Consider the following 57,671-nt stretch of genomic DNA (forward strand, 5'->3'; position numbering starts at 1 on the left):
GTTGCCGGCCGGGTGCTGGCAGCTCGCGCTGCTGCCGTCGCATTGATCCAGCGTGCACGGGTTCCCGTCCGACGTGCAGCTCGTTCCCGCCGCACTCCTGACGTCCGCCGGACAGGAGGTGCTCGTGCCATTGCAGCTCTCGGCCGGATCGCACTCACCGCCTGAGGCGCGGCAGACCGCCCCCGAGTTGCCGGCCGGGTGCTGGCAGCTCACGCTGCTGCCGTCGCATTGATCCAGCGTGCACGGGTTCCCGTCCGACGTGCAGCTGGTTCCCGCCGGGCTCCTGGCGTCCGCCGGACAAGAGGTGCTCGTGCCATCGCAGCTTTCAGCCGGGTCGCACTCACCACCTGAGGGGCGGCAAGTCGACCCCGCCGGGCTCTTGGCATCCGCTGGACAGGTACCGCTCGCTCCGTCACAGGTCTCAGCCGGGTCACACTCACCGCCCGAGGCGCGGCACGTGGCCCCCGCGTTGCCGGCCGGGTGCTGGCAGCTCACGCTGCTGCCGTCGCATTGATCGAGCGTGCACGGGTTCCCGTCCGACGTGCAGCTGGTTCCCGCCGGACTCCTGGCGTCCGCCGGACAGGAGGTGCTCGTGCCATTGCAGCTCTCGGCTGGATCGCACTCACCGCCTGAGGCGCGGCACGTGGCCCCCGCGTTGCCGGCCGGGTGCTGGCAGCTCACGTTGCTGCCGTCGCACTGATCGAGCGTGCAGGGGTTCCCGTCCGACGTGCAGCTGGTTCCCGCCGGACTCCTGGCGTCCGCCGGACAAGAGGTGCTCGTGCCATTGCAGCTCTCGGCCGGATCGCACTCACCGCCTGAGGCGCGGCACGCCGCCCCCGCGTTGCCGGCCGGGTGCTGGCAGCTCACGTTGCTGCCGTCGCACTGATCGAACGTGCAGGGGTTCCCGTCCGACGTGCAGCTCGTTCCCGCCGCACTCCTGGCGTCCGCCGGACAGGAGGTGCTCGTGCCATTGCAGCTCTCGGCCGGATCGCACTCACCGCCTGAGGCGCGGCACGTGGCCCCCGCGTTGCCGGCCGGGTGCTGGCAGCTCACGCTGCTGCCGTCGCATTGATCCAGCGTGCACGGGTTCCCGTCCGACGTGCAGCTGGTTCCCGCCGGACTCCTGGCGTCCGCCGGACAAGAGGTGCTCGTGCCATTGCAGCTCTCGGCTGGATCGCACTCACCGCCCGAGGCGCGGCACGTGGCCCCCGCGTTGCCGGCCGGGTGCTGGCAGCTCGCGCTGCTGCCGTCGCATTGATCCAGCGTGCACGGGTTCCCGTCCGACGTGCAGCTCGTTCCCGCCGCACTCCTGGCGTCCGCCGGACAAGAGGTGCTCGTGCCATTGCAGCTCTCGGCCGGATCGCAAGGACCGGTCGACGCACGGCAGACGGTACCGGCAGGTCCTGCGGTGCCGCCGGTGCAGATCTTTCCGCCTCCACCCTGCGGGTTCTGGCACGTCTCGCCCACGGTGCACGGGTTGCCGTCATCGCACGGATCCCCTACCTGTTTACCCGCACAGGGGCTGTCGCTAGCTGCAACCGTCGTCTGCGACTGAGAAGGTTCCGGTTGAAACTCATCCGCAGCCGCACTCAGCGCGCGATCACCGCGGGGTTTCGGCGCTTCCTGCAGCAACAGATCGACTGCCTCACCCGGTTGCCAGCCCGCGCCGGTGATCATCACCGTCTCGCCTGCGGTGACACCGCCGGCCACCAGCACGCGTCCGTCCTGCAGGACAGCCGAACTGCTGGCGAAGAGCTGCGCGCTCGCCGATTGACCATCGGCCCCTTCGCCCCCGGTGATGGTGGTCTGTGGCACATCCGCGCTCACCCGCAGCCCCATACTTAGGAGGCAGGCGACGATCGCGCCCCGCGTTATGATGTAGCGCTGCACGGCTGGAAGCCTCCTGAGTTGTTCCGTAGGATCCCCACCCTGAAACGCCTTAAAGGTGCCCCGGAAGCGGCACCTGACAGTTAGGTGATTGCCGGAACGCTGAGGGGTAAGATCCCTGATAATGAGCCGGCCGCGCGGCCTTTTGCGTCCGCACCGTTCACGGGACTGGGTCAGGCCGCGCCCGATGGCGAGGGGAATAGACGATCAGATCCGGGGGGGGTGCCTTAGCCCTGGAGGCGATCCAGTCGTCCACGACTCGCTCCAGGATACCGAGGGCAGGACATCGTTGGTCAGGGCGACGTTGTGGAACTGCCGGATGGCGAAGTCCTTGCCGAGCCGCGCCATCGCCTTCTGCCGCAGATCGAGGATTGGAGGGGATTGTCCTTAGCTCTGAATCCCTGCCCCACCCCATTTGAGGCCAAGGACGCTCCTGGATTGCGAAGACCTGGCGAGTGCGTAGAATGGTGGAGGCGGCGGGAGTCGAATCCGCGTCCGGAAGCGAGCTGCGTGGGATCGACCTCACCGTGCGCTGCCACCTTGGCTGCAGTCGCCCGCCGCCGCCGCGGCCAACGTCACCCTTCCGACGTCGAAGCATAGAACGACGCGCCACGGACGTTCTCGTCGATCTCGAGCGGGCTCTGGATGGCTGGAAAGGCGCGCTGCTCGCAATTCATGCGATCGCACAGGCGGCAGGTGACGCCGACCGGAACCGCCGCGGGTTTCCCGAGGTCGACGCCGTCCGAGTACACCAGGTCGCCGGCATACTGGACCGGGCAACCGATGTTGATGGCGTGGACCGCGCGCTGCGCGTGGTAGCCGCCGCTCTCGCGGCTCAGGGTGCGCGCCACGTCGAAGTAGGTCGTGCCGTCCGGCATCCGCGACAGCTGCACCCGGGTCATCCCGGGCGTCAGGAAGGCGGCGTGGACGTTCCAGAGCGGGCAGGCGCCGCTGAAGCGGGCGATCCGGATGCCGGAGCCGCTGAACCGCTTCGAGATGTTGCCGGCGACATCGACGCGCAGGAAATGGAACGGTATGCCTTCGGCGCGCGGCCGGCGGAGCGTCGTCAGGCGGTGGCAGACCTGCTCGATGCTGGTCCGGAAGCGATGGCCGAGCAGGTCGATGTCGTAGCGCTCCTCCTGAGCCGCCTTGAGCAAGCGATCGTAAGGCATGAGGACGGCCGCGGCGAAATAGTTCGCCATCGCCACCCGGCAGAGCGAACGGGCCGCCTCGGTCTGCAGCGGTGAGTCGTCCGCGAGACGCTCGAGAACATCCGAGAGCGCGAGCAGGCCCACCTGGTGGGCCAGCTGGAAATTGCGGCTGCCCCGGCGCAGCACTTCCGACAGAAGGAGCTCCGACCGCCCCGGATCGAATCTCCGGATGGCGCCGTGCATCGCCCCGATCTTCTCGATCCGGACCCTGACGCCGCGGACCTGCTCGAGGTACTGGGCGAGGGCCTGGAACAGATCCTTTCCCTCCAGCCCCGCCTCCCGCCAGAGCCTTTCGGCCCCTTCCTCCAGCTCGGGAAAGTAGTTCATGCGGCGCTGGATGAAGTCGCTGACCTCCTCGGAGGGAAGGCGGGAGATCTCGACCCCCTTCAGCTCCTGCCCCTCCGAGAGACGCTCCGACAGGATCCCGGCCGAGGTCCGGGCCCCCTGGTAGGCGTGATAGAGATCCAGCAACGCCCGGGCGACGGTGGGCGAATGCCCGACCTGGTCGCGCACGTCCGCCGGTGTCAGGCTCAGACGCTCGAACATCGGATCGCCGAGGACCTCCAGGAGGTCCGCCACCAGACGCTCGTCCTCACCCCCAGCGAACGATTTCAAATCGAGCTGAAACTCCTGGGCAAGCCGGAGGAGAACCTGGGCGCTCAGAGGGCGCTGGTTGTGTTCGATGAGGTTGAGGTAGCTGGCCGATATGCCGAGGCGCTCGGCCATTTTCGCCTGGCTCAGCCCCGCACTCCGCCGAAGCGCCCTGATCCTAGAGCCCAGCCGCAGCCTGTCCTGGACCATTGTCTCCCCCGGATATCCCGCGTGCGCCTCGTGAACCGATCCAAATGTAACGACTTTACAGATTTTCGCAAGTATCTTTACACGTCCTGCTCGACTTAACTCCTTGTCTTTCAGTTTCTTATTGCTTATCTGTCGGGTAAAGCCACAATCATGCATGCGTCATTGGAGGTGAATTCCATGTCACAGAGCACGGCAGAGTTGCCGCAGATCGAACCCGGGGTCGTTCTCCAGAGGGAGCCCTCGTCCGGCTCGGATGAGGTTCTGACACCGGCCGCGCTCGCCTTCATCGCCGGTCTGGCGCGTCGATTCGCGCCGCGAGTGCGGCAGATTCTGGAAAGCCGCAGTGAGGCGCAGGCGCGCTATGACGCCGGAGAGCGGCCCGATTTCCTGGAGGCGACCCGCGAGATCCGCGAGGACCACTGGACCGTGGCCCCGCTTCCGGCCGACCTTCTGGATCGACGCGTGGAGATCACCGGTCCGGCCGAGGCGAAGATGGTCATCAACGGTCTCAATTCCGGCGCCAACGCGTTCATGGCGGACTTCGAGGACTCGCTGTCGCCCACCTGGGACAACGTGATCCGGGGACAAGTCGTCCTGAAGCAGGCCGTGGAAGGAACGATACGCCACCTCGATCCGGCCACGGGCAAGGAATACTCCCTCGGGGATCGGCTCGCGACCCTCATGGTGAGGCCGCGTGGTTGGCACCTCGTGGAGAGGCACCTTGAAGTGGACGGTCGTCCCGTGCCGGCCGCCTTGTTCGATTTCGGCCTGTTCTTCTTCCACAACGCCCGCCGTCTCCTGGCGCAGGGTTCCGGGCCGTATTTCTATCTGCCGAAGCTGCAGGGGCATCTCGAGGCCCGTCTGTGGAACGACGTGTTCCTGTACGCCCAGAAGGAATTGAACCTGCCGCGTGGAAGCATCCGGGCCACCGTCCTCATCGAGACGCTGCCCGCCGCCCTGGAGATGGACGAGATTCTGTACGAGCTGCGCGAACACTCGGCCGGGCTCAATTTCGGCCGCTGGGACTACATCTTCTCCTACATCAAGACCCTTCGCGGCGATCCGGGGGCGGTCCTGCCGGACCGGGGGCAGGTGACCATGGACCAGCCGTTTCTGCGCGGCTGCCGGCAGCTCCTCATCAAGACCTGCCACCGGCGCGGCGTCCACGCCATGGGCGGAATGGCCGCCCAGATCCCGATCAAGAACGACCCGGAAGCGAACCTGGCCGCGCTCGAGAAGGTCCGCGCCGACAAATGGCTCGAGGCGAGCCACGGGCACGACGGAACCTGGGTGGCCCATCCCGGGCTCGTGCCGCTGGCCCGGGACGTGTTCGACACCCTTGTGCAGGCCCCCAACCAGATTCACCAGAAGCGACGGGCTGTCGTCGTCGTGGCCGAGGATCTCCTGCGACCGCCGCTGGGGACTCGGACGGAAGGGGGTCTGCGCCACAACGTTCGCGTGGGAGTGCAGTACCTCGAGGCGTGGCTGCGGGGCACGGGATGCGTGCCTCTCTATCATTTGATGGAAGACGCCGCCACCGCCGAGATCTCGAGAACGCAGGTGTGGCAGTGGATCCATCACGGCGCCTGCCTGTCCGACGGCCGACCCGTGAGCCGTTCCTTGTTCCTGGGTGTCGTCGCGGAGGAGATGGAGCGTCTGCGCGGCGAATTGGGGCCCCAGCGCTTCGACGCCGGTCGATTCCAGGAGGCGTCCGATCTCTTCGTGCGGTTGTCGACCTCGGAGACCTGCCCCGACTTCCTTACGCTTCCGGCCTACGACGTTCTGACAGGAGGACTCTGATGTACGAACCCGGTCTCCAGCCCGAAACGAAAGCCGGCCCCTTCCCCGCTGCCCAGGCGTCCGAAATCGATCCGATGGCGGCCCGCTGGGATGGGATCGTGCGGACCTATTCTCCCGAGGACGTGATGCGGCTGCGCGGCTCGGTGCGCATCGAGCACACGCTGGCGCAGATGGGGGCGCGGCGCCTGTGGCAGCTCCTGCACACGGAGGACTACGTGGCGGCCCTGGGAGCGGTCACAGGCAACCAGGCCGTCCAGCAGGTCCGCGCCGGTCTCGACGCGATCTATTGCAGCGGGTGGCAGGTGGCCGCCGATGCGAACACGCACGGAAGCACCTACCCGGACCAGAGTCTCTACCCCGTGGACAGCGTTCCCAGGCTCGTCCGCAGGATCAACCAGGCGCTGCAGCGGGCCGATCAGATCGAGCACGCCGAGGGGCGCGCGGGGCGCTACTGGTACGCCCCGATCATCGCCGACGCCGAGGCCGGCTTCGGCGGCCCCCTCAACGCTTTCGAGCTGATGAAGGGGATGATCGAGGCGGGGGCCGCCGGAGTCCACTTCGAGGACCAGCTCTCCTCGGAGAAGAAGTGCGGCCACCTGGGCGGCAAGGTCCTGGTGCCGACGAATCAGTTCATCCGCACGCTGGTCGCCGCCCGTCTCGCGGCCGACGTCGCCGGCGTCCCGACGCTTCTGGTGGCGCGCACCGACGCCAACAGCGCGAAGCTCCTCACATCGGACATCGACCCGTACGACCGCCCGTTCCTCACCGGCGACCGGACGTCCGAGGGGTTCTTCCGCATCACCGGCGGACTCGATTGCGCCATCGCCCGCGGGCTGGCCTATGCCCCGTACGCCGACCTTCTCTGGTGCGAGACCTCGAAGCCCGACCTCCCCGAGGCCCGCCGGTTCGCCGAGTCGATCCACGCCCGTTTTCCGGGCAAGCTCCTGGCCTACAACTGCTCCCCTTCGTTCAACTGGAGAAAGCACCTCGACGAACGCGATATCGCCCGCTTCCAGCGCGAGCTGGGCGCCATCGGGTACAGGTTCCAGTTCGTCACGCTCGCCGGATTCCACTCGCTCAATCACGGGATGTTCGAGCTGGCCCGCGAGTACAGGAACCGCGGGATGAGCGCCTATTCGGACCTGCAGCAGGCGGAGTTCGCCGCCGAGGCGCAAGGGTATTCGGCCACCCGGCACCAGCGCGAGGTCGGCACGGCCTACTTCGACGACGTCGCCCAGGTGATTTCCGGCGGCCTGGGCTCGACCCTGGCGCTGAAGGAATCGACGGAAGCGCAGCAGTTCTGAAGGGTTGTCTCCTAGCCTCGCGGGGTCCCTTTTCCATAGAGGACCGCGACGTTTCCCGCCAGGCAGAGCAGAATCCCGAGGACCAGGGAGGCCTGCCAGCGCAGCCCCTCGAACGAGGCGGAGAGCAGCAGGGCCACGATCGGAATCGCCACCGTCACGTAACCTGCACGATCCGCTCCGATGCGCCCGAGAAGCGAGATGAAGGCTCCGAACGCCAGGATGGAGCCGAACACGGCGAGGTACGCGAGGGAGAGCAGGTAGCGCGGCGACCAGTCGAACACGAACGGCTGGCGGGTCACGAGCGCAAAGACCGCCACGAACAGGGCGCCATACAGCATCCCGAAGGTGTTCATCTGGACCACCGGCAGACCGCGACCGTGATTGCGGGACGCCACGATGTTCCCCAGCGAGGCGCTCAGCGCTCCTCCCAGAGCGAAGAGGATGCCGAGCGTCGGATTCCTCCCGCCGGTGCCGCGGACTATCTCAGGCAGGAACACCAGCACGATTCCGCCGATCCCCAGACCGGCGCCGATCAGGGCGGAGGGCTTCAGAGGCGTGCCGAAGAAGAACCGCGTGAAGACGATGTTCAGTATGACCAGGAGGGAGAAGGCCACCGCCACGAGTCCCGAGGTAATCTCGGTCTCGGCGAGGTAGACGCACATGTAGTTGACTCCGAAGAGCAGGAGGCCTTGCAACGCCATCCAGAGATGGTCACTCCGCGAGAATCGGAGGCGGAGTCCCATCAACAGGGCCCACGCGAGGAGGATCAGACCCGCCAGGGCGAATCGGTACGCCACCGACACGGCCGGAGGAACAGTCCCGAACTGGAAGGTGATCGCCAGCCAGGTGGACCCCCAGATGAGGACCGAAACCAGATAGAGGCCCAGAACGCGCACGCCGGAGGATGACACATGATCGCTTCGGATGGGAAGCGCCGGGCGTATACTTCCGGAAGTCCCTGACAGGTTCCTGTCTCCAGAAGCGCCTCTCGGCGCACCGAGGAGGTTGCCATGGAACGCCACGCGCATCGTCACCGCGTCGCGCGCAGCGCCGCCGCGCTCACCGCTTTGATAGTCGTACTGTTGGGTCACCAATCGGGTCGGGCGTACCCGGTTCCCGATCCGGCGCTCGAATACGTCACGAACGGCCATTTCGACAACGGCCTGGCCGACTGGGATAACTACGGGAATGTGGTGGACATGGGGGGATTCGCGCGGGTGACCGCCGACTCGGCCTCCTACCCCTGGACCGTCCAGCTCCGCCAGCTCGATCGCCGGATCGACATCCTCGAAGCCGGCATGATCTACACGCTGTCCTTCAAGAGCCGGATCGTCGCCGATCCCGACGCGCCCGCGGGGCCGTTCACGCACAGGCTCTGGGTCGAGTTCTCGCAGCACGTGGCCGGCTACGGAGCGGACATCCGGACCTGGGCGGTCCTGGACATCCCGCTGGAGAACGCCGCCGGAGATCTCTCGTGGCACACGTACACGGCCACGTTCCAGGTTCCGGACGACATCGACCAGAGCCGCCAGCAGGGTCCCGAGAGCTGGTTCGCGTTCGAGCTGGGCGCCGAGAGGGGAACCGTGGAGTTCGATGACCTCTCCATCCAGCTTTCCCCGCCTACCAACTACACCGGTCAGGCGATCACCATCGCCACGATGGAGCCGCAGGACGAGTACTGGGCCGGCGACGGTGCCGACCAGGTGACGACCTCGGGCACCAATCACGAGCTCAAACTGTCGCTCCCCCCGAACAGCCAGGCATTCGCCTACAAGCTCATGTATCTCGACATCCAGCAGCTCGGGTGGGACCTGGCGCTGCGCGTCCGGACGGATCACCCGGAGAACGTGGGACGGATGTATGTGATCCTCCGCGCCGGACCGATCGACTTCGTGTTCCACTCCTTCCACGGTCTGAAGCCGGGCACCAACACCATCACCATCGGGAGCGAGCTCACGACACCGGATCCCAACCATCAGCCCGCGGACGACCGCTGCTTCGACCAGAGCGAGGTGGCCGGCAACGGCCGCGTCTGCGACCTCTACCAGTTCTGGTTCGTGCACAGGCCGTTCAACTGGAGCGGGATCTATACGCTCGGCGTCAAGCTCGAGACGAACGGCAACGGCGCCGCCGCGCAGAACACCGACGTCTTCGTGGACGACGTGCGCATCGTCCCCTGGGGCACGACCCCGCCCCAGCCGACGCGCCGGCCGCCGATCGTCTCCCATGTCAACGCCGAGGTCGTCCGGGACGGGCAGGTCAAGATCCAGTGGGAGACGGACCAGGACGCCGGATCCAGAGTGGAGTACGGCACCGGCGCCACGTTCTACCTGTACCCTTCGAGCCAGGAGAACCCCGGCGAGATGACCCGCGTCCACGAGGTCGTGATGCCCGCCGGGCTGCCCCCCTCGACCCGCTACCACGCCCGCATCGTCTCGCGCGGTGCGACATCGCTCGAGGGTCGATCCGGCGATTTCACATTCATCACCCAGCCTGCCGTGGACCCGGTCCCGAGAGACGACAGCAAGTCATACCCGGTCGGGATCTTCTTCGTCCCGACCCCCGAGGATCAGCCGCTCGCCGTTCGCGCCGGCTTCAACACTCTGTTCGGCGGGCTGTTCGGCTCATGCGAATACGGGGCGACGCTCGCGGACGAAGCCGCTGCGGAGACCGCCGTGGCACGGGCCTTCCTGGACAAGACCCAGACGTTCACGCCGCCCGTCCGGGCCGTCACCACCGGTTTCTGCAACAACGTGGTCCTGAACCCGGCGCTGAGCGACCAGCAGGTCCGCGACTACGCCAGTGCCAGGATCAGCGGTGTCGCCGGCCATCCGGGGCTGTACGGCTACTACATCTTCGACGAGCCCGAGCTGTTCGACCCGCTCGGCACGACCGGCTCCCCATGCCTCCCTCGTGTCGCGCGGTCGCCGGGCACCATCCTGCCGCAGCGGATGGACATCCTCTACCAGGAGATCCACAAGCCCCCCTACTCCTACCCCGCCGTGAGCGCGACGACGTACATGAACAACACGACCTACCCCTATCGCGCCCTGATCGACGTTCCTATGCTGGACAACTATCCCCCCTACAACTATCCGAAGGAATGGATCGCCTGCGGGCTGGCCGAGGCGGAGCAGTCGGGCAAGCCGTTCCAGCACGTTTTCGAGGCGTACTCCTTCGAGCTGGACAGGAGCTTCCCCGTGGGACCCTCGCCCAGCCGGTACCCCACCGAGCAGGAGATGCGCACCATGGCCTACCTGGGGATCGTCTACGGCGCCCGCGGAACCTGGGCGTACTCGATGAGCGAGCTCACGCCCTTCCCCGGCACCGAGTGGGTGTGGACGGGGCTCTCCAACGTGGCAAAGGAGCTGCGCCGACTGGAGCCGCTGCTCGCGTCGACGGACCCGATCCGCTATCCCATCGAGCCTCAGTTCACGGACGCGGACATCAAGGCCCGGAGCAAGGCGTACCTGGGCCAGGACTACATGATCACGATCAACGCCAACGCCGCGGCCGCCTCCCAGCAAAGCGTGACCCTGGGGAGCCCGGCCCGCGGCATGACCGCGGAAGTGATCGGCGAGGCGCGGTCGGTTCCGATCGACGCGGGCGGCGTGCTCAAGGATGACTGGAGCGCCTACGACGTTCACCTGTACAGGATCGCGGCGGACGGACAGGATCCCTCGGTCAGCATCACGTCGCCCGCACAATCTACGACCTACCGGAAGAAGGGGAAGCCGGTCACCGTCACCGTCAAGGTCAACGCCAGCGACAACGCCGCGCTCGATCTCATCAGGCTCTACGTGTCCCCCCCTACCCCGCCCCCGCCGCCCGATCTGGTCGTCTCACCTAAAGTAAAGACGATCAACCAGGCCACTCTTTCCTGGACGACGAGCACGATCGGGGACTACACGATCAAGGTCCGCGCCATCGACGTGAACGGGCGGTTCAAGGACTCCGCGGAGGTTTCGATCACAGTCAGAAACTAGAAGATGGTCTGCGGTCGCGCCTCGTCACGGGAAACCTCCCGGAAGACCGATCGGAGCCGGCGGTGGCAGCGGTGGAAGAAGGCCGGTTTCGTCGAGCATCACATCGAACGCATCGACGACGACGAAGGGGCCCACGGACGAAGTGTTCGCGACCCCCGTCACCATGATCACAAGCGTGTGGCTCCCCACTTCCAGTCGGGGGCTCGTGTACATCACGCGCGAAAACTCCGGGCGCGACGGATCGAAGGTGTCCACCGTCGCGGTACGCCTCCCGTCGATCAGGACGTCGGCGATCCCGCAGCGCTCGCACGGGAAGCCGATCCATCGCACCCCCGTTCCCGTGAACGTGAAGGTGGCCGTCGATCCCGCCGACCCGGCGTACACGGCGCGGCTGCCGCTCATCGCGACGCCGACGTCTTCGTTGGAGATCACGGTCCAGGCCCCGGCCGGCGCAAGCTCGACCCCGGTCTCCTCCGTGCGAACGACGGCGAGGGCCGGGACGGGGCCGTTCGCCACGGTCACCGTCAACGCGGCCGAGGTGGCCAGGTTGCCCGCCGCGTCCCGCGCCCGTGCCGCCAGATGGTGCACTCCATCCGATGCGGAGCGCGTGTCCCACGGCACCTCGTAGGGCGCCCACGTGTCCTCGGGCCCCAGCGGCATGCCGTCGATCAGAAACTGCACCCCCGACACGGCCACGGCGTCGGAGGCGCTCGCCGTGACGTTCATGGTGCCCGACACCGTCGCCCCGTCGTCGGGGGCGCTCATGGCGATGGCCGGCGCGGTCGTGTCCTGGATCGTGATCAGGACGCTGTCGGTCGCGCTCGCTTTTTGCGGGTCGCTCACCAGCAACGTCACGGTCGTCGTCCCGAGGGGGAGGGTCACGCGCGGGTGGTCGCCGTCCGCCCGGCCGGCCGCCCACGACCAATCGTACGCGAGCGGGTCTCCGTCGGGGTCGGACGAGCCGGACCCGTCCAGGGTGACCGGGGCACCGTCCGGGCCGGTCGCCTCGACGACCTGATCGGGTCCCGCGTCGGCGAGAGGGGGATGGTTCGGCGGAGCCTCCTCTTGCCGGAGGGCGAAGACGCCGGCGCCATTGGTGCCCGCGTAGAGATTCCTCGGATCCTGCGGTTCGACGGCCAGCGTGGTGACGTTCACGCCCGAGAGGCCGGCGCTCAGATCGATCCAGTGGTCGCCGCCGTCGATGCTCTTGAAGACGCCGTCGCTGTACGCTGCGGCGTAAAGAGTCGTCGGGGCCTTCGGATCGATGGCCAGGGCGTTGATCGTGATGTTGGGAAGGCCCGTGGCGGCCCAGGTTGCGCCGCCGTCCGTGCTCTTGAAGACGCCGCCGCTGGCGTACCCCGGCCCGCCGATGGTCCCCACATAGAGAGTGGCGGGCGTTTGCGGGTCGATGGCAAGCGCCAGGACGCCGTGGTTGGTCAGGCCGACGTTGGCGTAGCTCCAGGTGGCGCCCCCGTCGGTGGTCTTGAAGACACCGGAGCCGAAGGCGCCTGCGTAGACGGTGGAGGGAGTCTGCGAATCGATGGCCAGTCCGTAGATATCGACCCAGGATGGTCCGCTGTTGAGGGCAGTCCAGATGTCCCCTCCGTCGGTGCTCTTCGAAATGCTCTCCTTCCTGATCTCAAAATCGAGCCTCGTTCCTGCGTACAGAGTGGTGTGGGTCCGGGGGTCGATGGCGATGAGGGCGACGCGCGGGTTGGTCATGCCCGTGCCGGACCAGCTCGCGCCTCCGTCGGTGCTCTTGAAGACGCCGCCGGGAGCCGCCGTGTAGAGGGTGGAGGAACTCGTGGGATCGAGGACCACGGTGCGCGTGCCGGGACCGGAGGCGGCCCAGGTTGCGCCGGCGTCGGTCGTCTTGAAGAGGCCCGGATCACTGCTGGCGTAAATGGTGCCTTTGGCGTTCGGGTCGATGGCCAGGCGGTAGATCACCCTCCCCTCCGGCCCGATCGCCGTCCAGACGTTCGTGCCGGCCTCAGCCCGGTGCTGGCCGCTCAACCCGAGAAGCGCCGACAGCATCGCCACGGCGCACCGCCTTGCCCTCACGTCTTTCGCTGAGATCGGATTCATCACGTCCCCTCCCTTTCACGATCTGGAGCGGTCTCCCGCGCTTCCACCGACTCGCAGGCAGTCGGCGAAGAGTCCGAAGAATGGGCCGAGGATGAACGTGCGCCAATCGGTGAAATTCCTGAAAGGAAGGAAGTAAAAATCCGCATGGCTTCGGTTGACTCCCCGGCGCCACCGGGGTAAATAGAGACAGACGTCAGAATCGCGTGAGGGTTTTCCCGAAGGAGGGCGCAGCATGAGAAACAGAGTCGAGGTCCTGTCAGTCGTGCTCGTCGTGGTGGCCTTTGCAGCGCTCCTGCCTTGGGCGGGGGCCTTCGCCGCCGGTTCGCCCGCCGACAAGGGGCAGAGAACCGCCGAGATGCCGATGCGAGTGCAGACGGAGGGTACGACCTACGGTCAATATCTGCAGCGGCAGGCCGATCTCATGACGCGTCTGAGAGGATCGGTGCCCGCCGCGGCCATGCACGCGCCGGTGCGCGTCGACCTGTCGCGCGAGGAGATCGACGGCGTCGAGCGGGCGCCACGGGTCAACGGTATGCCGCAGAGGATTGGACTGGTCAAGGGGGTGAACCCGATGCTGGCCGTCGACGGCGTTCAGATTGATTCGGCCCCAGGCGGGCCGCGCCGCGGTCCCGGCGCCCAGGCGTCCCGGACGGCGGACGGAGGGCTCGCGTGGGCGGTCGAGGTGTCGGCCGCAGGCGCAGGCGCCCTGCGCGTCCACCTCGAGGGCCTGTCGCTGCCGGCGAGCGCCGAGCTCTACTTCTACAGCCGCGCCGGTGAGGTGTTCGGTCCCTACCGCGGCGCCGGCCCCGACGGCGACGGCGATCTCTGGACCGACACGGTGTTCGGGGCCGAAGGGATACTGGAGCTTCACGTGGCGGCCGGGGCGAGTCCGGCCGACCTCCAACTGGTCGCGTTCCGCGTGACGGAGGTCGGCATCGTCATGCCGCGCTTCGCGGGCTCCTTCACCCCCGCGGCCGTCGGCTTCTGCGGCGATCCCGACTGCATCGTCGATGCGACGTGCGTCACCGGCACCGCCGCGGACGCCGCCAAGGACGCCGTCGCGAAGATGGAGTGGGCCCAGGGTCAGTTCCTCTACACCTGCACCGGTGGCCTCATCGCCGACAGCAATCCCGCGCAGGATAATTTCTTCCTGACCGCCGCCCACTGCCTGGGGAACAACAAGACGGCGCGCAACCTGCAGTTCTACTGGAGATTCCGCACCTCGAGCTGCAACGGGACCTGCCCGATCAACACCGGCTGGCCCTACAAGACGATGGGATCGACGGTCGCGTCGACCGGCAAGAAGGGAGACTACACACTGCTGCACCTGGACGCGGTCCCGCCGGCGAACTCCGTCTTCCTCGGCTGGACGAACGTCGCTGTCGCCCTGGCCAACGGCACGCACCTCTACCGGATTAGCAATCCGGACTTTGGACCCCAGGTCTATTCCCAGCACGATGTGGATACCGCCGCCGGGACGTGCGGCGGCTGGCCGCGGGGCGGATGGATCTACAGCCGTGACATCATGGGGGCAATCGACGGAGGAAGCAGCGGCTCGCCGATCATCAACGGCGCGTCCCAGATCGTCGGCCAGCTCAGCGGCACCTGCGGCGGCAATCCGAGCGACGCCTGCTCGAGCGGTCCGGGCGAGGCCAACGCGACCGTCGACGGGGCGTTCGCCGGCTACTACTCGTCGATTCAGCCGATCATCAATCCCTGAGCGTCATCCCACGGGAGCGTGGTCTGCGTCTACAGTCGGACGAAATAAGGCAGGGTCATGAGGACGATGCCGATGATCACCAGCAGGAGGTTGCTCGACACGAAATAGGGGTAGACCATGAGCACGAGTCCACACACGAAGGGGACCGTGGCTTTCTGCTTTTTTCCGTAGATGAAGTACCCCGCCCCGGCGGCACTGAACAGGAGCTCCAGGAAGAGTGATGCCGGATCGCCCATCTTAGGAACCGGCCCTTCCGCGAGGGCCCCCGGCATTCTTCGATCCGCCGGTGCGGCGCGCGAAATCGATGAACCCGCGCTCGACGTCGGTCTCGAGGAGCTCGACCGTGACCCTTTCCCCGACGTCGAGACCCTCGAACCCGTCGACCATCTTCCCCTCCACGGGCGGACGGAAGATCCGGACCCAGGTCCCTTTCTCGGACACGGCGGTGACCATTCCCTCGAACCTCTCCCCGATCCTGGGCTCCAGGAGGAGCGCCGCGGCTGACTTCCGCACCTGCCGCTCCACCTTGTTCGCGTTGTCTTCCTGCTCCGTGCAGTGGCGAGCCAGATCTTCGAGCTCGCCGCGGCCGTAGGGCGCCGGGCGACCGGACAGCGAGGCCTTGAGCAGCCGCTGGGTCGCGAGGTCCGGAAAACGCCGGTTCGGGGCCGTGGAATGGGTGTAGTCGTGGACCGCGAGGCCGAAGTGGCCCGGCGACGTCCCGCCCGGAAGCTCCACCACGTACTCCCCCCGTCCCATCAGCTTGACGACCGCGAGGGAGAGGTCCGGAAACGTGTCGGGCTGGACCCGGCGACGCTTGCACAGGAATGCTTCGAGGGCGGCGGCGTCCGGCTCCACGGGCAGCGTCTCGTTCAGGGCGGCCGCGAGCTGGACGATCCGTTCCCATCGCTCGGGTGACCGCAGCACCCGGCGCAGGGACGGCACGCCTCGCGCCGCCAGGAATCTCGCGGTCACCCCGTTGGCGGCGATCATCAGGTCCTCGATCAGCTCCTTCGCCCGGTTCTTCTCGTCGAGACGCAGATCGGCGAGCACCTCGCCGTCGAACACCGCGCGGGGCTCGATCGTCTCCAGGCTGAGGGCACCCTGCTCGTGGCGCACGGTCCGGAGCGCCTGCGCGACACGATCCTGGAGCCGGAGCTGCGCATCGATCCCGGGCACGGAGGCGACGCGCCCGGGCGCGGGTCCGCGGCCCTCCAGCCAGGCGGCGACACTGTCGTACGCGAGCTTGGCGCGATTCAGCACCACCGCGCGATAGATCTCCGATTCCGCGATCGAGCCGTCGTCGCGCACCTGCATGTCGACGACGATCGCCGGGCGCTCCTGGTCCTCTCCGAGCGACGTCCTGTCGGTCGAGAGCACCGCGGGAAGCATGGGGAAGATCTCGGCGGCGGTGTAGACGGACGTGGTGTTGTGCGCCGCGTGCTCGTCGATGGCCGAATCCTTCGTCACCAGCGCATCGACGTCCGCGATCGCGACGAGCACGCGCGTCGCGCCCGGACCCGCGGCTTCGGCGAACGACACTTGATCGAGATCGCGGGAATCGTCGTTGTCGATCGACACCCACAGGAGCCCGCGGTGGTCGCGGGGGGCCGGCCCGGGCCCGACCGCCGGCCCGGCGATCGCGTTGGTCTCGGCCACGACGGCGGGCGAGAAGTCGGGCAGCAGCCCGCGATCGATCATGACCCGCCGCGCGATGGCCTTGAGGTTGTGCCGGTGTCGTTGCATCGTAGTCGGTCCCAGTATATGCGCGGGCGCCCCGTCAGCGGGCGTCCCGATCACCTGTGTCCAGCCCCGCGCGGAAGCGCTCCTCGCACTGGACGATCTCCTGATCCGTGAGGGCGCCGCCGTCCCGCGCGCCCGTCCTCCTCACCTCGGGCGGGTCGGGAAAATTGAGGGCCAGCTCGAAGTCGGGCCGGAAACATTCGATGTAGCCCGGCGGCGGGCGGCGCTCGTGGGCCATGTGGCGCGTCTCCTGCGGCGGCACCCGCGTCCTGGCGATCACGTAGTCGTTCAATCCGAGAAGGTCGATCACGGCGACGTTGGGAAAGACCCAACCCACGAACCCCACGTTCAGGGCGGTCATCACGTGCCGGTCCTCCCAGCCCAGAGAAACCCCCTCCTCCCGCGCGGGGAGCCGACTCGAGACGAAGGCGGAGTACACCTTGTGCTCCTGGTGCCGGACGCAGACCGAGTGCGTGATCAGCCAGGCCTGCAGCTCATCGAACGCCTGCGGATAGAAACGCAGCCAGGCCGGAAACCGGCCGGCTATGGGCCGGATCATATGGAAGGTCTCCGCGCGGCTTTCCAGATCGCGGGTCTCTAGGTAGTGGACCCAGGGGATCGGCCAGGACAACGCAATGCACAGCACGAACAGGGAGACGGCGGCAAGCGGGCGGAGGTCGAGCCGCGCGACGAGCCACAGGAAGGAAACAAACACGAGCGGGATCAAGTGGCTGTAGACCCGGTATTCGAAGTGGTCGCCGCCGATCACCAGGGTGTAGAAGGCGAGGTGCGCGAGAAGCGCTCCGATCACGATCAGCGGCTGACGGCTCACCTTGTGCCGGCGGACCGCCCACACCAGCGCCAGCAGCAGCCATGTCCACAGCGCGTACTCGAGGACGAAGGACGCGGCGTAGCGCCAGCCGCTCTCGGGCCAGGCGGTCGTGTACTTGGCGTAGTAGGTATTGGGCAGCCAGACGCCGTAGTACCAGCGACGCCACGTCAGGTGGGCCGCGACACCCAGGAGTGGAAAGGCGCGCACGAGAGCCGGCAGGCGGACGCGCCATGCAGCGAGGTCCGACAGGATCCAGTCCGCCAGGAGCGCACACGTCCCCAGGACCGCGATCAGTCCGTCGGGCCGCGCGAGGGCGGCCAGCATCGCGGCGAGGCTGACCCGGAACACCCAGGTCGCCTCACGGTCCACGCGGCGGTCGAGCGCCTGGTCGATCCAGAGGACGAGGCAGAAGTTGAACAGGGACGTCTCCAGACCCGAGCTCAGCCAGGCGAGGAAGGTGCGGTTGGTCACCGTTCCCAGAAGAACCAGGGCGAGGAGCGAGAAGCGGATGCGCTCGAGCCGCGCAGGGAGCCCCATGCGCCAGACCAGCCGACAGACGACGATCAGAGTGGCGTAACCGAACGCCAGGGAGAGCCAATCGGCCGCGTCCGGCGGTTCGACTCCGATGAGCCCCCAGACGAGGCGCAGCAGGGCGACCCACAGCCAGCTCGTGTACCCCTCCACGGGCAGGAACGGAGGCGGATTCCAGACGAAGCCGCGCCCCAGTATGTGGTTGCTGACGTAACGAAACGCGATGTACGCGTCGTCGGTCGTGAACAGGAAGAGGCGGTAGCCCAGGAAGACTGCGACCCCCACGGCGGCGGCGAGCAGGATGGAGCGCAGGCGCAGCACGCTCACGCCACCCGCCTGTCCACATTCGAGGACAGTATCATCTTTAATACCCTCTCGAACGGCGCCGGACTTGATTGGATCGCCGCGCGAGGCCTAGGATAGGGCAACGTCGCGGAGCCCGTCCATGCCACCCACACGGAGACCCCTTGACCCTCAAGGACCGTGAGAGTCACGGTGAGATCACCGGACTCCTGATCTCCTGGCGCCGGGGGGACCGGGACGCGTTCGACCGTCTCTTCCCGATCGTCTACGACCAGCTCCGAATCCTGGCGCGTCGCCAGCTCCGCCGGGCCGGAGGCGATCGGGCGCTCACGACGACGACTCTCATCCACGAGGCCTACTTGAAGTTCGTGGCCGGCTGGGCGAGGCCGAGACCTCCGCGCGCGAGGCGCTGGAGCTCGACCGCAAGCTCTAACTACGACGAGGCCGAGTCGCTCCTGCGGCGCGCGCTCGCGATCGTGAGCGCGCTTCGCGGCGAGGACCACCCCGACACGGCCGGTGTCGTGGCGCAACTGGGTGTTCTGGAGCAGCAGCGGGGCCGGCCCGAGGCTGCGGAAGGGCTGGTCAAGAAGGAGCTGGCCGTCCGCGAGAAGGTGCTCGGACCCGGTCACCCGGCGACCGCGGCGAGCCGCATCGCGCTCGGGGTCGTCATGAGAGAGCGGGGGATCCTCGATGACGCGGCGGACCTCGGTCGGATAGCCCTGGAGGCCGAGCGCAAGGCCTACCCCGGCGTCCACCCCGACGTCGCGCTCGCGGCGATGGAGCTCGGCCGCACCGAGGCGGCCCGCAGGCACCTCAAGGAGGCGCTGCCTCTCCTGACGGAAGCGCTCGGCGCCCGCCGAACCATCTACGGGGAGGAGAGCTGGAAGACGGCCGAGGCGAAGCTCTATCTCGCCGAAGCCTGTGCCGCCGACGGACGGCCGGGCGCGGCCCGACCTCTCCTGACGTCGGCGGCCGCGACGCTGCACCGGCAGCGCGGCCCGGCGTGCTGCCTCACCCGCGAAGCGGACGACGCGCTTCGTCGCCTGCGCGCCGCCTGACTCGGGTGATCCGCTCGCCCCGGCCGCCAAGCGAAGGATTCGGCGCGCCCTCAGCCTCTCACAGACTGGAAGGGAGGATGCATCCCATGAGGACCCCTGTTCGAATCGGCGCACGATGGACGGCCGGCCTGGCTATCGCCGCCGGCCTGGCGTTTGCGGGGACAAGCGAGGCCCAGCCCGTCACCTTCTGCTCGCAGACAGCAGACCTCCTGCTCGATGCCTGCAAGGCGGACGTGGTGGACAACAGCACGATCAAGAAGGCCGTCTGCATCAACATTTCGGATCAAAACGCCCGAAACACCTGTCTCGACGAGCTCTCGGCCGAGCAGAGGGACGGCAACGATCTCTGCCAGGGACAGCACGACACCCGGCTGGGCGCCTGCAGTCTCCTCGGGGAAGGGCGCTACGACCCTGACCTCAGTCCGGCCCGCTTCGACAATCCCAGGCGGCCCACGCATCCGAACGCCTATTTCCCGCTGAAGGTCGGATACCGCTGGGAGTACCGCTCCGCCACGCAATACAACCCGGTGGAGGTCGTCAACGAGACGAAACTGATCGCGGGGGTGACCTGCGCGGTTATCCGGGACCGCGTCTTCGAGGACGGCCAGCTCATCGAGGCCACCGATGACTGGTACACCCCCGCCAAGGATGGCAGCGTCTGGTATTTCGGGGAGGAGACGCAGAGCTTCGAGAGCTTCAAGGGGGACAAGCCGATGCTCCCGGAGCTGGTCACCATCGATGGGACGTTCAAGGCCGGTCGCGAGGGGGACAAACCGGGCATCATCGCCCTGGCGGCGCCGAAGCCGGGCGATGTCTATCTCGAGGAATTCTCCCTGGGCAACGCCGAGGACGTGACGGTGATCCTGTCGACGACCTACGCCTACGGCCGGGACCCGGATCTCGACCAGGGCGTCCCCAGGCGCGTGGCGGAGCGGTTCTGCGCGGGAGACTGCGTCGTGACGAAGAACTTCTCGTTGCTCGAGCCGGGTCTGTTCGCGCGCAAGTACTACGCGCGCGAGATCGGCACGATCCTCGAGGTCGAGAACGTGGGGGACGTCGTCCAGCTCGTGAACTGCAATTTCGATCGCCGGTGCGCCAACCTGCCGAACCCGTGACGGGCAGGGGAAGCGCGGGTTTCGCCGAGAGGACGCGCCAGCAGGCCGCTGGTGGAGACCAGGATCTCGTAGGCGGCGACCCCGCGCGCGGCGACGAATGTCGCGGATCCGTACTCCGCGTCCAGCAGCGCCGACAGCCGGCCGAACCGCCGGACCACGTCGAACAGGTCGAAGGGCTTGGTCCGGCCGAGCGTGAAGACGGTGCGCGGCTTGCCGCGCTCGTCGGCCAGGCCGTCGTAGCGCCCCGCCAGGCGATCGAGCTCGTACAGGGTGTGCACTCCGAGAAGGTTCACCCAGGGGCGCCACTTCAGGATGTGCGCGTCCACGTAGACCGTGTCGCCGGCGAGATCGAAGATCTCCTCCCGGCCGTCGGGAAAACTGACCCGGGCGCGGAAGCGCTGGGAACCGATCGGGAACGTGCGGACAGTGGCCGCGACTTCTTCGCGGGTGAGGGCCCGATAGCCGCGGATCGACACGCCGACCGTGGCGCAGAGCGTAGCGAGTGTCAGGAAGAGCAGACCCGCCAGCCCGCCGACGAGCATCCGCTGCCAGCGACGGCGGCGCGCGGCGCCGCGGGCGATCAGGAGGAAGACCAGCCCCGGCAGCGCGCAGATCCCTGCTGCCACGAACGCGACATGCGACATCCGCGCTGAATCTAGGGTCGGCGGGAACCCAAGTCAAAGAGAACCGGCGTTTCGGCGCATCCGCCGGATCTCCGCAGCCGCGCGGCGTCGGCCCCCCTACAGAGGCGCGGCCGTGGCGGCGGAATACGCCGGGTCCGGGCGCGTCGCGCGCACGAAGACGAGCAGGCCGGCGATCGCCAGCAGGGCGGCGCAGAGAAACGCGGCCCCGGGGAAGTGGATGCGGGCGCGCTCGGACGAGAAGTAGCCGAACAGCTGCGTCATGAGCGGTGGTCCGACGACGGCCGTGAGGCTGTAGAGGCTGGCCACGCCCCCCTGCAGCTCTCCTTGGGCGTTCGCAGGGACCTGCTGCGACATGAGACCCTGGATGGAGGGCTGCACCAGTCCGGCAAACAGCCACGCCACCAGGAAGGCGTACATCATCCAGCCCCGGCTGGCGAAGGCGTACCCGAAGAAGGCCGCCGATCCCGAGAGCAGTCCGGAGAGGGCGGCGCGCTGCTCGCCCAGGCGCGGCACGAGCAGTCGCGTCATGCCGGCGGTGCTGAAGGCCATGATCGTCCCGACGAACGCCAGCGAGATCCCGACCTCCCACTCCGACCAGTTGAACTTGAGCATGGTGTAGTACGCCCAGGTGCTGGGAAACACCTGGTGAGCGAGCTGCCACAGGAACAGGACCTGCAGCAGACCGATCACCGAGGGATACTTTCGGATCTGCAGCAGAGTGCCGAGAGGATTGGCGCGACGCAGGTTGAAGGAACGCCGCGATTCCCGCGGCAATGACTCCGGCAGGACGAACAGGCCGAACAGAAAATTGATCAGCGCCAGGCCGGCGGCCGCGAAGAACGGTGCGCGGGTTCCCAAAGCACCCAGCAGGCCGCCGATCGCCGGTCCCAGGATGAACCCGGCGCCGAACGCCGCGCCGATCAGACCGAAGTTCTGCGCCCGCCTGTGGGGAGGACTGACGTCCGCCAGGTAGGAGTAGGCGGGCGTGAAGGACGCCCCCGCCATGCCGGCGATCGACCGCCCCACGAACAGCCAGAACAGCGTCGGCGCGAACCCCATGATCAGGTAATCGATGCCGAACGTCAGGAGCGAGAACAGGATCACCGGCCGGCGCCCGAAGCGATCGCTCAGGTTGCCGAGCACGGGAGCGCAGAAGAACTGCATCACGGCGTAAGCGAACCACAGCCAGCCGCCGTAGATGGAAGCCTGGCTGAGCCCCTCGCCGGTCAGCTTCATGATCAGCTCGGGCAGGACAGGCAGGATGACGCCGAAGCCGACGGCATCGACCAGGACGGTGATGAAGATGAAGACAACGCTGTTCATGCGCGGGAGCGGACGATATCACGGAAGCCCGGAGCCGGTGTAGAGTACCCGCATGTCGAACCGGTTCCCGCAATGCTCGGATGACCGCCCGCGCCCCGGCGCGCGGGGTGCGGCGTGCGCTCTCATCATCCTCACCAGCGCCTGCGGCGGGGGCGGGGGGACGGCGCAGAACTCCGCCCAGGGGACCGCAACGCCGCCGGCGCAGGCGGCGCCCGCCGTAACGTTGCCGGCGCTCGATTCGCTTCATGTGAATTCCCCCGACCCGGCGAAATCGGGCGCCGATTCGAGCAGGAGGATTTCGGAGGCGCGGGCGTCGAGCCAGAGCAAGCCCGACGCTCTCGAGGCGCGGGCGCTCCTGGGCGCGGAGCTGTACGACGGCGGCAAGAGCGCCGAGGCCGAGCGTGTCTACCGGGATCTTCTGAAGCAGCATCCTGAGCACGTGGGCTCCCTGGTCGGTCTGGCGCAGATCCTGCTCGATCGGGATGACCTGGATGGCGCCGGTGTCCTGATCGAGCGCGCCCTCAAGGCGAACCCGGAATCGATCCCGGCCCTGCAGAAGAAGGTCGTTCTGCTCCTGGCCCGCGACCAGACCGCGGAGGCCGTGCGCGTGGCGGAGACCGCCCTGCGTCTTGATGCGAATTCCGCGGCGCTGCAGGCCGCGCTCGGGGACGCGCAGCGCGCCTTCGGCGATCTCCCCAAGGCGATCACAGCCTATCGGAAGGCGGTCGAACTCAATCCTGAATGGGCCCCGGGCTGGACCCGACTGGGTGAGTCGCTGGCGGAGAACGGCGATGCCGCGGAGGCCCAGACGGCGCTGAGGCGCGCGCTCGAGCGCAACCCGGAATCGTATCCCGCCTACCGTGCGCTCGCCAGGCTGTACTTCGACAACGGGCAGCCGGAGCAGGCGGTGGATGCATGGGAGCGCGCGCTGCGCCTGCAGCCGGAGCGGGGGGAGGCGCACGAGGGGATTGCGGAGGCGCTCGTGGCCGCCAAACGACCCGCCGAGGCTCGCCGCCATGCCGAGGAGGCGCAGAGGCGGGGACGTGACGTCCGCGCCCTTCTACAGAAGATCGACCACCCCGGAACTCCGTGAGATTGGCGCTTCTCCACAGGACCTCTCAATCTTTGGAACCGCCGGCGCCCCTCCGGCTACGAATGGTGTGACACTGTAAGCGTGCCCTCTGACAATGCCGAAAGCCTGACGATCGATCTCGAGGACGGCCGGACCGTCTCCGGACTTCTGCAGATGCCGCACCAGGCGCTCGCCTGCCTGGCGCTCGCCCATGGCGCGGGCGCCGGCATGACTCACCCCTTCTTCTCGGCCGTCGCCGCCGGGCTTGCCGGGCGAAGGATCGCCACACTGCGCTATCAGTTCCCCTACATGGAGCGAGGCTCGAGGCGGCCCGATCCGCCCAGGCTCGCCCAGGCGACCGTCCGCGCCGCCCTCATCCTGGCACGGCGCCTCGTCCCACGGATCCCACTCTTCGCGGGAGGCAAGTCGTTCGGCGGCCGCATGACCTCCCAGGCACAGGCCGAATCACCGCTGCCCGGAGTCCGCGGTCTCGTCTTCCTGGGGTTTCCTTTGCATCCACCCGGACGTCCATCGGACGAGCGCGGCCGGCATCTCTTCGACGTGCAGGTCCCGATGCTCTTCCTGCAGGGAACGCGTGACGATCTCGCGAGCCTGCTTCTGCTGCGGCCCCTGATCGAGCGGCTCGGCGCGCGCGCGACGCTCGAGCTCATCGCCGACGCGGATCACTCCTTCCACGTTCCGGCCCGAACCGGACGCAGCAACGAAGAGGTCTTCAGCGAAATGCTGGAAAGGCTGGTGGCGTGGATGGAGATCGTCAGTGGGTGCACGGGACCATGAAACCGGGCGTCCGCCCTCTGGTCTACTCCGCGTCGCGCGCCGCCCGGGGCGCTTCGAGCGGCGGTGGGGCGGGCGGAATGCTCCGGTGTCCCAGTCGATCGAACACGGCCTGGTAGACGCGCGAGCGCACCTGAAGCGGGGCGGCGTCTCCCGAGAAGATGGACCTGCACCGCCCCGGCTCCGGCGGCCCTGTTCAGATCGGATTTGGCTTGACCCGGTGCGGTCCAGGTCGTAAATAAATAGGTAGCGTCGCCGCCAGCCACTCTTAGCTCGCCACCATCATGGGAGGCACCATGAGATGGACCCGGGTTGCCGCCCTTACCGCCTGTACCCTCGTCACGCTCCAGGGGCTCGTCGAGACGCGTCCCCGCGATTTGACCTTCGAGGACCGGGTCAGGGCCCAGGAGGCCATCGAGCGCGTCTACTACTCCCACCAGATCGGTACGACTCGACCCTTCGATAAGGCGATCACCCGCGAAGTTCTGACCCGGATGGTCCGGACGTACCTGAAGGGGTCGGTCGCCCTCGAGAAGTTCTGGCACACGCCGGTCACTGCCGAGATGCTGCGCGCGGAATGGGAGCGCATGCTCCGCGGAACGCAGATGCCGGACCGCCTGCACGAGCTCGTCATGGCGCTCGGAAACGACCGGGCGCTCGTCGAGGAATGCCTGGCGCGGCCGGCCCTGGTCGATCGCCTGGCGAGAAACTTCTTCGCCTACGACGGCGACATTCATCGCGGGGCGCGGGCCGAGGCCGACCGTCTGCGCGACGACCTGACGACCGGACGCATCGATCCTGCCTCGGCCCATCCGCGGCGAGAGATCTTCGAGCTGGATGCGAAGGAAGAGGCGAAGTGGGCGGAGCGGTTTCCAATCCGCCCCGGGGAGGTCGGCGACGTCGTCGAGGAGCGCGACGCGTTCCGCATCGGCCTCGTCCTCGAGCGGACGTCCGGCCGCCTGCGCGTCGCCTCCTACGTCGTCCGCAAGCCGACCTGGGAGGAATGGTGGGGGCGAGTCGCCGCACATCTCGATGCCGGCGCGGTGAAATCGGTCACATCGGGTGACGCGATCGGCGCGTCGGCCCTGGGGCTCGCGGCTTCGGACTCGCTCGATTCGAGCTGCCTCCCGGGCGATCGATGGGACAACGGCTCCCTGGGAGATGTCCCTGACCCCCGTTCGGAGGCCACCGCCGTCTGGACCGGGAGCTTCGTATTGGTCTGGGGCGGCCTCCTGCCGAACGGACAGGTGGGCTATACCTATCCGCAAGGCGTCCATCGTTACGACCCGGCGACCGACACCTGGAAAGCCATGTCGGCCACGAACGATCCATCGGGGCGCGCCGGTCACACCGCGGTCTGGACCGGGAGCCAGATGCTGGTCTGGGGTGGGCAGGTTCTCAACAACGGGCGCTTCACGGACTTGCAAACGGGAGGCCGCTACGACCCGGTCGCCGATGTCTGGTCGCCCATGTCGATCATCGGCGCGCCGCAGGCCCGCAGTGGTCACACCGCCGTCTGGACGGGAAGCGAGATGGTGGTCTGGGGCGGATGGCCGTCGCTCGACACGGGGGGCCGCTACGATCCGATCACGAACACGTGGACGCCGACGAGCAGACCGCCCATGCTGCAGGGGAGGGTCCTCCACAGCGCGGTTTGGACCGGCACCGAGATGATCGTCTACGGGGGCCGTAACGGGACCGTGGACCTTTCCGACGGAGGGCGTTACGACCCGAAGAGCGACTCGTGGCGACTGATCGCAGGGTTCTTTGGCCGGTCGTACCACACCGCCGTCTGGACGGGAAGCCGGATGATCGTGTGGGGCGGCATCTACTACAACAACTATCTGAACAACGGTGCTCTGTATGACCCGGTGCACGACGCCTGGACGCAGACGACGACCACCGTCGGCGCCCCGGACCCGCGCATCCAACACTCGGCCGTCTGGGCCGGCGATAGGATGATCATCTGGGGCGGCCTTGCCCAGACCTCTCCGACCTCCTTTCAGTACGTGAACACAGGCGGCGCGTACGACCCCTCGACCGATAGGTGGAGCTCCGTGTCGACGACGGGCGCGCCGTCGGCCCGCACCGGGCATGTCGCCGTCTGGACGGGAAACCTGATGGTGGTCTGGGGCGGGGACCTTGCCCAGTCCCTCTACCCGAACAGGGGCGGACGATACGATCCGCTCACCGATCACTGGACGCCCGTCTCGCAGTCCTACCCCGACGCCCGGGGCGGCCACACCGCCGTCTGGACGGGGCGCCACATGATCGTGTGGGGCGGGTTCCAGGAGGGTCCTTTCGGTTCAGTCACCACGGTCACCGGATCGCGATACGACCCGGTCACAGATACCTGGAGTCCCACATCCCTAACGAACGCACCCTCCCCCCGGACCTACAACACCGCGGTCTGGACGGGAAGCCGGATGGTCGTGTGGGGTGGCTGGAGCGGAAGCTACATAAGCAGCGGCGGGCGCTACGACCCGATCGCGGACACCTGGACGCCGACGTCTCTCCTGCAGGCGCCTACTATTGCGAGTGCGGGGGGGGCCGTGGCGACGGCCGTCTGGACAGGCGCGCGAATGATCGTGTGGGGAAACTCTCCAGCGGGAGGCTATCCGCCCGCCGGCGCCGGCGGTCTGTACGATCCCGCGGCGGATACCTGGTCGCCGATCTCCACTGTGGGCGCTCCTTCGGGAGTCGGCCACACCGCCGTCTGGACCGGCAGCCGGATGCTGGTGTGGAACCGGAGGGGTGGATCGTACGACCCATCGACCGACACCTGGACGCCGATCTCCCCCGTGAACGCTCCCATGGTCGGAGAGGGATTTGCGACGGTCTGGACCGGACATGAGATGGTCGTCTGGGGAGGAGCCGATCTCTACTACGAGCGGTACAACACCGGTGGCCGATACGACCCGGAGACGGACACCTGGAGGCCCACGTCGACCCTGGGGGCGCCCGCTGGACGAGCGTACCCGACCTCCGTCTGGACGGGGAGCGAGATGATCGTGTGGGGCGGATGGGACTGCCCCTACGACATGGGCTGCCAGCTGTTCGGCACCGGCGGGCGCTACGACCCCGTCACTGACGCCTGGAGCCCCACGTCGCTGGTGGGCTCACCGAGCCGCCGCGCCGACCACACAGCCGTCTGGACCGGCAACCGGATGATCGTCTTCGGGGGGGACACCATCACCGGCGGACCGCTGGCGACGGGCGGACGCTACGACCCGGGCACGCCGGCCGACGCGGACGGCGACGGCTACAGCGTATGTGCGGGGGACTGCGACGACGCCAACCCGGCGGTTCATCCGGGGGCCGCGGAGACCTGCAACGGCCGCGACGACAACTGTGACGGCCATATCGACGAGGGGTTCGATGTCGGTCAGGCCTGCACGGCCGAGGTGGACGCGTGCCACCAAATCGTCGGCACGAAGGTCTGTCGGGCCGACGGCACGGGGACGGAATGCAGCGGCGACACGGTCCTGCACGACACGACGCCGCCGCAGATCTCGATCCGCATCACGCCTGCGGTCCTCTGGCCCCCCAACCATCGCCTGGTCCCGGTGCAGGTGCAGTGGACCGTACTGGACGCGTGCGACCCGGCGCCCCGGGTCACGCTCTCCTCAGTCACCAGCAGCGAGCCCGACGATGCTCCGGGCGGCGCCGATGGAAACACCACGGGCGACATCCAGGGCGCGGCCATCGGCACGGCCGACGCGAGCGTCTTCCTGCGGGCGGAGCGCTCGGATGACGGTCCGGGTCGGGTGTACACGCTCACCTACACCGCCGAGGACGCCTCGGGGAACCGATCGACGGCCGTGGGATTCGTCAGGGTCCCTGTCGGATCAACGCAGCGTCAGACTCCGGCGCAGTGAGAGGTCTTCAGCGGAATGCTGGAATGGCTGGTGGCGTGGCCGACGCCCGCCTGGATCCTGCGCGGGTTGGCACCGCGCGTGCGCTCGATCGATTCCGCCGGCCGCCCCGGTCTAGTCCGCGGCGCGCGCCGCTTGCGGCGCTCCCAGCGGCGGCGAGGGCGGAATGCTCCGGTGTCCCAGTCGATCGAACACGGCCTGATAGACGCGCGAGCGCACCTGGTGACGCTCGTTCGCCCGGGTCATGTAGCGCACGACCACGTCGACGCCATTCCGGGCCGGGCGGATGCTGACCGCGGGTCCGGCCGAGAATCCCTTCAGCTCCTTCGACTGGGCCACGCGCTGCCACTCCTCCTCGGCGAGCCGGACGTCGCCCTGCGTTTCCTTCGCGACGATCGCCGAGATGGCCTCCACCAGCGGGTAGGCGTCCTGGTCCGGCGGCAGATGCACCTGCAGCTCGTCCCAGAGCCACTGGCCCGAGGTCGAGAAATTGAAGTAGTGCCCCTCGATGGCGAAGCTGTTGACGAGCGTCACGCGGCGGCCGGTCGGGTGTCCCGTTTCGGCCCAGTTGCCCGTCTCGAGAAGGACCGTGTGCAGCGGTCCCAGCTCCACGACTTCCCCGCTGACGCCGTTGATCTCCACCCAGTCTCCGAGCCGGATGCCGTTCTTCCCCATCAGAATGAACCAGCCGAAGAAGCCGACGATGAAATCCTTCAGGGCGACCGTGAGCCCCGCCCCGGCCAGGCCGAGGAAGGTCGCGACCTGGCCGGGCGGGCCCACGACGACCAGGAGGAGGAGCACCACTCCGACGACGCGCACGACGACCCGCGCCAGCGTGCGAAGCTGCTCCACGCGTCTCCTCTCGAGCGTGACCTTGCGCACCACGCGCTCGAGCCACGTGTCGAGGAGCAGACCGACGAGGCCGATCGTCAGAATCACGAGAACACCGAGCAGGACGGAGTGGGTCACCGCGCGCTGGCGGCTCACAACGGCGGCGCTCCAGCGAGCGTAGATCGAAGCCAGCTCCTTCTGATCGCCGATCCGCTTGTCGAAGTCGGCAAGAGACCTCCGGTCGGAGGCGAGACGCTTCGTCGTCGAGAGCAGGGTCGATGGAGAGGCGGCGGCCGTCCCCGCGGGCGACAGGTCGGCCGCGTCATCGTCTCGCTTCTCGACCTGTGTTTCGAGCGACTCGTGGGAGGCGGACAACTGTGCGGCGGACGCTCCGGCGTCCCGTCCGGCCTGTCTCAGGACCGCCCGGACCCGACCCAGCGCGAGCCACTGCCTGCACAGGCCGACGAGACCGCGCTCGCCGACTAGGCCCCCGGCCGCCGGTCCCGGTCCGGCGGCGCCGGACGAGGGGGATGAAGCACCGGCGGAGGCAGGTCCGGCCGACGCGGGATGACCGCTCTCGTCGTGCGAGGCGGCCTCGTGCTCCTGGACCAGCCGCCGGATCTGGGCCTGCGGGTCGCCCCCCGCGCGGATGAGGTCCTGACCGGCGTCGTCCAGGGCGTCCCGATCGAGCTCGACCTGCGCCCGGGCCAGCTCGAGGTCGGCCTCGAGCGCCTGCTTGCGGGAGTCCGCGACTCTCCCCGCCTCGACGGTGAGACGCGCGACCCGGACTTCGTCGTCCTTCAGCCGCTGCTCTGTCCTGTCGATACGGGCCTGGATGTCCCGCGTGCGGGGGTCCGCGATCGGCTGGTGCTCCGCGGCCCGCCGCAGGGCCTCGGCGAAGGCCAGGTCGACCTCGTGATCGGCGAGGCGGACCGCTTCCTGCGCCAGCCGCTGCTCCTCCGGGTTCGCGGCGAAGGCCAACAGCGTCTGGGCGGTCTTGAGCGGCGACTGATCGACGAGAGGCGCCGGGGCCGCGGTCCCGCGGGCCGTGGTTGCCGGCGACGGACCGCCGGCCGGCTCGCGGGTCCACAGCCATAAGGCGACCGTCACGCCCATGAGGACGAGCAGGGCGTACAGGCCGAGCCGGCGGCTGCCTGGGGTCGGGTGAAAGATGCTCATCGTCAGTCTCGAGGACCGGATGATTGTAGACCACCCACGGTCCGCCGACCCGCGCGCCCGCGGCATCCCCTTGAGGTAGGATCACTCCCGGACCAGGGTCCCCCACGCCTTCTCGCCGAAAGGAGCCGGAGCGTGACGCTGTCATCTGGCTCCCGTCTGGGGCCGTACGAAATCCTCGCGCCGCTCGGCGCCGGGGGGATGGGAGAGGTGTATCGCGCCCGCGACACCCGGCTGGACAGGACCGTCGCGATCAAGATCCTACCGGCCCACTTGTCGGACAAACCGATGGCCGGGGAGAGGTTCGAGCGGGAGGCGCGGGCCATCTCCGCCCTGAGCCACCCGAACATCTGCCACCTTTACGATGTCGGCTCGCAGGACGGACTGCGCTTTCTCGTCATGGAGTACCTGGAGGGGGAGACGCTGGCCGATCGGCTGGGCAAGGGACCGCTGCCGCTGGATCAATTCCTGAAGTGCGCACTCGAGCTGTGCGAGGGGCTGGAAGCGGCGCATCGCAGCGGCGTCGTGCATCGCGATCTCAAGCCCGGAAACATCATGCTGACGAAGGCGGGAGCCAAGCTGCTGGACTTCGGCCTGGCGAAGCCGTCCGTCGCCGCCGACTCGGGGGGCTCCAGGCTGCAGACCATGTCCCGGTCGCTGACAGCCGAAGGGTCCTGGGTGGGAACGTTCCAGTACATGTCGCCCGAGCAGGTCGAAGGAAAGGACGTCGACGCGCGGAGCGACATCTTCTCGCTGGGCGCGGTGCTCTACGAGATGCTGACCGGCAGGCGCGCCTTCGAGGGAAAGAGCCAGCTGAGCGTGGCCTCTGCGGTCCTGGAGAAGGAGCCCGCTTCGATCAGCGAAGCGAAGCCGATGACGCCGCAGGTGTTGGATTACGCCATACGAACCTGCCTGGCCAAGGAGCCGGAGAGACGATGGCAGACGGTCCGGGATCTGGCGCACCTCCTGACCTGGATCGCCCAGAGCGGCACGCGGGCGGACGCCCTCGCGCCGCGGGCCGGTCGCCGGAAGGCACGGGAGCGGTGGTTCTTCGCCGCCCTGGCCGTGACGGTCGCGGCGCTTCTGGTCCTCGGGGTCCGGGAAGCGAGGCGGACGCCAGTCGAGGAGAACGTCATCCGCGGCTACATCAAGCCGATGACGGGCTCGAACCTGCTCCTCTCGGACGCCTCGGGCCTCAGTCTGTCCCCCGACGGCCGCACCCTCGCCTACGTGGCCTCGACGCCCGACAGGAAATCCGTCCTGTGGATCCGCCCGATCGAGTCGCTGCGCGCGCAGCCCCTCGCGGGCACGAGCGGCGCCAAGTATCCGTTCTGGTCGCCGGACGGGCGATTCGTGGGCTTCTTCGCCGGAGGCAAGCTCAAGACCATCGAACCCTCGGGCGGTCCCGCCCTGGCGCTTTGCGATGCCGCCGACGGGCGCGGGGGCACCTGGAATCGCGACGGCATCATTCTCTTCGCTCCAAGCGTCAACTCCCCCATCCACCGCGTCTCTACCTCAGGCGGGGTGTCCGTTCCGGTCACGACGCTCGAGTTGTCGAAGAACGAGATCTCGCACCGCTGGCCGTATTTCCTGCCGGACGGCCGACATTTCCTCTTTCTGGCGGGAAGTGTCTTCACCTCCACGGAGAACCCCACCAACACGATCCTGCTGGGCTCGCTCGACTCGCACGAGACGCGCGGCCTGATGCGCACCCACGCCGGCGCCATCTACGCCTCGGGACACATTCTCTTCCTGCGACAGAACACCCTGATGGCCCAGCCGCTGGATCTCACGCGCCTGGAGCTCGCGGGGGACGCGGTGCCCGTGGCGGACCCGGTCCAGGAGGCCGAGATCTTCTCCAGGGGGCTGTTTTCGGCCTCCGAGAACGGGCGGCTCGCTTATGTGGAAGGCAGGGCCGGCGCGGAACGTCAGCTCGTGTGGTACGACCGGAGCGGGAAGCAGGTCGGAACGGTGCCGGGAAACGGCGCCTACGCCAGCCCGCGCATCTCCCCGGACGGGAAGCGGGTGCTCTTCTACCTCGATTCCGGAGGATATGACATCTGGACCTACGACATTGTGCGCGGCGTGAAGACACCGCAGACCTTCGGCTCGTCCTCCGCACAGGGGAATATCTTTCCCGTGTGGTCGCCCGATGGTAAACGGATCGCCTATACCTCCTATCACGACGGAAAGTACTTTCTCAGTCAGAAGGTCTCGGACGGCTCGAGCGAGGCCGAAGTCCTCCTCGAGGGAATCGATCGCTACAGGTTTCCGTCCGACTGGTCCCCGGATGGAAAGACCCTCATGTATCACGAAGGATCGCAGGGGGGCTGGTCGATCTGGGTGCTCCCGCTGACGGGTGACCGCAAGCCTCACCCGTTCCTGAAGATTCCGGTGAGCCTGCGCGACGCGACCTTCTCCCCCGACGGCAAATGGGTGGCGTACTGCTCGACCGAGTCGGGCGAGTACAAGGTCTACATCGCGCCCTTCCCCGGGCCCGGGGGAAAGTGGCTCGTCTCGTCAGGGGCGGGGTATTCGCCACGCTGGCGGCGCGACGGCCGGGAGATCTTCTACTTCTCTCCGGACAACGAAGTGATGGCCGTCGACGTGAAGCCCGCGGTCAACCTCGTCGAGGTCGGCACCGCCCATCCGCTCTTCGAGACCTTTTCGTACGGCGTGTTCGGCCGCTTCGATGTCACGCCCGACGGTCAACGGTTCATCGTCCCGTTCGAGCCCGGGGAGCCGGGCACGGCCATAACACTGGTCGTCAACTGGCCGGCCGATCTGAAGCGGTGAGTTTGACAATTGATACGTTTTTTTTACCTTCGGACGCGCAACTTCTGGATTCTGCCTGCGTACACTCCAGAGATCCGCAATGGCGGAGATCCGGAGGACTCCTGATGAAACGATTCGCAGTGATCGTGATCCTGGCGGCGGCCGCGTTCCCTTCGTCGGCCCAGACCACCTTTCACGGCAACAACGCGCGAACGGGGGTGTACGCGACCTCCGGCCCGGACGGACCGGGTGTCCTGAAGTGGACCTTCAAGGCCGGCGGACCGATCGTGACGTCCGCCGCCATCGCCGACGGTGTCATCTACATCGCCAGCCTCGACGGGCATCTCTATGCCGTCGACCAGGAGACCGGCAAGGAGAGGTGGAATTTCAAGTCCAGGATGGGAATCGCTTCCTCGCCGGCCCTGGCCGGGGGGACCCTCTATTTCGCATCATCGGCTGGCGCCCTGGTCGCGCTGGACGGCGCGACCGGTGCGGTGAAATGGACCCTCGCCACGGAGTTCGAGAGAAAGTTCGAAGCGAAGAATCTTCACGGATATCTGTCCGCGGCCCAGACCATCCCCGACGCCTGGGATGTCTTCACGTCGTCGCCGGCCGTTGCCCGCGGCAAGGTGTTCTTCGGCAGCGGCGATGGAAACGTCTACGCGGTCGATGCCGAAACCGGCGTGCTCGACTGGAAATTTCCGACGAGGGACGTCGTGCACTCCTCCCCGGCCGTCGACAACAACACCGTCTTCATCGGCGGCTGGGACAGTCATCTCTACGCCCTCGATGCGGACACCGGGCAGGAGAAGTGGTCGTTCAAGACGGGCGAGGACCCCGTCATTCACAACCAGGTCGGCTTCCAGTCATCTCCGGCGGTCGTGGACGGCACGGTGTACGTGGGATGCCGGGACGCACACGTCTATGCGGTCGACGCCGCCACCGGACGCAAGAGGTGGGACTACCCGACGAGCAAGTCGTGGGTGGTCGGAACGCCTGCCGTGCGCGACGGAATGGTGTTCGTGGGAACATCCGACAGCTCCCGCTTCATGGCGCTGGACGCGAAGACGGGACGGCTGCGATTCAACTTCGATGCGAGGGCCTACGTTTTCTCCTCCGCGGCGCTGGCCGGAGGACTCGCCTACGTGGGGGCTCACAACGGCAGGCTCTACGCCATCGACACGAAAACCGGCAAGCTCGCATGGACGTTCCAGACCGAGGCGTCCAGGAAAGACCCGCTCAAGGTGCTCGACGCCGACGGTGGGCTGAACCGGCAGGCCTTTACGCCGGTGTTCGGCGACTTCGAGGACATGTACATCGATTTCTACCGCTTCATATCCGTCGGTGCGATCCTGTCCTCGCCGGTGGTGGACCGGGGCGTGCTCTACGTCGGGAGCATGGACGGCAATCTGTACGCGCTGCAGTAGGGTCCCCTCATTTCTGAAGCCGGCGGCGAAAAGAGCCCGTCGCACGTGGTATAGTCCGCCCGCTCAGGACTCCGACTGATTCCGTTTCATAGGCAGAAACACGATGGGGAGTGGACCCCGGTCCCGCGTCGCGCCCGACAGGCGACCTCTGCCTATCCGTGCGCCTCCCATCGTTTTCCCTTGAATGACGCAGCGATACGTCGGCAGAGAGCATTTCAAGAAAACCAGCAGTAATTCAGTGGGGGGAGACATGGGATCGAGCTGGAAGCGATGCCCTGAGTGGCAAGTCTGGAAGCACCTGCCGGCGCTCCTGCTCGCGCTGACGGTCGCCGGATGCTTTGCGGCCAGTCCTGAGCTGACGAAGAGCGGTCAGACGGGAGACGAGAAGGGGAAGAAGATCGGGACCGGGAAATCGTTTATCGCTGAGACGATGGTGGTGCAGGCGCCCCCGGCTCCTCCGGGCGGATGGGACGCGGAGCGGGTCATGAGCGGCCAGGACGACTGGGAGCCGGCGAACGCGGTCGACCCGGTCAATCCGAACTACGTGTACCAGCTGACGACGCGCTATACGGGACCGAAGCCGTGCGGCAACTGCAAGTTGCCCGCAATCGTCCTGCGGCGATCCACGGACGGCGGCGCCACCTGGGTGGAGCAGTTCCTGTCGACCTCAGGCAAGGCGCAATACGACCCGCAGATCGTCGTCGCCTCGACCGGCTGGGTCTACGCGGTGTGGCTCGACGCGTTCACACCCGGCTCCACCTTCGTGAGATCGATGGACCGTGGCGTCACCTGGTCCACGGGTATCTCGTGGTCGGGCAACGGGAAGAAGCCGCAGTGGAACGACAAGCCGTGGCTCGGCATCTCCCGGGACGGCCAGCACGTCTATCTCGGGTTCAATTCCAGCGACAGCTACATCGTTTCGTCGCACGATTTCGGCGCCTCGTTCTCGGCCCCGGTGAAGACGAACAGCGACACGCGCTACTGGTTCCATTCAGGCGCCGTAGTCTCGCCGTCGAACCCCATGGTCGCCTGGTTCGCGACCAGCAATTACTCCAGCGGAAACAATTACAACGGCGATTCCAACGTCGAGGTCCTGAAGACGACGAATGGCGGCGTGTCGTGGTCGGACGTTCATATCGACACGTCGCGTGAAGTCCCCCTCTGTACCTGGGCCGCGGGCTGCAATCAGGGATTCCTGGGGACGCAGGCGGCGCTCGCGATCGACAGCGCCGGAAAGCTCATGGTCGTCTACAACTCTAATGACACTCCGGACGTGCCGGAGCAGATCTACTTCAAGACCTCGACCGACGGCGGCGCGACGTGGTCGGCGCGCACGAAGCTTTCGGTCGCCTCCGCCGCCGTGAACAACGGCTTCCCGATGGCGGCCGCGCACCCGACCACGGCCGGTGATTTCCGCGTGGTCTGGCAGGACGACCGTATCTTCAGCCATAGCGGGTGGAACACCTGGTACAAGCGCACGACGAATGGTGGCACGTCCTGGACCGCCGACGTTCGCCTCTCCGACCTGACCTCGGGTGCGCCGTACAAGAGCGTCAACGGCTACGCGTTCCCGTACGGCGACTACGGCGAGATCGATGTCGATTCGAACGGCAGGAACTACGTCGTCTGGGGTGAAGGGGCCAGCTACACCGGTCCGGGCGGCACCTGGTACACGCGCGGAAATTAGCGCGCCACTCTCTGCCGGCCGCCCGGCGTTCTCCTGCTGCGCCGGGCGGCCGGTGAACGTCTCTGCCACTCAACCCCCCGAAACGTACGGACTGCCGAGTCTTGAAATGTCGGACACGAGCCAGGCGGTGCCGTCGCGCGCACCGTAACGGAACGCCAGCGTGCTCCTGGGGCCGGAGACCGACTGCACCCGCCGGGCAGCGGCTACAGAGTAAGTGACGACCAGGTCGGGCCTGCCATCGCGGTTCACGTCCGCGGTCCGATTCTGCAGGGCATCGATGGCACCCGCCGTGTTTCCGACCTGGGCCCGCCTCGGATCGAGGGTCGCGGTCCATCGTTGTCGGGAGTGCAGACCACACGCCAGGATCACGGCCGCGACCGTCGAGGTCGCGTCCCATCGGCTGGAACTCATGATTTTCGTCCTCCTTCCCTCAATCACGGATTCGGGGTGACTTCGGGGCCATGCGGCGGGGATCGACCTGCGCCGGCGGAGGCCCGGCGCCAGGCGGGAGGAGGCGGCTGCCAGTCCGCACTGGAACGCCGACCGGGTGCCGGTGAATAATAGGCAGGACCATGACTACACCAGCGCCCCAGGAGCCCGACGGCTCCGCTCCTCTGCGCTCCGCCCGCGGCGGGGACGGCGATTTTGCCGTGATCGGCGCGCTTCTACCCTACCTGCGTCCCTATCTCGGGCGGATCGTCCTGTCGCTCGGACTGATCCTGGTCTCCAAGGTCGCCACCCTCCTCGTGCCGCTGGCGCTGAAGCAGATCGTGGACCGGCTCAACCTCGAGCGGAGTCTCCTGGTGCTCCCGGTCGCCCTGCTCCTGGCGTACGGGGCGTCACGGATCGGCGTCACGCTGTTCACCGAGCTGCGCCAGGTCGTGTTCGCGCGCGTGATGGCGAGGACCTCGCGTCAGATCACCGTGAAGGTCTTCCGCCACCTGCACGATCTGAGCCTGAAGTTTCATCTTGACCGCCGCACGGGCGGTGTGTCGCGCGACGTCGAGCGCGGCAGCACGGCCGTCTCCGATCTCCTCGACTGGACGCTCTACACCATCGTGCCGACCGCCGTGGAGGTCATCCTGGTCACGCTCCTCCTGGTGTGGAAGTACGACTGGGGGTTCGCGCTGATCATCCTGGTGACGCTCGCGGCGTATGCGGCGTGGTCCTTCCTCGTGACCGAGTGGCGCACGTCGTATTACAGAGCCGCGGTCGAGGCGGACACGCGCGCCAACGAGCGGGCGGTCGACTCGCTGCTCAACTACGAGACCGTCAAGTACTTCAACAACGAGGCGCACGAGACCGCCCGCTACGACGAGAGTCTGCGGCGCCTGGAGGATGCCAACGTCCTGGCACAGAAGACGCTGGCGCTGCTCAATTCTGGCCAGACGGTGATCGTGGCGATCGGCGTGACCGCGATGATGTGGCGCGCGGCCGCCGGTGTCGTCGGCGGGCGGCTGACGGTCGGCGACCTCGTGCTGGTCAACGCCTACCTGCTGCAGCTGTCGTCCCCGCTGTTCTTCCTCGGCATGATGTATCGCGAGGTCAAGCAGTCGCTCACCAACATGGAGCGGCTGTTCGGGCTGCTCGACCAGCCCGCCGACGTGCAGGACCGTCCCGGCGCCGTTCCCCTCGTCACGCACCGTCCGCACGTCACCTTCGAGGGGGTCCGTTTCGGCTACGACGCGCGGCGCGAGATCCTGCACGGCGTCGATTTCGAGATCCCGCCCGGGGGGACGGTCGCCGTGGTCGGGCACTCCGGCTCGGGCAAGTCGACTCTGGCGCGACTGATGTACCGCTTCTACGATGTCGACGACGGCCACATCCGCGTCGACGGCCGCGACCTGCGCGACGTCACGCAGAAGACGCTGCGCGCCGCCATCGGGATCGTGCCTCAGGATACCGTGCTGTTCAACGACACGATCCTCTACAACATCCACTACGGCCGTCCCGAGGCCGGCCGCGAGGAGGTCGAGGCGGCCGCGCGCGCCGCCCACATCCATGACTTCATCGTGACGCTACCGGACGGCTACGAGACCCAGGTCGGCGAGCGGGGGCTGAAGCTGTCGGGGGGGGAGAAGCAGCGCGTCGCGATCGCCCGGGCCCTTCTGAAGAACCCCGCGATTCTCATCTTCGACGAGGCGACCTCGGCGCTCGACTCGCAGTCGGAGAAGGCGATCCAGGCCGAGCTCGACCGGATCCAGGTCGGCCGCACGACGCTCGTGATCGCGCACCGCCTGTCCACCGTGATGGGGGCCGACCAGATTCTCGTGATGGACGGCGGCCGGATCGTCGAGCGCGGCACGCACGACGAGCTCCTCGCCGCCGGCCGGCACTACGCGCGGATGTGGCGGCTGCAGCAGCAGGAGCGGGCCGAGGAGGTCTCGTCGCAGGCCCGGGTGTAGGCGGTCATTTTGGATCGGCCTGCCCGGCACCGAGCGCCACGAGACGATCGATCCCCTCCTGCGTGAGCCGCATCTGCCGACGGCAGCCGTCGAGGGCCCGGGGCGCGACCGGAGACGGCGCGTCGCGCCGACCGAGACTCGACGCCGCGGTGAGGACCCTGCTCCAGGCGCCGATCTTGACGTAGTAGCCGCAGCGCAGCAGACCGGCGAGCGCCGTGCCGTCGTCGCCGCGCTCCAGGGCGCCGACTTCGCTCTCGAACCGGGCGGCGTCGGTCTGGACCTCCCTGGTGGCCAGACGGAACGGGACGGCTTCGCCGAGCGGGACACCGGCATCGCCGGACTCGAGCCACCAGCGGTACGCCTCTCCGGCTCGCAGTTTCGGTCCGTCCTCGGGGAGACTCAGGGAGGTGGTCGCCGCGGCCGGGCTGCGCCAGAGCACGTCCTTGCCCCGCGCGAGGGCGATACGCACAGGGCCTGCGGCGGTGCTCCACACGAAGCGGGGGCGCGGCTCGAGGACGGTCTCGAAGCGCGGCGAGAGCGGCAGGGGTCCGCTGCCACCGGCATCGTCCCAGGCGTCGTCCTCCCCCCGCATGGCGCTGAGGAGGACGCTCCCCTCGGGATCGTTGAGAATCCAGAGGCCCTGCTCGAGGACTTCGACCGAACGCGACGACATCGACGACGCGGCCGCCGGCCCCCGGCCCGCTCCCTCGACGCCGGCCAGAGCACCTCCCGTCCTCCCGGGTGCCTGTGGAATCTCGATCCGGCCGCCGGCCGGCACGCGGACGATGCTGCCTCCCGCGAGGTAGACCGTGGCCGACGAACCGGGGCCGACACGCAGCCCGTCTCCCGGCATCAGCCGCATGCCGATCGTCCCCGCGATCGGCCGTGCGCCGCCCGGACGATCGATCGCGACGTCGCCGCGCACGGTGGCCAGCACCCCCGCCGCCGGCGCGGGCTGCGGCGGCGAGGAGGGCTCGGCGCCGAGCGTCGTGATCCGCAGGCAGAGCGCGGCCATGAGGATCAGCCACCGGAAGACTCGGACGACGGGTCGGAGCGAGGGGCCGGTCATGGGCACGCCTCCAAGTTCTCCTTAGAGTACCACCGCGCCGGCCCCCGGCGCATCATCGGGGGGTCGGTGCGGGCTTTGCTGAGACTCCGTGGGGAGATGAGGTCCCCGTCCCCGGCTGCAGGCGCGACAGGCCGGCGCGGACTGTCTCCTCGGTGGCGCCGTCGGTCCCGGCCAGGAGAGCCTGGCTGTAGGACTCGAGGGCGCCTGAAGAGTCGCCCGAGAGCTCGCGGGCCCGGCCGAGCGCCGCCAGCGCCGCGCCGCGCTGAGCCTCCGGAAGCGGACCGTCGAGGGCCCGACGGAGCGTCACGGCGGCATCACCGGCACGCTCCGAGCCGAGCCAGGCCAGCCCGAACGTCTTCAGAAGGATCGCCCCTTCGACCGTATCGTGCGGGATCGACCCGGCCCCTTCGAGGAGACGCACCGCCTCGGCCGGACGCCGCGATTCGATCAGGAGCAGGGCGAGCTCGTTGAGCGCCAGAGGGTGGACCGCGCCCTTCCCCGCGAGCGTGAGGGCCGCGCGCAGCTCCTTCTCGGCTCGCGGCCGGTCGCCGATCAGCCTGAGCGCAGTGCCGAGGTTGTAGTGCGTCACGTCGGACGCGGGGAACGTCGCGGCGCAATCGTCGAGGAGCGTGACCGCCCAGGTCGGGTTGCTCTCGAGGGCGGCCAGCGAGCCCAGGTTGGCGCAGGCCGGCAGATAGCCGGGGTCGGCGCCATGGGCCGCCAGAAACGCCTTGCGCGCGGCATCACGGTCGCCGCGCTCGAGGGCGGCGCGTCCCTGCTCGTTGAGGGCGCGGGCGCGCGCGAGGTTGACCTGTCGCATCCCTGCCCAGAGAAGAACGGCGGCCACCGCCACGACCGCCGTCGCGCCCAGGAGCAGGACGAATCGCCGGCGGCGCGGGTCGCGCCGCTCGGTCGCCGCGTCGAGAGCCGCCACGACCGCCCGCATGTCCGGGAACCGATCCGAAGCGCTTCGCGCCAGGCAGCGCCTGATGATCCGACGCAGGTCTGAAGGCAAGCTCGACGCCACGACCGGATGCCCAGCGAGCACCAGACTGGCCCAGTGCCGCCCCTCGAACGGACGCCGGCCCGTCAACAGCTCGTGCAGCGTCACTCCGAACGCGAACTGGTCGGCCGCGGCCGAGGGGATGCTCCCTTCGATCGCCTCGGGCGCCAGGTAGAGGGGCGTCCCCGCGGAGGTCGGCAGGCCACGATTGAGATCGCTCGCGGTCGATGCGGTCGTCGGGTCGCCCGCGGGAACAGCGCTGCGCCACACCAGCCCGAAATCCCCGACCTTCGCCGTGCCGTCCTCCTGAACCAGGATGTTGGCCGGCTTGATGTCGCGGTGCAGGAGATGGTGCTCGTGCGCCGCGCGCAGAGCGTCCGCGACGACGCGTCCGATGCGCAGCCCGTCGCCGAGCGGCAGCGGTCCGCGCGCCAGGCGCCGGGCGAGCGACCCGCCGGTCATGAGCTCGGTGACGAGGAAGGGGCCGTGGCGCGAGCTTCCGATCTCGTGCACGACGAGGATGTGGGGGTGACGCAGAGCCGCGAGCGCTACGGCCTCGCGGCGCAGCGCCTCGAGGTCGGGGGTTATGCCCGCCGGCCGGATGAGCTTGAGCGCCACGCGCCGCCCCGGGATGTCGAGGTCCTCGGCGACGAAGACGGTGCCCGACCCGCCGGCGCCGATGCCGCGCTCGATCCTGAAGTGGCCGACGATCTCTCCTTCGAGGGGGACGGATCCCGCGGTCGCCCCCTCCCCCGAGAGCGTGCGCGTGACCTCGTCGCCCGTGTCCGGGACGGTGTCGTCTTCGGGAGGGGGGTCGGACGGACCGGTGTTCATGTTGCTCCTATAATAGCGCCCAATGATCCGGTCCAAGATCCGCGTCATGGCCGCTCTCCTGGCCCTGGCCACGGCAGGCGGCGCGGCATCCGTCGATCCCCTCGCGGGACTCGACGAGGCGCTCAAGAATGGGGACATCCCGGGAGCGCTCTCCCTCGCGGGCGCCGCGGCCGATTCGGTCCGTACGCGTCTCGCGACCACTCCTGCCGGGCTCGCGACCTCGCTGGAGAGCCTGGCCATCCGCCTGATTCAAGGCGCCGGCGGAACCGCCGAGATCGCGGCCGCAGGCGAAGTCCTGCTGCGCGAGTCGCTCGACCTCCGCCTGCGTGCGCTGGGCGAGGACCACCTCGACGTGGCGGGGAGCCTCGACCTGCTCTCCACGGTGCACTACGATCAGGGACGGTTCGACGACGCCGAGGGAGAAGAGCGCCGCTGCCTCGCCATAAGGCTCCAGCATCTCTCCGCAACAGACACATCGATAGCCGAGGCGCGCTACGGTCTCGGCGCGATCCTCTTCAAGGAAGGCCGGTACGCGGAGGCGGAGCCGCTCCTGGTCGCGGCGATCGCGGTCTTCCGCGTCAATCCGACCGCCGAGCCCGGCCAGGTCGCCGACAGCCTGAACACCCTCGCCGAGCTGTACCGCTCGCAGGACCGGTTCGGGGAGGCGGCGGATCGCTTCCTCGAAGCGATCCGCATCGCCGAGGCGGAGGGGGACGACAGCCGTCCCCAGCAGGCCCGTCTCGCCAACAACCTGGCCGGCCTGTATAAAGATGAAGGGCGCTACGACGAGGCGGAGACCCTCCTGCGCCGCTCACTGACGCTGCGCACCCAGGCCCCCTCTCCGGACGCGCGGGATTTGTCCCTGGCCTGGCTGAACCTCGCCGAGCTGGAGCGGCTGCGCGGCCGGTTCCAGGACGCCGAGCCGCTGTATGCGAAGGCGCTCGCGATCGCGCGCCCGGCGCTGGGTGCGGAGAATCCCGACCTGGCCTGGTTCCTCAACCAGCAGGCGGTCCTGTACCGGGAGGAGGGGCGGCCCGAGGCCGCCGAGCCGCCCTGTCGCGAGGGGCTCGCCCTCCTGCGCCGCACTCTCGGCGAGCGGCATTTCAGGGTCGCCCAGTCGCTGCACGATCTCGGAGCGGTCCTGCGCTCCCGCGGGGCCCTCGAGGAGGCCGAGCAGGACGAACGGGCGGCCCTCGCCGTCAGGCGCGACGTGTACGGCGATCGCCACCCCGACGTCGCCCTGACCCTCATCGAGCTGGCGCGCACGCTCGAGGCGGGGGGCCGGTACGACGACGCGCTCGCGAGCATCGAGGAGGCCGTCGGGATTCTGGAGGGGACGAGCGCCTACCCCGAGGCCCGGGCGGACGCACTCGCCCTCCGGGCCGGACTGCGCCGGCGCGCCGGCGAGCGGGCCCGCGCGATCGACGATCAGCGCCGGGCGGTCGTCCTCGTCGAGGCGATTCGGCCGCACGCCGGCGGAGGGGAGGAGGCGCGCGCCACCTTCCTCGCAAGGCACGTTGCGCTCTTCGACCGGCTCGTCCTGTGGCTCCTCGAGGACGGGCGGACGGCGGCCGCCTTCGAGTACGCCGAACGCGCCCGCAGCCGCGCGCTTCTCGATCAGCTGCAGCTGGCTCGCGTCGATCTCCTGGCGGCGATCCCGGAACCGGCCCACACCTCCCTGGCCGGGCGGGAGCGCGCGGCCGCCTCGCGCCTGGCCGAACTTCAGGAGAGAGTCACGTTCGCGCGCTCGCGCAGCGATCTGGCGTCCGAGGAGCGCGGCCGCCGTGTGGCCGGTCTGGACAAGGATCTCGGCGACGCCTCTCGCTCCTACGCGATGATCTACGATGAGATCAAGAACGCCAGTCCACTCTGGCGCGACACGACCGGCGGGCCGCCGATCTCTCTCGACGCGGCGCGGCGCGAGATCGTCCCCCCTGGCGGGGCGCTCTTCATGTACGTCATCGGGGAGGAGGAGAGCGGTCTTCTCGTCCTTCCTCCGCCCCCCGGGGCCCCCTTCTTCCAACGGCTGGAGGTCGACCGCGCATCCGCGACGATTCTCGGGATCCCGGCCGGCCCTGTCCGGGCCCGCGACCTGGGACGGGTCCTCGACGGTACACAGGGTGCGCGCGCCGCGGGCGGCTCCTCGTCCGCGACCGGCGGCCTCCTCCCGGCCCTGGCGCGTCCGCCGGCCACGGGAGATCTCCTGGAGGAAGCAGAGCGGGACGCGGCCGGTCATCCGCTGCCCGCGAGACTTCTGGCCCTCTTCCACGTCCTGGTCCCTCGCCGGGTCTGGGCGAGCGTGAATACGGCGTCGGAGATCGTCATCCTGCCGGACGGCCCTCTGCTCCGGCTGCCGTTCGAGGCGCTGGTCACGAAGAAGGGCCGGTCGCCGGCTTCGGCGCACTACTGGCTCGACGACGGACCGCCGATCCGCTACGCGGCCTCGGCCTCCCTGCTGCAACGCCTGGCCGCGCGCAGCAGCGTCGTCGCCGGGAAGATCCTGAGCGTCTCCGACCCTCGGTACGACGCGGCCGACGGCGCCGCGATTCTGCGCGGCAAGTTCGAGCGCGGCGGGTCGCCTTTGGCGCGTCTGCCGGGGACGGCGCGCGAGAGCCGCGCCATCGTGGATGCTTTCTCCTCCCGCGGGCGCCACGGCGATGCGGACGTCGCGGCGCCTCCCGGGCCCGGCATCACGGTGCTGCAGGGGAGCGAGGCGGACGAGCCGCGGGTGCGCGCCGCGCTCCCGGGGAACCGGTACATCCACCTGGCCATGCACGGCCTCGTCGATCAGGAGCGCGGGGAGCTGTTCGCCGCGCTGGCGCTGACACCTCCTCAGACGGAGACCGGACGGACGGAGGATGACGGCTACCTGCAGCTGTTCGAGATCTACGGCCTCGATGTGTCGTGCGAGCTGGCGGTCCTGTCGGCCTGCGGCAGCCACGCCGGTCTTCAGATCGAGGGGGAAGGGGTGTTCGCCCTGTCGCGCGGTTTTCTCGCCGCCGGCGCGCGACGGGTCATCGCCAGCCAGTGGTCGGTGGACGATGCCTCGACCGCCGTCCTGATCGGAGACCTGTTCGACCGGATCGCCGCCGCCGAACGGGAGGGCCGCACGGTCTCCTTCGCCGTGGCGCTCAGGGACGCGAAGCGCGCCGTCCGGGCGCGCTCCGACTGGGTGTCGCCGTTCTACTGGTCTCCGTTCGTCCTCACCGGCATCCGCTGAGGGGTCTTCCGGCGGGATCAGGGACAGGTGCGGCCGGTGATCTGCGTCCCGGCGCTCGTCGTTCCAAGGCTCCCCTGCCCGCAGGCCCCCTCGGCCCGAACCAAGAAGTAGCGGGCCTGGCCGACCGGGACGGCGAGACTGGCGAGGATGGTGGACAGATCGGCGCCGTTGGTCTCGGCGCATACGCCGCTGGGAGAATTGAAGTTCGATTTTACGGAGGACTGCAGGGTGTCGTAGAGGGGGGCCGCCGTACCGCCGGTGTTGGCCGGCACCGACCATTGGATCGTGGTCGCGCCGCTCGTGACGTTATGGATGACCGCGATGTTCTGCGCCTCCCCCGGCGGGCTCCACCGCGTGCTGTCGGAGTCGTTGCAGTCCCCCTGGCACTCCGAGAAGCCGTCGAAGTCGTCGTCCCCCTCGGTCGTGCCGGACGTATCGGGCCAGAAGGGATTGTTGCAGTCGTCGAGGACGCCGTCACAGACCTCCACAGCGCCCGGGTGGACGGCGGCGCGCAGGTCGTTGCAGTCGTTCACGCATCCATCGAAGCCGTCGCCATCGTTGTCGCCACACGACGCGTATTCGACTTGAAGCCCGTTGGCCTGGACCGGATCGAGTCCCATGTAGAACTGGGCGAAGTAGAAGTAACGGGCATTGTCGACCTTGCGTCCGATGATCGTGTCGGTGACCACCTCCTGCACCGTCGACAACGCCCCCGCGGTCTGGAGCCGGGCCATGAGCTGCGGACCCACACTGGCCGTGGTGACGTCGTAGCGGTACAGGAAGACGGTGACGTCGCCGTTCGCGTCGTTGTCGCGGACGTGCATGCGCAGGCGCTGCACTTGCCGGCCGTCCTGCAATTGCACCGACATGTTGAAGCGCGCCTGGCCGGCCAGGGCGTTCGAGAGCGGCGCCCGCCGGTCGAAGGACGAGTCGTCCGGCAGGAACGGCACGGCCGCCAGACTGTCCGCGCCGGTCGCCGGGCTGCTCGCCGGCGGCGCGTACTCGACCCGCACGCCATAGATCTGGAGCCCCGTCGGCACCTCGAGCTGGAGATAGTAATAGGCCGTGCCGTTGTCGATCGCGGGTGTGGTGATCGTGGTCGTGGAGAAGGTCCGCACCGAAGTGGAGGAACCGCTCGTCGCGATGCTGGCCATCACCGAGCCGCCGAAGGCGTTGTTCGGCACGCGGATCAGCCGGACCGTGGCGTCGGTCGCGATCGCGTCGCGCGCCACCAGCCGCACCGCCTGGACGGTCGCCCCCTGCGGCAGTCGCAGGGGGGCCACGAAGCGTCCCGGGCCGGGGCTGGTGGAGCTGGTCATCGTCCCGGAATCGAACCCCTTCAGATCGACTGACGTCGTCTCGGGGTCGAACCCGGCCGCGGCCACGGCGGCGGTCGATGGCGAGGGGGGCGTCGCGGGATCGGCGACCGAGATCGACACCCGGTAGACCTGCGACGACGAACCCGGCGGGATCGTGATGCTGGCGTAATAGAAATAGCGGGTCAGATCGACCACCGCGTTCGCGATCGTCGACGTCGTGAAGGAATGCGGCAGGAAGTCCCCGAAGGGGCTGGAGGTCACCGAGGCCAGAACTTGAGGATTGGCCGTGCCGAAGACCTGCGTGTCGATCCGCTCGATGCGCGCCGTGGCGCCGATATCGAAGTCGAAGGCATCCATTTCGAGCGACTGGATCGTGGCCCCCTGGGTCAAGGGGAGCGGGGCGATGAACGTCCCGGAGCCCGTGAGCACCCCGCTGCCGCTCGTGCTGATGAAGTCGGTGCCGCTGGCGCGGGGCGCGAATGCGAGAGCCGCGAGGTTGAGCGCCCTGGGAATGCTGAAGTCGATCGTGATATCGAGAGGCTCGAGGTTCTGCGTGTACCACCAGCCGGTGACGACATAGGTGTGGCCGGTCAGGAGCCCGGTGATGTGCGTGCTGACGCTGACTCTCACGGGCCCGTCGTCCGTGTTTCCGAGACCGAGCGCCCCGAAGCTCGTGTCCGTCCCGGTCGCGGGATCGCGCGGCGCGCTGTTGAAGTTCTGGAAGAACCCGAACGGCCCCAGGGACCAGGCGCCGGCGTTGGCATCGAACAGGTCGAGGAACGCTTCGGGCGTGCTCGCGGCGCTGAAATCGTAGCCGGGCGTGTTCGGCGTCCCGGGACTGATGTAGCACTCCTCGAAGCCGGGGGTCACGACCTGGTGGGCCTGGAACACGGACTGTTCCACCACCGCGATGTTGTCGAGGGCCTGGGCGTTCCAGGACCCGGTGGAATCGAAGTTGTTGGTCGTGAACGTCAGGATCGCCTCGGGTCCCGCCGCCGTGAACGACAGAGTCAGGGCCGGGTCGATCGGGCAGTACTGGAACGCGGGGAAATGTCTGTCGACGGTCTTCTTGAGGCTCTGGGCCTCTGCCGGCCGCGGGAATGACAGGGCAAGAAGGGAACCAGCCGCCAGCAGACAAAGGTGAATCCACAGACGCCGAGGTCTGCCGCTCCAGCATCGCGACATGTCCATGCCTCCGGGGCGACCGCCCTCTCGAGGTCCTCGGTCACCGTGAAAGAGATTGGAGAATGTGTAAAAATACGCCCAAGCGCGAGAACGGTCAAGCCGGGAAACGGACGACTCTCCCCTTGCGCGCCAGAGCCGGCTCACGCGACGCGGAGATTGACGCCTCTCCACGAGCCCTCCCGGACCGGTGACGCGACATGCCGACGCCCCGTCGACTGAGTCCCCTTCCCGACCGGATCCGGCCGGATCTGCGAGTCCTGTTCGTCGGCATCAATCCCGGGATCCGGTCGGCCGCGGTGGGCCACCACTTCGCGGGGTTCTCGAACCGGTTCTGGAGGCTGCTCTACGATTCGGGTCTCGTGCCGCGGCCGGTCGGCTGGAAGGATGACCGTCGTCTTCCCGAGTGGGGCTTCGGGATCACGAACCTCGTGCCGCGGCCGACCCGGGGGATCGACGAGCTGCGGCATCAGGAGTACTCCGCCGGCCGGCGCGCGCTCTTTGCGAAGGTCCGGCGGCACCGCCCCCGGGTCGTCGCCCTGGTCGGCATCACGATCTACCGGGAGCTGTTTCCGGCGCCGCCGCGATTGGATTCGCGGCGGACCCCGAAAAAATCGCCTCTCCGCGTCCTCCCGGGGCTGAGCAAGGAAACGATCGAGGGGGTGCCCGTCTTCGTCCTCCCGAACCCGAGCGGCCGCAACGCCACGATGTCTTACGACGGGATGCTGTCAGGTTTCCGCTCGCTCGCGCGGCTGGTTTCCTCCCGGCGGCGCCGCCCCCGGCCATCCGGGGGCTGGCAGTTCACCAGGTCTTGAGGCCAACTTGCGAAGACTTTCCGGTTGACGTTGCGGAGGACGGGGGGTACTTTCTGTTCACAACAACTTCTTCACCTTTCGTGTCCTAAGTCGGGGACCCAAAATGACCACTCCGAGACGCGCCACGCCGTCTGTTCGGTGTTCAAGCGCCTGGTTTGCGAACGTCCTGGCCGTTCTGGCCACGGCTCTCCCGATCGCAGGATTGTACGGAGTGGTGGCGTACAACGTGAGCCGCAGAACCCGCGAGATCGGGATTCGCATGGCCATCGGCGCGCGACCGTCCGACATCCTGCGCCTGGTGATGGGCAAGGGCCTCACGCTCGTGGGAACGGGAACGATGATCGGACTCGCGATGGGCTTCGCCGTCGAGCAGCTCATGAATTCCATGCTGTTCAATGCCGGCGGCGTGGACATTCTGGCTTATGTCATCGTCGTGCCGTCGATGCTCCTGGTGACCCTGCTGGCGGCCTACGTGCCCGCACGCCGCGCATCCCGGATCGAGCCGACCCAGGCGCTGCGATACGAGTGAAGCTACCTCGCCAGCTGGAAGAGCAGGGAGGAGACCCAGCCCTTCGTGCCCAGCTCGTCCGTGACCTCCCAGAGCACGTCGCGCTTCTCCCCTGTCGGGTAGAGCATCGTTCCGGGCTCGAGCGCTTTGATGACCTGGCCGTTCGTGTCCGGCGTGGCGTACATGCGGCCCGGTTTGGTCATGGTCACGGCCTGCTGCGCGCTGGCGGCTGAGGCGTCATCGGGCAAGCCGCCGAGCTGGGTGACGAGGTCGGTGTAAGCCTGCAGATAGGCCAGCGTGATCACCTGTCCGATCTCGGTGTCCGAATAACCGGAGGCGCCGGCGCTGCCGAAGCCGCTCCAAGTCGCCCTGCTGCCGCGCCCGCCCCAGCCGATGTCGGTCTTCTTGGCGTGCCCCTCCACGGTGGCCACCTCTTCGGAGGAACGGACGTCGGTGACGGTCAGGACGACGTCGGCGGTCTTCTTCTTGGTATTGATGCCGGCGACGGCGGCGCCCACCGCGTGGTGGCCCATCAATCCGCCGGCCAGGGCGCCGAAATGGTGGCCTCCCGCGTTGTTGTTCGAGGAGATCAGGTCGGGCACGATGACGTAATCGGCCGCTTTGATCTGGCCCTGGCCGACGTTCGACCCGCCGCGCAGGTCCCCGCCGGCCGCAAGGGCGCGCTCCCCCTGGATCGCCTGCATTCCCTTGCCGCGATCGACCAGGGTGAAGCAGTTCGACTTGCGCACGAAGACCTTGATCAAGGCCTCGGGCGAGCCCAATCCCGCCTGCTGCCACCAGTTCGTGTCGGGCTCGACGACTGCGACGGTGCCAATCTTCTTGGAGCAGACGGGGATTTCGCCCATCTTCTCGTCGCGCCTGTCCTGGGCCGACTTGGCGAACAGGGGCATTGATGCCGCAACAGCTGCCAATAACGCCACGACCGACAGGAACTTCATCCCCTTCATGCTCATCTCTCTCCCCCTGGTGCGAGACACCATCCACCTGCCGGCCGCACCACGCGGCCATTCCCAAGATAGGTCCAGGAAAAAGAGACGTCGAGGACGAGGACGCCTTCTTCGCAGCGGCGAGCGGCGTCACCATCTTGACGGTCCATCCCCGCAATCTTCGCCGCTCCCGAGCCGGCCAGGCGGCCGCTCAGACTGAAGAGCTCAATCCGTCGCGTCCAGGAGCACCGTGCGCAGGTGCGGATTGAGGAACCGGCCCGTCGGGTCGAGCTCGGCGCGGATCTGCAGAAAGTCGTCCCAGCGCGGATAAAGGCGTCGCAGGTAGGGCGGCCGCGCGCTGTGTGTCTTGCCCCAATGCGGGCGGCCCGCGTGATTCTGGAAAATGGCCTCGACACCATCGAACAGCTCGCGGTACGCGACCGGATGAAACATGAGCACCGAGATGGCGGCGCTGTCGCGCTCGTAGAACGGCGAGAGGAAGAGATCGTCCTTCGCCACAAGCCGGTACTCGAGCGGGAGGCTCACCGGCAGTTTGCGCTTGGTGATGAAGGCGCGGATCTCGCGCAGACAGTCGGGGCCGCGCTCCGCAGGCACCGCGTATTCCATCTCCTGAAAGCGGACGAGACGCGGCGTGGGGAAAATGCGATGGGCGGGACCGAGATACTCCGATTCATCCAGGGTGCGCGCGCAGAAGTCGTTGAGGGCGGGGGTCCATTTCGGAACCACGCGACAGACCTGGCAGGAGAGCCAGAGGCCCCAGTTGTCCAGGACCACGTTCGTGATCCAGGCACGCGATCTGTCCTTGCGGCCCGAGCCCGCATCCGCGATGTCGAGCGTCTTGGTGAGCGCCAGGTCCGAGTGGGGAAACCAGAAGAACTCAAAATGACGATGGGCGGCGGCTGTCGCGTCGATCCGCGCCAGACATTCGTCGAGCGGGACGGTCCGCCGCACGTCGCGCAGGCGATAGGCCGCACGCACCTTGAGACGCACCTGTGAGATCACGCCCAGGCATCCGAGCGAGACAGCGGCCGCCAGAAATCGGGCGCCGTCGTGGCTGCGGGTCAGGACCAACGTGTCACCCGTCGCCGTGACCAACGTCAGCCCCAGTGCCTGGCTGGCGATGCACCCGAGGCGCGCGCCGGTGCCGTGAGTCGCCGTGCTCAAAGCGCCGGCGAGCGCCTGGGCATCGATGTCGCCCTGGTTCTCGATCGCCAGGCCTTGCTCCGCGAGTCGCGGGCCGAGGTCCCGAAGCCGCGTGCCGGCCCACACGGTGACCTCCTGCCGCTCGGGGTCCACACGCTCGACACCGCTCAAGCCGTCGAGCTGAATCGCATGCTGGTCGGTCGCCGCGAGCGGCGTGAACGAGTGACCTGCCCCGAGCACTCGAATGGGCAGGTCCGTATTGCGCACGGCGGCGACCAGTTCCTTGTGGCTGGAGGGACGATCGATGCGGGCGGGCCGCCATCGCAGGTCGCCGGTCCAATTGCGCAGCCGCCTGCTCAGGATGCGATCACCCGGCGCCGGCGTCCCTGAAGACCCGCCGCGGCGGCGGCGAGGTCGTCGGGAACAGCGCCTTGGACGCCGCCCGGAGGGTGAAGTGCACGGCCGGACTCGGACATTTGATGTAGAGCCAGCGCGCGCTCATCTCGGCACCCAGGCGCCCTTTCAGATCGTAGGTCGTCTGTCCCAGCTCGAGCCGCGTCGCCCCGTGACGAATCGCCTCGGCGACGATTTCGGTGACCAGCGTGAGGTAGGCCTGGCACTGGCGGTGGTGGGCGTAATCGATACCCGCGAGCAGGAACGTGAGAACGCCCGGGGCATGGAGCAGGACCGCGGCGGCGAGCAGCGCGCCGCCGCGCTCGACGAGAATGGCGCTGGTCTGGTCGCCGAGGTCGGCCGCGAGATGCCGGAAGAACGCCAGATTCAGCCGCTCGAGCTGGAACGGAGCGCGGTCCATGACCTGTTCGTACAGGGGGAAGATGCGCTCGGCCTGCGCCTCCCAGGCCGGGACCAGACGCACCGTGAGACCCAGTCTGTCGCGCGCTTCCAGGTTTGCCAGGACCTGCCGCCGGTAGCCCGCCCGCATCGCACCGACGTACTCCTCGAACGTGCGCCACGCGATGGCGAGGGTGCAGGACGGCATGCTGGACACCCGGAAGTAACCGTGCTGCGTCAGCGGCTCCACGATCGGCTCCTCCCGTGGCGCGAATTCCTTGAAGCACAGCACGGACGCGCCGAAGCTCCGCGCCCAGCACTCCAGCTCCTGCGCCAGCAGGCCCGCGATCGAAGGCGCGTCGGTCCCGGGGCGGAGCCGCACGCTCGACTGCCCGAACGACACCGGCAGCCCGCAGAACGCGACCGGGACACGGCAGAAGTCGCGACGCCACCGTCGCACCCCCTGAATCGCGCCGCGCACGACGCCGGTGGAGAGCAGATCGAGCGCCACCTGCATCCGGCAGAAGCTCGCGATCGCGAGCACGTGTCTTCCGTCGTGCACCGTGATGTGCCGATAGGCCGCGTCCGCCACCCGCGAGCGTTGGCAGATGCTGATGAAGCGATGCGTCGCGTGAAAGTCGTCCGGCGCCAGCAGGGCATCCCATTCGTGCGGATCCACATCGGCGATGTCGGAGCGCGCGTGGACGACGTAGCGCAGAGCTGCAGCGGTGGCGCTCACTCGATGCCGGCCGGGCGGCCGGCCCGGTCGAACGCGTCGAGCGCTTCGTCGAGATCGGCCGCCGATTGGGCTGCGGTCGCGCACAGTCTCAGTCGGGCGGCGCCGCGCCGCACGGCCGGGTGAACCACGGCGGAGACGAGCACGCCCTCGTCGAACAACCTCCGCGCGAGCCGCCAGGCCGCGGTGTCTTCGCCCACCAGCACCGGCACGATGGCGCTCGCGGAATTCCCCGTGTCGTAGCCGCGCGCACGGAGCCCGGCGCGTAGCGCGCCGGCATTGCGCCGCAGGACCTCGAGCCGCTCCGGCTCACGCCGCGTCACGCGCAGCGCCTCGAGCGCGGCCCCCGCGGCCGCCGGACCGAGCGCCGCCGAGAACCAGAACGGCGCCGAGGCGTGCTGCAGGTACACGATCAGGTCGCGTCGACCGGCGATGAACCCGCCGTTCGACGGCACAGCCTTCGAAAGCGAGCCGGTCCACACGTCGACCGCGCCGGCCGCGATGCCGAAGTGCTCTTGGACGCCGCGCCCCGTGGCGCCGAGCACCCCCAGCGCGTGCGCCTCATCCACCAGGAGAAAGGCGCCGTACCGGCGCTTCAGGTCCACCAGCTCGGGCAGCGGGCAAACGTCGCCGTCCATGGAATAAAGCCCGTCGACCACGATCAGGGTGCGGCGCCCGGCGGGCGCGCGCCGCAGCTCGCGTTCGATGGCGGCGACGTTGTTGTGGGGGAAGGTCGTCACCCGCGCGCGCGCCAGGACGCACGCGTCGCGCAGGCTCCGGTGTGCGCGGGCGTCGATCAACACGCGGTCCCGCGGGCCGACGAGAGCGGCCACGACCGCGAGGTTCGCGAGGTACCCCGATCCGAATGTGAGCGCCGCCTCCACGTCCTTGAAAGCGGCGATTTCGCGCTCGAGGTCGCGGTGCAGGGCGGTCGTGCCGGTGAGCATCCGCACGCCGCCCGTCCCCGTCCCGTAGGTCCGGACCGCAGCGATGGCGGCGTCCTCGATCGATTGATGGCCCGCGAGGCCCAGGTAGTCGTAGCAGGAGAGCATGAGGCGCGTGCGCCCCAGCACCGAGACCCGGCTGCCCGTGCGCCCCTCGAGCGGCATCTGGTAGGTGTAGAGTCCCTCTTCGTCCCCCCAGGAAAGCAGGGAGAACCAGCGGCGGGCAGCCGGGAGATCGAGCAGGCCGTCCGGGGCCACCGGCGGACGCCCCAGGTTTCGGAAGAAGCCGTCGAACGGGTCGAGCCGTTCCGGGCCGATGATGGGTCGCGTCACGGTCGCCTTGCGATGCGGCGACCCGCCGCCGTTCGGGGGCACACGGGTGAGCGAGGGTGCGCCACTCTGGGACGTGGCCGGGGATTCCGGGCCCCTCGTCCGTCGCCCGTGCCAGCTGACGCGAGAGATGGTGTCGATCGATCGGCGCATGGATCTCCCCCTGGGGAACGTGCCTATATTACGTCCGCGGGCCGGAGGAGGTTCCAGCCCTCTGAGGACCCCTTCAGCGCGTTCCAGCGCCTCCATGCGGTGGGGAAGTTCGAAGGCACCGGCATCGGGCCTGGCCACCGTGGCGCGCATCATTCAACGCCACGGCGGGCGGATCCGGGCCGAAGCGGCGCCCGGGAAGGATGCGGCGTTCCATTTCAGCCTGGAGCCCGCCGCCATCGGCGGCCGCGGCGCACGCCGCGCCGGATGGGCGCTGGGCGGCGATAGTCGTGGCGGTCTCGAGCTCCATCCTCGACATTCTGCTGGCTCCGGCACATCTCACCCGTGTCTAGGCGGGTTAGCGTATCTCCTCCGCCTGGGCGCTCGCCCCGGGGCACTATGCCGACTTCGGACCGAGCGACCCCTTCGACCCGTGGACTCTGTGATCGTCCGATTCCTCGGGAATTCTCCCTCTCCGAAGTCAGGAGATCACCCGATCGAATCCCCGAGACCGTGGGCGTACATGTAGCACCGCATCCGGGGGCCCACCGAGGGGGAATGCTCGCAAGTCCCCTTCCGCTCACACGATTTCCGCGTCTGCTCTTGGAGGAGGAGCGCCATGAAAACCTGCCATCGGGACTTGCGCACGACTGGAGCCGTCAACGATCGAGGACGCCTCGCCGGGGCGATCGCGGCGGCCGTCCTGGGGACCTTCCTGGCAGGTACGCCGCTCGGCGCGCAAACGACGACGCCGATCTTCGTCGAGCTGAAATCTCCCGATCCGGTCGTCGTGGCCCGCGCGCGCGCCGCCGCTCAGGGGAAGGCGTTCGACGAGGCCCTGCAGCGCTCGTCGATCAGGCTGGCGCAGGACCAGCTCCTCCAGGGCCTGGTCGCGGCCGGGATCCCGTACACGCTGACGAGCACCACGCTGGCGCTTCCGAGCGGAGCCGTGAGCCTCATCGACCGCTACGCCGACCTGATCAACGCGGTCCGCCTCGAGGTGGGAGGCTGGGACGTGGGCAAGATCCGGCGGATGAGCGCCGTCAGGCACATCAGCGTCGACGTCGGCAAGCAGCTGGTGCTCGACCACAGCGTGCCGTACATCCGCGCCAACTGCCCGTCCGATCCGAGCGGCACCCCCTCCGCCTGCGGCAGCGCGCGCAGCCTCGGTCTGCGGGGGACGGGCCAGGTGATCGCGGTGCTCGACACGGGGATCCATGCCGGCTTGGGGCAGGGCGCGGGCGGAGGCCACCCGATGTTCGACGACCGGGTCGACGACGCCCACTTCGAGGACCGCAACGCCTTCAACCATCCCGACATGCGCCCGGTGCGGATGCAGGGCGAGCCGTTCCTGCCGGGAACGCACCACACGAAGGTGGTCTACAGGGCGCTCTTCGGTGGCAACGCCGTCGTCGGCGACGACACCGGACACGGGACGATGGTCTCGACCACCGCGGCCGGGCTGAAGGCGCGCACCGGTCCGAACGACGGCAGCGTCGTGGTCGAGGGGGTGGCGCCCGGGGCCCTGGTGATGGACTACAAGGTCTGCCCCAGCCTGGCCTGCACCGACCAGCAGATCCTGTTCAGCCTGGAGGACTCGATCCGGCCGGTGGACGTCGCGGGCAACCCGAAGCCGGTGGCGACGGTGGTCAACATGAGCTTCGGGGACTCGACCGGCGACCCGGACGACGCCATCGGCACGGCCGCGGGCAATCTCCAGTTCGCGGGGGTCGTCCCCGAGGCCTCGGCCGGGAACGACGGACCCGACGAGAACATCATCGGCTCCCCGGCGGCGCACCGGCTGGTGATCGCGACTGCGGCGACGAACGACCCGGGGGTGGCCCCGAACAGCATCGACGTGCTGAACGCGGATCGGGCGACAATCAAGCCGGGCACGCCGAAGATGCTCGCCGACTTCGCCACCGAGTCGAACGCCACGATGAAGATCAGCGCGCCGATCGTGGAGAACTACGTCTACGCCGGCTTCGCCGATACGGTGGCGGACGTGCCCCTCGCGGCGAACGGCCACATCTGCCTGGCGCAGCGGGGCGGGACGGTCGGTCTCTTCGGGGCCAAGGCGAACAACTGTGCCGCGCGGGGGGCGAAGGCCGTCGTCATCTTCAACAACGTCCCCGGACCGATCGGGGTCGTCCTGGCCCCTTCGGTCAATGTCCCCGTCTTCACCATCTCGCTGGAGGATGGGATCCTGCTGCGTGACGGCGCGGGCCTCGGCTTCGACGCCAGCGGTGTCTCCAACCTCCCGATCCGCATCAATCCCGAGGACGCGGCGCTCTTCGTGCCGGACACGGCGGCGTTCAGCTCCCGAGGCCCGAACAACGACTTCAGGGTGGTCAAGCCGGATCTCACCGCTCCGGGCGTCGCCATCCTTATGGGGGCCTCGCCCACCGGCATCCCGGTCATCCTGGGCGACCCCGACTTCTACAACAGCGCCGACGGCACCAGCTTCTCCGGGCCGCACCTGAGCGGGTCGGCCGCCCTAGTGCGCGACGCCCTCTCCCGGCCCGGCTTCACGCCCAGCCAGGTGCGCGCCGCGCTCATGAACGGAACGACGAACCTGCGCAAAGCCGACGGCACGCCGATCCCGGACACCGACGCCAACAACTTCATCCACGAGACCGGCGCCGGCCTCGCCGATCTGGTACGGGCCGTCACGGTGAAGGCGATCATGGGGACCAACAACCTGAACGGCGCCGGCGGCCCCGACGACACGGCCCAGCCCGACTTCCTCCCCAGCCACAGCTTCGGCGAGCTGGGGCTGATCGGCACCGGGGCCTCCGCGAAGACCGCCTCCCAGCGGCGGGCCATCACCGTGACGCTGGCCGACATGTCCGGCGCCTCCGGTACCTACAGCCTGAGGCTCGTCGACGCTGGGGCGCTGCGCGGCGACATCACCAGGCCCCTCGGCACGCCGGGGTTCAGTGCCTCCCTCGGCAGGACCTCCGTCTCGGTCGGGGCCAACGGCAAGGCGACGTTCGACGTGAACATTGCCGTGGACGGGACCGCCGCCGGGCTGCAGGTCGCCGGCCCGGACGTCAACGGCGATCCGGCCGTCGAGTTCCTCTGGTATGTGGTCGCCGCCCGCTCCGACGGCAGCGAGACGCTGCGCATGCCGTTCTTCGCCCGATTCGCCAAGGGCTCCGGGGTGGCCGGAGGCAAGGCGAGCGGCGACGGCTGGATCCTCGGGAGCGGCGCGGGCCAGAAGGCCAACTTCCACTTCAACGCCCGCTTCGAGGGGTCAGCGCCCGCCGGCCGGATCCGGTACGAGTCCGGCGGCGGGCTGTCGCTGACCGGGGACGTCAGGACGCTCTCGGTCGACGGCGCCCAGTTCCGCGCCAGCTTCGGCGGCAACTGCACGCTCGGGGACGGATCCCCCTGCCAGTACACCGCCGACGTCGAGGACAACGCCGAGCCCGGCAACGGGGCGGATCGCTTCGCAGTACGGGTCACCCGCCCGGGTGGCGCTCCGGTCCACTCAAACGACGGCCTTCTGGGAGGGGGCAACATCCGGATCGGAGGATGAGGGACGGCAGCGCGTCCGTGAGCTTGGAGTGACCTAGTACTTTTGTTCGGGGACTTCGTGAATGGAGGGGACAGCCATGTACCCCGCCAGGCCTACTTGCCGAACCGCTCGAACCGGTACGCCAGCTCCGGGCCCCCTTTTCCCTCGTATGCCAACTGGGCGACGAGCAGCGCGAACGGCTCGGTGTATCGGGCGATCTGCAGGGGACCGGCGTCCACCGGATCGAAACCCACCTCGCGGATCAGCTCAACGACCACCGCCTTGCCGCTCTTGTCGTCGCCACAGCACACCAGACTCGGTCGGCTGACCTTGCGCCTGGCTTCGAACACGCCGAAAAGCACTTCGCTGGGCACGGTGTTGAATGCGGAGACGACCCGAGCTTTCGGAATCATCTTTGCAAGTTCCTCCGCCCCCGACGAGGTGTGGGCGACGACGAGTTCGGTATTGTCAACATTCATCGGAAGCGAACAGCTTACGATCACCTTGCCGGACAGGTCGCCCGCTTGTTTCAGTACGTCGTCGATTCGCGACCAGTGCACCGCGAGCAGGAGTGCGTCGGCATCCCGTGCGGCATCCCTCGGTGTGCCCGCCCGCGCGTTTCCCTGGGCGTCCCGCGCGAGCTTGTCCAGCTTCTCCTTGCTGCGCGCATAGCTGAATGCCACCTCATGCCCCGCACGCGCGAAGAGCGTCCCGAGCTTGCCGCCCATCAACCCCGAACCCAGAATGCCAACTCG

42 protein-coding genes (1 of these 42 running past the window's edge) are annotated in these 57,671 nt (G+C 68.3%); 22 read left to right on the plus strand and 20 right to left on the minus strand.

Translation table 11 applies throughout. From position 1 onward, the window contains the following. Positions 1-213 (minus strand): hypothetical protein (locus VEW47_08035; protein ID HYS05128.1); only part of this gene is annotated, 213 nt, incomplete at its 3' end. A 307-nt stretch (positions 214-520) separates the two neighbouring features. On the opposite strand from VEW47_08035, the gene VEW47_08040 reads away from it, so the two are divergent. The 5 genes from VEW47_08040 (at position 521) to VEW47_08060 (ending at position 1,845) form a co-directional block, all read left to right on the plus strand. Continuing rightward, the gene (locus tag VEW47_08040; GenBank protein ID HYS05129.1) at positions 521-700 is read left to right on the plus strand and encodes a hypothetical protein; all 180 of its coding nucleotides are present in this window, start codon (positions 521-523) and stop codon (positions 698-700) included. Between the two features lie 6 nt (positions 701-706). Next, positions 707-886 (plus strand): hypothetical protein, encoded by a 180-nt coding sequence (locus VEW47_08045; protein ID HYS05130.1) that lies wholly within the window; start codon positions 707-709, stop codon positions 884-886. Between the two features lie 6 nt (positions 887-892). Beyond that, a complete protein-coding gene (locus tag VEW47_08050; protein ID HYS05131.1) occupies positions 893-1,072 on the plus strand; it encodes a hypothetical protein in 180 nt (59 codons plus the stop codon). Between the two features lie 6 nt (positions 1,073-1,078). Then, positions 1,079-1,258: a hypothetical protein gene (locus VEW47_08055; protein ID HYS05132.1), complete on the plus strand. Its 180-nt coding sequence runs from the start codon at positions 1,079-1,081 to the stop codon at positions 1,256-1,258. Positions 1,259-1,566: 308 nt separating this feature from the next. After that, entirely contained in the window at positions 1,567-1,845 is a 279-nt protein-coding gene (locus tag VEW47_08060) for a hypothetical protein (protein HYS05133.1), read from the plus strand. 249 nt (positions 1,846-2,094) lie between these two features. Here the strand turns inward: VEW47_08060 and VEW47_08065 are convergent, their stop codons facing one another. Together VEW47_08065 and VEW47_08070 are read right to left on the minus strand one after the other, a co-directional pair. Beyond that, the gene (locus VEW47_08065; protein HYS05134.1) at positions 2,095-2,235 is read right to left on the minus strand and encodes a hypothetical protein; all 141 of its coding nucleotides are present in this window, start codon (positions 2,233-2,235) and stop codon (positions 2,095-2,097) included. 227 nt (positions 2,236-2,462) lie between these two features. Further along, complete coding sequence (locus tag VEW47_08070; GenBank protein HYS05135.1) at positions 2,463-3,899, minus strand: short-chain fatty acyl-CoA regulator family protein; 1,437 nt, start codon at positions 3,897-3,899, stop codon at positions 2,463-2,465. 177 nt (positions 3,900-4,076) lie between these two features. Between VEW47_08070 and aceB the strand changes: the two genes are divergently transcribed. Together aceB and aceA are read left to right on the plus strand one after the other, a co-directional pair. After that, positions 4,077-5,699: a malate synthase A gene (gene aceB, locus VEW47_08075; GenBank protein ID HYS05136.1), complete on the plus strand. Its 1,623-nt coding sequence runs from the start codon at positions 4,077-4,079 to the stop codon at positions 5,697-5,699. A 74-nt stretch (positions 5,700-5,773) separates the two neighbouring features. Continuing rightward, a complete protein-coding gene (aceA, locus tag VEW47_08080) occupies positions 5,774-7,003 on the plus strand; it encodes an isocitrate lyase (protein HYS05137.1) in 1,230 nt (409 codons plus the stop codon). An 11-nt stretch (positions 7,004-7,014) separates the two neighbouring features. On the opposite strand, the gene VEW47_08085 is transcribed toward aceA, so the two are convergent. Further along, on the minus strand, positions 7,015-7,914 hold the full coding sequence (locus VEW47_08085) for a DMT family transporter (GenBank protein ID HYS05138.1): 900 nt from the start codon (positions 7,912-7,914) through the stop codon (positions 7,015-7,017). Between the two features lie 99 nt (positions 7,915-8,013). Between VEW47_08085 and VEW47_08090 the strand changes: the two genes are divergently transcribed. After that, the gene (locus tag VEW47_08090; protein ID HYS05139.1) at positions 8,014-10,989 is read left to right on the plus strand and encodes an Ig-like domain-containing protein; all 2,976 of its coding nucleotides are present in this window, start codon (positions 8,014-8,016) and stop codon (positions 10,987-10,989) included. A 24-nt stretch (positions 10,990-11,013) separates the two neighbouring features. Here VEW47_08090 and VEW47_08095 read toward each other — a convergent pair whose 3' ends face one another. Next, positions 11,014-13,074: an Ig-like domain-containing protein gene (locus VEW47_08095; GenBank protein ID HYS05140.1), complete on the minus strand. Its 2,061-nt coding sequence runs from the start codon at positions 13,072-13,074 to the stop codon at positions 11,014-11,016. 232 nt (positions 13,075-13,306) lie between these two features. On the opposite strand from VEW47_08095, the gene VEW47_08100 reads away from it, so the two are divergent. Continuing rightward, entirely contained in the window at positions 13,307-14,794 is a 1,488-nt protein-coding gene (locus tag VEW47_08100; protein HYS05141.1) for a trypsin-like peptidase domain-containing protein, read from the plus strand. Between the two features lie 29 nt (positions 14,795-14,823). On the opposite strand, the gene VEW47_08105 is transcribed toward VEW47_08100, so the two are convergent. Genes VEW47_08105 through VEW47_08115 form a run of 3 tightly spaced genes read right to left on the minus strand, consistent with a single transcriptional unit; the run spans position 14,824 to position 18,224 of the window. Continuing rightward, on the minus strand, positions 14,824-15,030 hold the full coding sequence (locus VEW47_08105) for a hypothetical protein (protein HYS05142.1): 207 nt from the start codon (positions 15,028-15,030) through the stop codon (positions 14,824-14,826). 1 nt (position 15,031) lies between these two features. Continuing rightward, on the minus strand, positions 15,032-16,537 hold the full coding sequence (locus VEW47_08110; GenBank protein ID HYS05143.1) for an RNB domain-containing ribonuclease: 1,506 nt from the start codon (positions 16,535-16,537) through the stop codon (positions 15,032-15,034). Between the two features lie 34 nt (positions 16,538-16,571). Beyond that, positions 16,572-18,224, minus strand: coding sequence for a hypothetical protein (locus VEW47_08115; protein HYS05144.1), 1,653 nt, complete (start codon positions 18,222-18,224; stop codon positions 16,572-16,574). 140 nt (positions 18,225-18,364) lie between these two features. Between VEW47_08115 and VEW47_08120 the strand changes: the two genes are divergently transcribed. Together VEW47_08120 and VEW47_08125 are read left to right on the plus strand one after the other, a co-directional pair. Then, positions 18,365-19,258: a tetratricopeptide repeat protein gene (locus VEW47_08120; GenBank protein ID HYS05145.1), complete on the plus strand. Its 894-nt coding sequence runs from the start codon at positions 18,365-18,367 to the stop codon at positions 19,256-19,258. An 86-nt stretch (positions 19,259-19,344) separates the two neighbouring features. Further along, the gene (locus tag VEW47_08125) at positions 19,345-20,373 is read left to right on the plus strand and encodes a hypothetical protein (protein ID HYS05146.1); all 1,029 of its coding nucleotides are present in this window, start codon (positions 19,345-19,347) and stop codon (positions 20,371-20,373) included. On the opposite strand, the gene VEW47_08130 is transcribed toward VEW47_08125, so the two are convergent. Next, on the minus strand, positions 20,265-21,017 hold the full coding sequence (locus VEW47_08130; protein HYS05147.1) for a hypothetical protein: 753 nt from the start codon (positions 21,015-21,017) through the stop codon (positions 20,265-20,267). The two genes, VEW47_08125 and VEW47_08130, sit on opposite strands and share 109 nt — an antisense overlap. A 96-nt stretch (positions 21,018-21,113) precedes the next feature. Next, positions 21,114-22,340 (minus strand): TCR/Tet family MFS transporter, encoded by a 1,227-nt coding sequence (locus tag VEW47_08135; protein HYS05148.1) that lies wholly within the window; start codon positions 22,338-22,340, stop codon positions 21,114-21,116. Positions 22,341-22,392: 52 nt separating this feature from the next. Here VEW47_08135 and VEW47_08140 point away from each other — a divergent pair, with 52 nt between their 5' ends. The 3 genes from VEW47_08140 to VEW47_08150 all read left to right on the plus strand — a co-directional run bounded on the left by VEW47_08140 (position 22,393) and on the right by VEW47_08150 (position 28,085). Continuing rightward, a complete protein-coding gene (locus VEW47_08140; protein HYS05149.1) occupies positions 22,393-23,433 on the plus strand; it encodes a tetratricopeptide repeat protein in 1,041 nt (346 codons plus the stop codon). Positions 23,434-23,514: 81 nt separating this feature from the next. Beyond that, positions 23,515-24,210: an alpha/beta family hydrolase gene (locus tag VEW47_08145; protein ID HYS05150.1), complete on the plus strand. Its 696-nt coding sequence runs from the start codon at positions 23,515-23,517 to the stop codon at positions 24,208-24,210. A 293-nt stretch (positions 24,211-24,503) separates the two neighbouring features. Then, positions 24,504-28,085, plus strand: coding sequence for a MopE-related protein (locus tag VEW47_08150; protein HYS05151.1), 3,582 nt, complete (start codon positions 24,504-24,506; stop codon positions 28,083-28,085). 111 nt (positions 28,086-28,196) lie between these two features. Here VEW47_08150 and VEW47_08155 read toward each other — a convergent pair whose 3' ends face one another. Beyond that, positions 28,197-30,092, minus strand: coding sequence for a mechanosensitive ion channel domain-containing protein (locus VEW47_08155; protein ID HYS05152.1), 1,896 nt, complete (start codon positions 30,090-30,092; stop codon positions 28,197-28,199). 132 nt (positions 30,093-30,224) lie between these two features. Between VEW47_08155 and VEW47_08160 the strand changes: the two genes are divergently transcribed. The 3 genes from VEW47_08160 (at position 30,225) to VEW47_08170 (ending at position 35,978) form a co-directional block, all read left to right on the plus strand. Continuing rightward, positions 30,225-32,885, plus strand: coding sequence for a protein kinase (locus VEW47_08160; protein ID HYS05153.1), 2,661 nt, complete (start codon positions 30,225-30,227; stop codon positions 32,883-32,885). A 104-nt stretch (positions 32,886-32,989) separates the two neighbouring features. Next, complete coding sequence (locus VEW47_08165; protein ID HYS05154.1) at positions 32,990-34,291, plus strand: PQQ-binding-like beta-propeller repeat protein; 1,302 nt, start codon at positions 32,990-32,992, stop codon at positions 34,289-34,291. 250 nt (positions 34,292-34,541) lie between these two features. Beyond that, positions 34,542-35,978 (plus strand): sialidase family protein, encoded by a 1,437-nt coding sequence (locus VEW47_08170; GenBank protein ID HYS05155.1) that lies wholly within the window; start codon positions 34,542-34,544, stop codon positions 35,976-35,978. A gap of 69 nt (positions 35,979-36,047) precedes the next feature. Here the strand turns inward: VEW47_08170 and VEW47_08175 are convergent, their stop codons facing one another. Then, positions 36,048-36,389, minus strand: coding sequence for a hypothetical protein (locus VEW47_08175; protein HYS05156.1), 342 nt, complete (start codon positions 36,387-36,389; stop codon positions 36,048-36,050). A gap of 161 nt (positions 36,390-36,550) precedes the next feature. Here VEW47_08175 and VEW47_08180 point away from each other — a divergent pair, with 161 nt between their 5' ends. Continuing rightward, positions 36,551-38,383 (plus strand): ABC transporter ATP-binding protein/permease, encoded by a 1,833-nt coding sequence (locus VEW47_08180; GenBank protein HYS05157.1) that lies wholly within the window; start codon positions 36,551-36,553, stop codon positions 38,381-38,383. A 4-nt stretch (positions 38,384-38,387) separates the two neighbouring features. Here VEW47_08180 and VEW47_08185 read toward each other — a convergent pair whose 3' ends face one another. Both VEW47_08185 and VEW47_08190 read right to left on the minus strand, forming a co-directional pair. Beyond that, positions 38,388-39,452 (minus strand): hypothetical protein, encoded by a 1,065-nt coding sequence (locus tag VEW47_08185; protein ID HYS05158.1) that lies wholly within the window; start codon positions 39,450-39,452, stop codon positions 38,388-38,390. A gap of 52 nt (positions 39,453-39,504) precedes the next feature. Further along, positions 39,505-41,337: a protein kinase gene (locus VEW47_08190; protein HYS05159.1), complete on the minus strand. Its 1,833-nt coding sequence runs from the start codon at positions 41,335-41,337 to the stop codon at positions 39,505-39,507. Between VEW47_08190 and VEW47_08195 the strand changes: the two genes are divergently transcribed. Then, on the plus strand, positions 41,312-44,509 hold the full coding sequence (locus tag VEW47_08195; GenBank protein HYS05160.1) for a CHAT domain-containing tetratricopeptide repeat protein: 3,198 nt from the start codon (positions 41,312-41,314) through the stop codon (positions 44,507-44,509). The genes VEW47_08190 and VEW47_08195 overlap by 26 nt on opposite strands. Before the next feature lie 17 nt (positions 44,510-44,526). Here the strand turns inward: VEW47_08195 and VEW47_08200 are convergent, their stop codons facing one another. Continuing rightward, complete coding sequence (locus tag VEW47_08200) at positions 44,527-47,013, minus strand: putative metal-binding motif-containing protein (protein HYS05161.1); 2,487 nt, start codon at positions 47,011-47,013, stop codon at positions 44,527-44,529. A gap of 197 nt (positions 47,014-47,210) precedes the next feature. On the opposite strand from VEW47_08200, the gene VEW47_08205 reads away from it, so the two are divergent. Both VEW47_08205 and VEW47_08210 read left to right on the plus strand, forming a co-directional pair. Beyond that, a complete protein-coding gene (locus VEW47_08205; GenBank protein ID HYS05162.1) occupies positions 47,211-47,825 on the plus strand; it encodes a mismatch-specific DNA-glycosylase in 615 nt (204 codons plus the stop codon). A 103-nt stretch (positions 47,826-47,928) separates the two neighbouring features. Next, positions 47,929-48,354, plus strand: coding sequence for an FtsX-like permease family protein (locus VEW47_08210; protein ID HYS05163.1), 426 nt, complete (start codon positions 47,929-47,931; stop codon positions 48,352-48,354). Between the two features lie 2 nt (positions 48,355-48,356). On the opposite strand, the gene VEW47_08215 is transcribed toward VEW47_08210, so the two are convergent. The 4 genes from VEW47_08215 to VEW47_08230 all read right to left on the minus strand — a co-directional run bounded on the left by VEW47_08215 (position 48,357) and on the right by VEW47_08230 (position 53,249). Further along, positions 48,357-49,301 carry a CsgG/HfaB family protein gene (locus tag VEW47_08215; GenBank protein HYS05164.1) on the minus strand — a complete coding sequence of 315 codons (945 nt, stop codon included), beginning with the start codon at positions 49,299-49,301 and terminating at the stop codon, positions 48,357-48,359. A gap of 204 nt (positions 49,302-49,505) precedes the next feature. Next, complete coding sequence (locus VEW47_08220; protein ID HYS05165.1) at positions 49,506-50,807, minus strand: D-arabinono-1,4-lactone oxidase; 1,302 nt, start codon at positions 50,805-50,807, stop codon at positions 49,506-49,508. A 4-nt stretch (positions 50,808-50,811) separates the two neighbouring features. Further along, on the minus strand, positions 50,812-51,975 hold the full coding sequence (locus VEW47_08225) for a GNAT family N-acetyltransferase (protein HYS05166.1): 1,164 nt from the start codon (positions 51,973-51,975) through the stop codon (positions 50,812-50,814). Continuing rightward, positions 51,972-53,249 (minus strand): pyridoxal phosphate-dependent aminotransferase family protein, encoded by a 1,278-nt coding sequence (locus tag VEW47_08230; GenBank protein ID HYS05167.1) that lies wholly within the window; start codon positions 53,247-53,249, stop codon positions 51,972-51,974. The genes VEW47_08225 and VEW47_08230 overlap by 4 nt, the downstream gene beginning before the upstream one ends. 766 nt (positions 53,250-54,015) lie before the next feature. Between VEW47_08230 and VEW47_08235 the strand changes: the two genes are divergently transcribed. Next, entirely contained in the window at positions 54,016-56,937 is a 2,922-nt protein-coding gene (locus VEW47_08235; protein HYS05168.1) for a S8 family serine peptidase, read from the plus strand. Between the two features lie 92 nt (positions 56,938-57,029). Here VEW47_08235 and VEW47_08240 read toward each other — a convergent pair whose 3' ends face one another. Beyond that, positions 57,030-57,671: the 3' portion of an NADPH-dependent F420 reductase gene (locus VEW47_08240; protein ID HYS05169.1), read on the minus strand. Its footprint extends 3 nt past the window's final position; the window shows 642 of its 645 coding nt (coding positions 4-645); its start codon lies beyond the right edge, outside the window; its stop codon occupies positions 57,030-57,032.

The sequence above is a fragment of the Candidatus Dormiibacterota bacterium genome, assembly GCA_035635555.1.
Classification (GTDB): Bacteria; Acidobacteriota; Polarisedimenticolia; order Gp22-AA2; family Gp22-AA2; genus Gp22-AA3.

Excerpts from the sequence above, each read along its gene's own strand:
- VEW47_08065 (HYS05134.1), bottom strand. The coding sequence starts at position 2,235 with ATGGCGCGGCTCGGCAAGGACTTCGCCATCCGGCAGTTCCACAACGTC.
- VEW47_08070 (HYS05135.1), bottom strand. The coding sequence starts at position 3,899 with ATGGTCCAGGACAGGCTGCGGCTGGGCTCTAGGATCAGGGCGCTTCGG.
- aceB (HYS05136.1), top strand. The coding sequence starts at position 4,077 with ATGTCACAGAGCACGGCAGAGTTGCCGCAGATCGAACCCGGGGTCGTT.
- aceA (HYS05137.1), top strand. The coding sequence starts at position 5,774 with ATGGCGGCCCGCTGGGATGGGATCGTGCGGACCTATTCTCCCGAGGAC.
- VEW47_08090 (HYS05139.1), top strand. The coding sequence starts at position 8,014 with ATGGAACGCCACGCGCATCGTCACCGCGTCGCGCGCAGCGCCGCCGCG.
- VEW47_08095 (HYS05140.1), bottom strand. The coding sequence starts at position 13,074 with ATGAATCCGATCTCAGCGAAAGACGTGAGGGCAAGGCGGTGCGCCGTG.
- VEW47_08100 (HYS05141.1), top strand. The coding sequence starts at position 13,307 with ATGAGAAACAGAGTCGAGGTCCTGTCAGTCGTGCTCGTCGTGGTGGCC.
- VEW47_08105 (HYS05142.1), bottom strand. The coding sequence starts at position 15,030 with ATGGGCGATCCGGCATCACTCTTCCTGGAGCTCCTGTTCAGTGCCGCC.
- VEW47_08110 (HYS05143.1), bottom strand. The coding sequence starts at position 16,537 with ATGCAACGACACCGGCACAACCTCAAGGCCATCGCGCGGCGGGTCATG.
- VEW47_08125 (HYS05146.1), top strand. The coding sequence starts at position 19,345 with ATGAGGACCCCTGTTCGAATCGGCGCACGATGGACGGCCGGCCTGGCT.
- VEW47_08130 (HYS05147.1), bottom strand. The coding sequence starts at position 21,017 with ATGTCGCATGTCGCGTTCGTGGCAGCAGGGATCTGCGCGCTGCCGGGG.
- VEW47_08135 (HYS05148.1), bottom strand. The coding sequence starts at position 22,340 with ATGAACAGCGTTGTCTTCATCTTCATCACCGTCCTGGTCGATGCCGTC.
- VEW47_08140 (HYS05149.1), top strand. The coding sequence starts at position 22,393 with ATGTCGAACCGGTTCCCGCAATGCTCGGATGACCGCCCGCGCCCCGGC.
- VEW47_08150 (HYS05151.1), top strand. The coding sequence starts at position 24,504 with ATGAGATGGACCCGGGTTGCCGCCCTTACCGCCTGTACCCTCGTCACG.
- VEW47_08155 (HYS05152.1), bottom strand. The coding sequence starts at position 30,092 with ATGAGCATCTTTCACCCGACCCCAGGCAGCCGCCGGCTCGGCCTGTAC.
- VEW47_08165 (HYS05154.1), top strand. The coding sequence starts at position 32,990 with ATGAAACGATTCGCAGTGATCGTGATCCTGGCGGCGGCCGCGTTCCCT.
- VEW47_08170 (HYS05155.1), top strand. The coding sequence starts at position 34,542 with ATGGGATCGAGCTGGAAGCGATGCCCTGAGTGGCAAGTCTGGAAGCAC.
- VEW47_08175 (HYS05156.1), bottom strand. The coding sequence starts at position 36,389 with ATGAGTTCCAGCCGATGGGACGCGACCTCGACGGTCGCGGCCGTGATC.
- VEW47_08180 (HYS05157.1), top strand. The coding sequence starts at position 36,551 with ATGACTACACCAGCGCCCCAGGAGCCCGACGGCTCCGCTCCTCTGCGC.
- VEW47_08185 (HYS05158.1), bottom strand. The coding sequence starts at position 39,452 with ATGACCGGCCCCTCGCTCCGACCCGTCGTCCGAGTCTTCCGGTGGCTG.
- VEW47_08195 (HYS05160.1), top strand. The coding sequence starts at position 41,312 with ATGATCCGGTCCAAGATCCGCGTCATGGCCGCTCTCCTGGCCCTGGCC.
- VEW47_08190 (HYS05159.1), bottom strand. The coding sequence starts at position 41,337 with ATGACGCGGATCTTGGACCGGATCATTGGGCGCTATTATAGGAGCAAC.
- VEW47_08200 (HYS05161.1), bottom strand. The coding sequence starts at position 47,013 with ATGTCGCGATGCTGGAGCGGCAGACCTCGGCGTCTGTGGATTCACCTT.
- VEW47_08205 (HYS05162.1), top strand. The coding sequence starts at position 47,211 with ATGCCGACGCCCCGTCGACTGAGTCCCCTTCCCGACCGGATCCGGCCG.
- VEW47_08210 (HYS05163.1), top strand. The coding sequence starts at position 47,929 with ATGACCACTCCGAGACGCGCCACGCCGTCTGTTCGGTGTTCAAGCGCC.
- VEW47_08215 (HYS05164.1), bottom strand. The coding sequence starts at position 49,301 with ATGAAGGGGATGAAGTTCCTGTCGGTCGTGGCGTTATTGGCAGCTGTT.
- VEW47_08235 (HYS05168.1), top strand. The coding sequence starts at position 54,016 with ATGAAAACCTGCCATCGGGACTTGCGCACGACTGGAGCCGTCAACGAT.